Genomic DNA, 56235 nt, shown 5'->3' with positions numbered 1-56235 from the left:
GCCTTGATATCGGACAGGAATTTCAGCAACCGCGGCCTGTCGAAGCTTTCCGGAAAGCCTTTCTTGGACATCAGCCCTTCGGCTTCCAGCACCGCATTGGGATAAAGGAAGCCATCGGTGGTGATGAGATCGACCTTGGGACTGGCCGGCCAGCGGGCCAGAAGCTCCCGCAGCACGCGCGAGGTGGTCGACTTGCCAACAGACACTGAACCGGCAACGCCGATAATGAAGGGCGTCTTGCCGTCGCGGGTGCCGAGGAAGTTCTGTGTTGCCTGAAAGATGCTGATCGTCGCCTCGGCGTAAAACGCGAGCAGGCGGGAGAGCGGCAGATAGATTGTCTCGACCTGTTCGATCGACACCGGCGCATTGAGGCCCTGCAACTGTGCCACTTCATGCGCATCCAGCGTCATGGGCGTGTCCGCACGCAGTCTTGCCCACTCGCGCTCGGTGAACACCTGGTAAGGGGACAGATCCATGTCCAGGGCCGTGGCGACTTTCTGATCCATAACTTCGCAGTTCCTGCTGCGCGGCTGAACGCCGGATCCGGGACAGGGCTAAAAGACCCTGGTCAATCCTGAGGCCGGGACGCCTTTTCTTCCAGTCCGGTTTGTCCCGTACGGCTCGCAAGCTCCTTCATAACATCCCGGAGGGGGACATTGGAGACATTGAGAACCACCAACAAGTGATAAAGCACATCGGCGGCCTCGGCCGTCAATTCCTGCCGGTCCTTCTGAACGGCGGCAATCGCCGCCTCAACCGCTTCCTCTCCCAGCTTCTGGGCGCATTTGGCAACGCCCTTGTTGACGAGCTTGCGCGTGTAGGACTTTTCGTCCGCGCTATTCGCACGTGCAGCAATAATGGCGTCCAGATCTTCCAAAGTGAAGTCGGTCATTCGGCTATTTCCCTTGAGCCTGTTTCAGGCGTCGAGGCGCATCGGTACGCCGGCGTCGTTCATGTAGTGCTTGGCTTCCTGAATGGTGTGTTCGCCAAAGTGGAAGATGGAAGCGGCCAGGACGGCGGTTGCGTGGCCATCGCGGATGCCTTCCACCATATGGTCCAGGTTACCGACACCGCCCGAGGCAATCACCGGCACCGGCACCGCATCTGCAATTGCCCGGGTGAGGGCGATATTGTAGCCGGACTTGGTGCCGTCCCGGTCCATGGAGGTGACCAGCAGTTCACCGGCGCCGAGATCGACCACCTTTCTGGCGAATTCGACCGCGTCGATGCCGGTGGCATTGCGGCCGCCATGGGTGAAGATCTCGAACCGGTCCGGTTCACCGGGAGCATTGACCTGCTTGGCGTCGATGGAAACGACGATGCACTGCGCGCCGAATTTTTCCGCCGCTTCGCGCACGAAATCCGGATTGGTGACAGCCGCCGTGTTGATCGACACCTTGTCAGCCCCGGCGATCAGCAGCTTGCGAATGTCTTCCACCGTGCGCACGCCGCCGCCTACCGTCACCGGCATGAAACAGGCTTCGGCCGTGCGCCGGACAACGTCGTAGATTGTGTCCCGGCCCTCATGGCTGGCGGTGATGTCCAGAAAGCAGAGTTCGTCCGCCCCGGCCGCGTCATAGGCCTTGGCGGCTTCCACCGGGTCACCGGCATCGACCAGGTCGACGAAGTTGACACCCTTGACGACACGGCCGTCCTTGACGTCGAGACAGGGAATGACACGGGCTTTCAGGGTCATGATGCTTTGCTCCGCGCGGCCTGGATCAGGTCCATGGCTTCTCTCGGATCGAGACGGCCATCATAAAGCGCCCGGCCGGAGATCGCACCTTCCAGGATGGCGCAATCCGGCTCCAGCAGGCGGTGGATGTCGTCGATCGACGCCAGGCCACCCGAGGCGATGACCGGAATGGAGACGGCCCGGGCAAGTTCCAGCGTCGAGGGGATATTGAGACCCTTCAGGACGCCATCCCGGTCGATATCCGTGTAGATGATCGCCGAGACGCCTGCGTCCTCGAACTGCCTGGCGAGATCGACCGCGGTAAGTTCGGACGTTTCCGCCCAGCCTTCGACAGCGACATAACCGCCCTTGGCGTCGATACCGACGGCAACCTTGCCCGGGAACTTGCGGCAGGCTTCCTTCACCAGCTCGGGATCCCTCACGGCCACCGTGCCCAGAATGACACGGCTGATACCCTTGTCCAGCCAGGTCTCGATATGATCCAGGGTCCTGATCCCGCCTCCCAGCTGCACCGGGTTCTTCGTAGCCCCCAGAATGGCATCGACAGCCGCACCGTTGACGCTCTCACCGGCAAAGGCGCCGTTGAGATCGACCACATGGAGCCATTCGAAGCCCTGATCCTCGAACGCCCGGGCTTGCGCTCCCGGGTTGTCGTTGAACACGGTTGCCTGGTCCATGTCGCCCAGTTTCAGGCGAACGCACTGGCCATCCTTCAGATCGATGGCGGGAAAGAGGATCATGTTGCTTTAAATTCCTTCAACGATGACGATTTCGCCATCGGCTACTTTCTGGCGGATTTTTACCGCTTCCTGATATTCCGGCGAATTATAGCAATCCACCGCATGCTGGAAGCTGGGAAATTCGATGATGACATTGCGGGCCCGGCCGGTTCCCTCAATGGCGTTGGTCTTGCCGCCGCGGGCCAGAAAGTTGGCGCCGAACCGCTCAAAAGCAGGCTTTGCCGTTTCCACATATGCCGGATATCCGTCAGCGTCGCGCACGTCGACACGGGCGATCCAGTAACCTTTGCTCATATTGGCCTCCCAGGCGCTTTTAGATTAAGGGGTCCAGTCCAGGAAATTGGCAATCAGTTCAAGACCGAGCCGCTGGCTCTTTTCCGGGTGGAACTGGGTACCGATCATGTTGTCCTTCGCCACCATGGCCGTGAAGGTACCGGCATAGTCGAATGTCGCCAGACGATCCTCGGCCCTGGCGCAGGCAAAGTGGAACGAGTGCACGAAATAGGCGTGCAAGCCATCCGGCCCCGTTTCAATGCCCTTGAACACCGGGTGGCTTTCCGGGCGGACAGTGATGGTGTTCCAGCCCATGTGCGGGATCTTCAGCGTCTTGTCGGCCGGCTTCATGGCGGTGACGTCGCCCTCGACCCAGCCAAGACCCTCAACGGTCTCGAATTCCAATCCACGGCTCGCCATAAGCTGCATGCCGACGCAGATGCCGAAGAACGGCTTGCCGTCCTTGCGCACAGTCTGCTCCAGCGCTTCGGGCATGCCTTCAACGGCCCACAGGCCGCGCTTGCAGTCGGCAAAGGCGCCGACACCCGGCAGCACGACACGGTCGGCCTTGAGAACCCTTTCGGGGTCGGAGGTCACGATGACATCCGGCGTATGGGCGTGGGCGCGGGCCGCGCGCTCGAACGCCTTTTCGGCCGAGCGCAGATTGCCCGAGCCATAATCGATAATCGCAATGGTCATTGACGGGTCTCCGGACCGAGGGTCAGGCCCACCACCTGCTCGCTGCCGATCCTTGGGATGATCGGTTGGGAGGCGGGGCGCTGTTGCCGGTCGATTTGAGGTCTGGGCGGCGACACTTGGCCCGCCGCCTTATGGAGAAAACGAAATTCGGCCTCAGACTTGTTGAGGGCGTCGACGATGCCGACAACGCGCCAGCCCTTGCGCGCCAGCGACCAGCGGCGCAGCGCCTGGGCCTCCAGGCCGAACAGGATAGAAGTGAAGAGAGCAACGACGGCCATGGCTTCCTGACTGACGGACAGCGCCAGAAGTTCGATCACCAGCGTTGCGGCGAGATAGCCAAGCAACACCAGCCACATGCGGTTGACCAGCAGCCAGATGACAGCGAACAGGAAAGCAAGCACCGAGAAGCCGTCCGGAACGAAGGCGAGCCGGTCGGTCTGACGGGGATCGCCAGCCACATCGTCAAATTCTGGCGGAGCCATCACAACATATGTGCTCATGCGCCGTATCCTGCCCTAGCCGCCGAGCTGGCCCTTGGTGGTCGGAATGCGGTCTGCCTGCCGCGGATCGATCTCCACCGCCTTGCGCAACGAGCGCGCAACCGCCTTGAAGCAGGTTTCAGCGATGTGATGGCAATTGGAGCCGTAAAGATTGGCGATATGAAGGGTAATCCCGGCATTCATCGCGAAGGCCCGGAAGAACTCCTCGAACAGCTCCGTGTCGAATTCACCGATCTTGTCCCGGTCGAAGGTAACATCCCATACCAGGAACGGACGGCCGGACACATCCAGCGCGCAGCGGGTCAGCGCTTCGTCCATGGCAAGATGGGTGTCGGCATAGCGGGTGATGCCCGCCATGTCGCCCAGCGCCTTTGAAATCGCCTGGCCCAGCGCGATGCCGGTGTCCTCGACCGTATGGTGAAAGTCGATATGGGTGTCGCCATCAGCACGCGCCTTGATATCGATCAGCGAATGTCGCGACAGTTGCTCCAGCATATGGTCGAAGAACCCGACGCCGGTCTGGACGTCGTAAGCGCCCGTGCCGTCCAGGTTGATCTCGACCGAGATGCGGGTTTCCTTGGTGTCGCGCGATACACTCGCTGTGCGCATGTGCTGATGCCCCGTGTAGTGGGAGAGAAGAACCGCGGTGTTGTAGCAGCCTGAACCGCCTAAGAAAATAGCGGTTTCATAGTGAAAGGGTTCTGCTGCCGGTCTATCGTGCGGACAAGCAAATCGGCATCAGCTTGCCTGCAGGTTCCTGAAATTCACTTTGGGGGAAATCCATCATGTACGAAAAAGCCATTTCAGAGGGCGGAATTGCCGTTGTGACCGGCGCTGCCAGCGGTGTCGGACTGGCCGCCGCCATACGTTTCGCGCAGGCAGGACTGGGTGTCATCCTGGCCGATCTTCCAGGTCCTGCCCTGGACGCCGCAACGGAAAAGGTTCGTGCCGCCGGTACGGTCGGCGTCGATATTTTCGCGGTTTCGACCGATGTCGGCGACATGGCGCAGGTGGAAGCCCTTGCCGAGAAGGCCTTTCAGACCGGGCCCGTCGCGGTCTTGATGAACAATGCCGGCATCAGCCTGCCGACAACCGCCTGGGAGGACTTCGACAACTGGGTTCGGCTGATGGACATCAATTTCTACGGCGTGCTGCGCGGTGTTCATGCCTTTACGCCGCGCATGATCGAGGCTGCCCGTCCGGCGGTCATTGTCAACACCGGCTCCAAACAGGGTATCACGACACCGCCGGGCAACCCCGGCTACAACACCACCAAGGCGGCGGTGAAGGTGCTCAGCGAGCAACTGGCCCACGAGCTGCGCCAGGCCGGGGCACCCATGTCCGTTCATCTGTTTGTACCTGGCTTTACCTACACCGGCATGACCGCGAGCCATTTCCCCGAAAAGCCGGCTGCGGCCTGGACCAGCGAGCAGACGGTCGATTATTTCATCGAGCGGATGTCGGCAGGCGATTTCTATATCCTGTGCCCGGACAATGATGTCGACAGCACAAGGGACAAGCGCCGGGCCGAATGGGCCATCGGCGATATCATCGAGAACCGGCCGGCTCTGTCACGCTGGCATGACGACTACAAGGACGCGTTCGCGGAATTCGAACGCACCGGCAAGGCGTAGGTCCGGGTAGTTCTGGCGCTGGGCGATCCTTGGTGCTATGCACTGGCACCTGCCCCAAAACCGAGGATCTGCCCATGCCGACCAGCCCGTTCGCCCCGAAGACCGCTCTGGACCGTCTGATGCTGCCCGTAGACGTGCCAACGGTTGCCGACGCCGAGAAACTGGTGAAGCAGACCGAAGGCAAAGTCGGTGTCTACAAGATCGGCATGGAGCTGCAATTTGCCGGCGGACTGGAATTCGCCCGGGATCTGGCGCGCGACGGCAAGAAGATCTTTCTCGACGTCAAACTGCACGACATCGACAACACCATCGAGAAAGCCGTGCGCAACGTCGCCAAGATGGGCATGACCTTCATGACCCTGCATGGCTATCCGAAAACCATGCGTGCCGCCGTGAAGGGCCTGCGGGAAGAGGGCAATCCCGACCTGTGCCTGCTCGGCGTGACGGTTCTGACCTCCATGGATGAGCAGGATCTGGTCGACGCTGGGTATCGCGGCCCGATTGCCGATGTGGTGGAGGCCCGGGCAAAAGATGCCCGTGACGCCGGCATGGGCGGCATTGTCTGCGCGGCCACCGAAGCCGCAAAATTGCGCACCATCCTTGGCGACGAGCTTGTAATCGTCACCCCCGGCATCCGCCCTTCCGGCAGCGACGCCGGCGACCAGCGCCGGGTCATGACCCCGGCCGATGCCATTCAGGCCGGCAGCGACTATCTGGTGGTCGGCCGCCCGATCAGCCGGGCCGAAGACCCGGGTGCAGCGGCCGATGCCGTGGTCGCCGAAATTGAAGCGGCGCTGACCCTTCCGCCGCTAATCGACGACACCAGTCACCGGAAAACCGCATCCTTCGGCAACTTTTCGATATGAGGCGGTAAATCCGCTCAGGGACGCAGTATAGACCGGCCCGGCCGGCCCGACGATGTCGATCTGACCGTTCCGCTGCATGGCCTGAAGCACACGCTGATTGTCCTCAAACGGGAAATTGGTCTGGGCAACGGCGAAACCGTCTTCGTCGAAATACGCATGGACCGTTGCCTGCGCGCTGTCACCGTCGTCAAAGACAAAATTGACCTTCTGATCGTTCTGAAGAACCGTGGCATGGCCGCGAACGGCCCGCTCGGTCAGCTGGACACCGGGGAAGTAGTCCGGCGGCAATGCATCTCCGTTGGACGTCGAAAAGCCTAAGCTGGGCAGGCCATCACCGCCTGTCCACATGGTGCAATTGACACGAAAGTCTTCCCCCGTGTCAAACGACTGAATCTCCACGTTCCAGTCCTTGTAGGAAAAATACTGCTCTTCGGCCTGACCTGCGGAAACGGCAAGCAGGCCGAGGCCAAGGCCAGTCAAAATTCTGAATATCATTGAAAAAGTCCCCGAAAAGGTAGGAAGTGGGCACACTCAACACGGAAAACCTTAAGATAAGCCACTGGTGCGTCTTGATTTTTTTAAGGAGTACCCGTGGTCGCTCCTTATCACCTCCCCGATGTCACCCCGGACAAGCGAAGCGCAGATTCTGGGCCTACTTGCAGGGCCGCTTGCCGAAGCGCGCAAGGTTTCTTGAAGAAGATCTATCCGCTCCAGTGCTCTGGAAACCAGTTGGCCGCCGGTCTCGTGTTGCTCGGCCAGGGCGACACCAGAGCTTTCTGCGAGTCCTTTCCTTAGGCAATTGCCTTGCCCTGGTGAAATGAGGGTAGGGTTGGGGTCAGCCGCCTCGCCAGCCAAGAAAAAACCACCGCCGAAGCGGTGGTCCAGTTTGCTACAATCGCGTGACTTTACGTCGTGCTGCCTGATTGTCTCCATTGGCGGCGGAGCGAAGCACCATGCCGTAGAGATCGCGCGGGTCGTCCGGGTCTGCCAGCAGGTCGAGCTTCTCGAAGTGGCCGGTTCTGGGCAGCAGATCGTGGACGTAGCGCAAAGCGGCAAAGTCTTCGATGGCAAAACCCACGCTGTCGAACAGGGTGATCTGGTCCTGCGAGGTACGGCCCTTCGCCTTGCCGGCATAGACCTGCCAGAGTTCGGTGACCGGATGGTCGCGGTCGAGCTGCTGGAACTCGCCTTCGATGTGGGTCTGGTCCGGGAATTCGACAAAAATATCCGACCGAAGCAGGATGTCGCGGTGCAACTCGGTCTTGCCCGGGCAGTCGCCGCCGACCGCATTGATGTGTACGCCGGTGCCGACCATGTTGTCGGTCAGGATCGTCGCCGATTTCTTGTCTGCGGTAACCGTGGTGATGATCTGCGCGCCTTCGATCGCATCTTCCGGCGTCTTGCAGATGGTCACATTCACACCGGAACTGGCAAGATTGCGGGCAAGGCGCAAGCTGGCGCCGCAGTCGATGTCGCAGGCACGGATTTCGGTGATGCCGAGCATGTCCTTGAAGGCAAGGCACTGGAAATCGGATTGCGCGCCATTGCCGATGATCGCCATTGTGGTGGAGCCCTTGGGCGCAAGATACTTGGCGGCGAGCGCCGAGTTGGCCGCCGTGCGCAGGGCCGTCAGGATCGTCATCTCGGTGAACAGGACCGGATAGCCGGTCATCAGGTTCGACAGAACACCGAAACCGGTGACGGTCTGCAGGCCATCACTGGTATTGCCCGGGTGGCCGTTGACGTATTTGAAGCCGAAGGTCTTGCCGTCGCTGGTCGGCATCAGCTCGATCACGCCCTGGGGCGCATGCGCGGGAATGCGGGGCTTCTTGTCGAAGCTTTCCCAACGCAGGAAATCCTGTTCGATATATTCGGCAATGCCGCGCATGAAGGTTTCGACGCCAACGGCGCGGACATTGCGCATCATGTTGTCGACACTGACGAACGGCACATAGGCCAGGTCCGACGGCAGGAGATTGATGGGTTTCACTGACATGTTCCGGTCCTCTAGAAGCTTCTTGTCGGGCGGTCGAAGACCCGGCGGCCGAACAGGCTGCCGGTCAGTTCGACCATCAGACGCGCGGTTTTTCCGCGTTCGTCCAGGAAGGGATTGAGCTCGACCAGGTCGAGCGAGGTGACGAGGCCGCTGTCATGGAGCATCTCCATCACCAGATGGGCCTCGCGAAAGGTCGCGCCGCCCGGCACCGTGGTGCCGACGGCCGGTGCAATCGACGGATCGAGAAAATCGACATCCAGACTGACGTGCAGCAGGCCGTTTTCCGCCCTCACACGCTCCAGGAAGGGTGTCAAAAGAGCGCCGATGCCTTCCTCGTCGATCTGGCGCATGTCGCTGACACCGACACCGTGGCTGACGAGCAGGCTGCGCTCCGCATCATCGATGGACCGAACGCCCAGAATTTCGACATTCTGCGGTTTCACCGTGTGCTCCAGCGGCGCGCCGAGCAGATCGTCAAAGCCGGGAAGGCCGCATAGAAACGCAAGCGGCGTGCCGTGCAGATTGCCGCTGGCAGTGCTGTCGAACGTGTGGAAGTCGGAGTGCGCGTCAAGCCAAAGCACAAAAAGCGGACGGCCGAGCGCGGCAGCCGCCTTCGCCTGGCCAGAGACGGTACCAGCCGCCATGGCATGATCGCCGCCGAGATAAATCGGAACAACCGGACCTTCGCCAAGATCCGCCGCTTTCTGGTGAAGGGCCCGGGTCCAGGCAACATAGGCGCCGTAATTGCGCAAGACCGGGTTGGGAGGTGTCAGATTGCCGACCTCCGCCGGGCTCAGATTGCCATGGTCCGAGACGGAATGGCCGAGCGCCCGCAGCGTGTCCTGCAGGCCCGCTGTCCGGTAGGCGTCCGGCCCCATGAGGCAGCCGCGCTGGCCAGCGCCTTCGTCCACCGGTGCGCCCACCAGCACAATCTGTTTTTCAACGACGTTCACGCCCAGCTCCGCCTCAAGATCCGACTGTCAAAAGTGTGCTGAAACGCCGCGGCGGAGTAAATCCGGACACTTGATCAAAAGAGCAGTCAAATTTATCATTTTGGAAAGCTCAATTTATCGGATTGGAATGATGGATGATCTGGATCTTCGGTTGATCTCGCTTCTGCGCCACGATGGGCGAAGATCAGTGTCCGAATTGGCAGGTGATTTGAAGGTTTCGCGTGCCACCGTGCGCTCGCGCATGGAAAAGCTGGTCGACACGGGAGAAATCCTTGGGTTTACCGCCGTTCTGCGCGACGACTGGCGCGACCTGCCCATTCGCGCGGTAACGCTTGTGGTGGTCGACGGACATAACACCGAACCGGTTATCCGCTCGCTCAGTGCCATGACCGAGGTTCGCGCGATCCATTCGACAAACGGCAAGTGGGACCTTGTTTTGGAAGTGGCAACGCGTGACCTCGCTGCCTTTGACGATGCACTCAACCGCATCCGCCTGATCGAGGGCATAACCGGCACCGAGACGAGCCTGCTTCTGACGACCCGCAAGGGACCGGCGGTTTCCGCCAGCGAGTTCAAGGATGTTCTCGGTTAGAAGGCAGGACCGCGCGCTCCAGCGTTGCTTCAGTCGCGCCGGTTTGGTCTGCGCTCCCTCCGTGTGGTCAGAGATCTTGCTGGGGATCGCAAAACGGGTCGATCCGCTGTTGTTCGCCGACTAAAATCAGATCAGACTTCAAGATCAGAACGAAGAAACGGCCATGACCAAAGCGCTCGACCTCACCAGCCTGACGTCCGAACCGACGCCGATCTCCATCGGCGAGGAAGCGGCCCGGAATTATGACGTCGTTCGCCGCACCTTGAAGCGGATCACCGAAGACTGGCGTGAGCAGCCCACGCTGGAGCAACTTGCCAAAGAGGCCGGCCTTCAGCCGATTCAGCTTCAACGCGTGTTTTCGCGCTGGGCCGGGCTGACGCCGAAGCAGTTCCTGCAGGCCATCACGCTGGACCATGCCAAGGCGCTTTTGCGCGACTCCGCCAGTGTTCTGGACGCGACCTACGAGGTCGGCCTGTCAGGGTCGGGCCGCCTGCACGATCTGTTCGTCACCCATGAAGCCATGACGCCGGGCGATTACCGAAATCGCGGGGCGGGGCTTTCGATCGCCTACGGCTTCCACCCCTCGCCCTTTGGCCAGGTTCTGGTGATGGCCACCGACAAAGGCTTGGCCGGTCTCGGCTTTTCTGACCCGGGTGAAGAAACCTCCGCCCTGGAAGACATGTGCAAGCGCTGGCCCGCAGCCACGTTCGTTCGGGATCAGGACGCAACGGCCAATTATGCAAGGCGTGTCTTCGATCCGAAAAAGTGGCAAGAGGACCAGCCGCTCAACATCGTTATGATTGGTACCGATTTTGAAATAAGGGTCTGGCAAACCCTTCTGAAGATCCCGATGGGCAAGGCCACAACCTACTCCGATATCGCCGCCTGCCTTGGCAATCCGAAAGCCTCCCGCGCCGTCGGCACCGCCGTCGGCCGCAACCCGCTCTCCTTCGTGGTGCCCTGCCACAGGGTACTTGCCAAGGGCGGCAAACTGGGTGGCTACCACTGGGGCCTCACCCGCAAACGCGCCATCCTCGGCTGGGAAAGCGGCTTGTCGGGGCCGGTTCTGGAGTGTGTTTGAGGGGGAGAAAAAAAGCCCTCCGCCCGTCATTCCGGACAAGCGCAGCATTGATGCGCGCAGATCCGGAATCCAGAAATCAGCGTGAGCGAAGCGAAGCCCGCTTGAAAGAAGTAGCGGATGCGCCTTCGGCGCGACATACGTCTGGATTCCGGATCTGCGTTCGGCTTGCCTCACTTGTCCGGAATGACGAGAAAGCGTCCTAAAACACCGGCCCTTCCGGCATCGGATAATTGCCGGTGATTTCCCACCCGAAGGCGGCGATGCGTTCGGCGGCCATGGGGGTGACGTCGCCGGTGATCAGGAAATCGACGCCTGTTGGCGGGAAGGGCAAGGTGCCGAGGCCTTCGTGCATGGCCGAAAAGGTCTGCGCCACGGTCTGGGTCCAGGCGACCTGATCGAAAGGCATGACGATGGCGGCGACACCGTCGCGGCGCAGGGCAACCGGAATGCCGGAAACCAGCTTGATGTCACCAAGAGGCGAAACCGTTCTGTTGTAGGTTTCCATCAGGACGACACGGCGAACCTGGAAGTAGGCCAGATCGCGGCTGTCGGTATCGGCGGCCTTTTCCGCGATCAGGTAACTGTCCTTCACGCCGGGCATTGCCTGAAGCTGATAAGCGATCGCGGCCTTTTCCGATGCGGTATAGAAGGGATTGCCCATCAGCTTGGCGTTGGTCGCTTCCGGCACACCCACGGCGCGCAGGACGGTGGAGGTGCGTTCCTCCAGCTCTGTCGGGGTGCTGTCGACGATGAGATTGCGGAAATTGTCGGCCTGACGTGCAACGTTGACGATGATGCCGCCGGGTAGGAGGCTGGTGATCGCGCTGACCGTCCAGTTGCCAGCCGTGGTGACGCTGGCGGTTTCATCGAGCTTTTCCGACAGCGGCCGATAGAAGGTATAGGGATCGACGCCCACGCTGACCGCAAGCTCCCTGCGGGCCTTGGCCTGACCGGTGATCGACTTGGCCAGTTCCGCCGGGGAGCCGCCCTTGCCGCTGACGGCGGCCTCGACACCCTTGGTGAGACGGCCGAACATGCGGCCCACACCGGTAACGGTGTTCTTTGCGGTTCCCACCGGATCAGTCACCGTGCTTTCAACAAATTCGACCGGCTTCATGGCTGCCTGCTTGAGGCCGTCGACGAAGCTGGCGTCGTTTTTCAGGCTGTCGAGAGCGATGAGCACCTGAATTTCATGAAGACGCAGCTTGAGCATGCCGTCGCCTTCGATCTGCTCGACCCCGAGATCAGTCTGAACCTGATAGACCCGCAGAAAGCCATCGCTCCGAACTGGTGCGAGCACCGCGTAACCGGGGCCAAGCTCCTTGCCCTTCAAAATGGTGGCGGGATCCTGTTCCGGCGGCGTCTCATATTGTTCGGTAAGCGCGCTTGCGGGCACGCTGAGCAACAAAGCGCCCAGAAAAGCGCCTGCAAGCTGCGGACGACGGGTGATAAAACCGATCATTCATGGCCTCCTCGGGCAGAGGCCGGTGACGCCTCAGACCGGCGCCAGACCGCTGCGCGCCAGAACTTCACCGGCCAGATAAAGCGACCCGCAAATCAGGATGCGGGGCGGTTCGCCATCTTTTGCCGCACAAGCTGCCACATCTGCCAGCGCTGCGTCCAGTGATTGAAACGGCGTTGCCTCAAGTCCCGCACAGCGGGCAAGGTCGGCCAGGTCTTCCGGTGTTCTGGCGGTGGTCGTCGTGGTGATCGGCACCGTGCCGACATGGCGCGCCAGCCCGTGGAAGGGCCGGAAGAAACCGATAGGGTCCTTCGTCGTCAGCATGCCGGAAACAAGATAAAGCGGCCGGGGCGCGCGCTCTTCCTGCTCACCCATGAACTGGGCGATCGAAACGCCCGCACCGGGATTATGCCCCCCGTCGACCCACACTTCAGACCCTTCCGGGCAGAGATCATGCAAGGGACCACTGGTGATCGGCTGCAATCTGCCAGGCCAGTTGACCGTCTTGAGACCACGGGCAATCGTGTCGCCGTCCGGCAGCATTCCGGCCGCTTTCAGCGCTGCGATGGCAACGGCCGCATTGGCATACTGATGACGGCCGCCCAGCACAGGAACGGGCAGATCTATCAGTTCGTCCTCGTCCTGAAAGGCCATGCGGCCCTGGTCTTCCTGCGCGGCAAAATCCTGCCCGAACACTTCGAGCGGAGCCTTGTTGCGTGCTGCCTGGCGCGCAATGGTCGCCAGTGCTCCCTCTTCCTGAGCGGCGCAGATGACAGGCACGCCGGGCTTGATAATGCCGGCCTTCTCGGCCGCGATCACGGACAGGTCGTCGCCCAGAAACTTCTCGTGATCCATGGAGACCGGCGTGATTACCGTGGCAAGCGGCCGGTCGATGACGTTGGTCGCATCGAGACGCCCGCCAAGACCGACTTCCAGCAACAGCACATCGGCCGGATGTTCCGCAAACAAGAGGAACGCTGCCGCCGTGGTGATCTCGAAGAAAGTGATTTCCTCACCGCCATTGGCCTCTTCGCAGCGATGCAACGCCTCGTATAGAACCGGATCGGACACGAACCGGCCATCCGAGCCGAGCCGAATGCGCTCGTTGAATGCAACCAGATGGGGAGAGGTATAGACGTGACAGCGTTTGCCGGACGCTTCCAGAATGGCCCGCATTGTGGCGGTCACCGAGCCTTTGCCGTTGGTTCCAGCGACATGAATGACCGGCGGCAGGTGCCGTTCGGGGTGGCCCAGCGCTTCCAGCAGCCGGTACATGCGCCCAAGAGAGAGATCTATCTCCTTGGGATGCAGTGCCAGCAAACGGTCCAGAATTTTCGTGATTTGATCCAAGGCGCCCTCCGCAGGGTCCCTTTTTCCCGGTTGCGTTCGACTAAGGCCTTTACGGGAAGGCCGCCCGCGAGACAAGCGGACAGCCTGGAAATGTCGTGTGAGGCCGCTTTCGCGACGTATTCGTGACGAAGCCGCCTAGCTGGCGGCTTCCGCTTCCTTGGCAGGCTCGGCGGCCGCCTCGGCAGGCTTGGCTTCAGCTTGCGGTGCCGGCTCCTTCGGCGCTTCAAGCTTCGGCAGCTCGACTTCGCGCTTCATCAGGATACCGCAGATACGGGCCAGCGTTTCCTTCATCTTCTGGCGCGGCACGACCATGTCGATCATGCCGTGGTCGAGAAGATACTCGGCGGTCTGGAAATCGTCCGGCAGCTTTTCGCGCACGGTCTGTTCGATCACACGGCGGCCGGCAAAGCCGATCTGGGCACCGGGTTCGGCAATGTGCACATCGCCCAGCATGGCGTAGGAGGCCGAAACACCGCCCGTTGTGGGGTTGGTGAGAACAACGATGTAGGGCAGGCCCGCTTCGCGCAGCATCTGCACGCCGACCGTGGTGCGCGGCATCTGCATCAGCGACAGAATACCTTCCTGCATGCGTGCGCCGCCGGAAGCGGCAAACATGACGAAGGGCGTCTTGTCCTCGACCGCTTTCAGCATGCCGGCAAGGATCGCCTCGCCCGCGGCCATGCCAAGCGAGCCGGCGATGAAATCGAAGTTCTGCACGGCGATGGTCAGCGGCATTCCGTTGACCTGGCCCTGGGCCACGATCACAGCCTCATCCTCGCCGGACTTGGTGCGGGCTTCCTTCAGGCGGTCGGTATAGCGCTTGCTGTCGCGGAACTTGTGCGGGTCGGCATGAACGTCGGGTGTGTCCACCTCGGTGTATTTGCCGCCGTCGAAGAGAGCTTCAACGCGTTTGCGCGCCGGAATGCGCATGTGGTGACCGGAATTCGGGATCACCCAGAGATTGGCTTCCAGATCCCGATGAAATACCATTTCACCGGTTTCCGGACACTTGATCCAAAGGTTTTCCGGAACTTCGCGCTTCTTCCAAAGATCACGGATCTTGGGGCGTACGATAGAATTGATCCAGTTCACGTCAAACGCGTCCCGCTACTCGAGTTACCATTGGACGGAGATATGGGGTCCGTCCGAAATCCTTCAATTGAAACCAGCCAAAGGGCTGGCCTGTCAGGCTGTTCTTGACCGTGCGCACCCGGAAGCCAGGTCGGACACCAGGTCCACCACGGCCTGAACGGTCTTGTCTGTCGCCTTGCCGGCCTCATCGAGGCTGTCGCGAATGGCGTTGACCAGGACCGAGCCGACCACGACGCCGTCGGCGTCCTTGCCGATCTCCGCCGCCTGTTCTGCCGTCTTCACGCCGAAACCGACGGCAACCGGCAGGTCCGTATGACCCTTGATGCGCTTCACCGCGGTCGACACCCGGCCGGTGTCGGCGATATTCGCGCCGGTGATACCGGTCACGGACACGTAATAAACGAAACCGGAGGTATTGGCCAGAACGGCGGGCAGGCGCTTGTCGTCGGTGGTCGGTGTTGCCAGACGGATAAAGTTGAGACCAGCCTCCAGGGCAGGGATGCAGAGTTCGTCATCTGCTTCGGCCGGAATGTCGACAATGATGAAACCGTCGACACCGGCTTCCTTGGCAACGTGAACGAAGACTTTCGGGTCCCGTACATAGATCGGATTGTAATAGCCCATCAGGATGATCGGTGTGTCCTGATCCTGCTTGCGGAACTCGCGCACCATGTCCAAAGTCTTGTCCATGGTGTGGCCTGCGGCCAGAGCGCGCTGGTTGCCGAGCTGGATCGGAATGCCTTCGGCCATCGGATCGGAGAAGGGCATGCCGAGTTCGATAACGTCGGCACCTGCCGCCGGAAGGGCGTTCAGAAGGGCTTGCGAAGTCTGCAGATCCGGATCGCCTGCGGTGATAAAGGTGACCAAGGCCGGCCGGCCGGCATCCGCACAAGCTTTGAAACGGCGGTCGATACGCGTATCCGTCATTCACTGCTACCCTTGTTCGCGCCATCCGGGACCTTCCGGGGCGTTTCCGTTTCAGCGATGTACGAGGGCAGTGCGTGCAATGTCAATCTGTCAGATGCAGAATCGAGATGTCCAGACGGCTTCCGGACATCTTCCAGTCTGGGCCCGGTTACCGGCTCGGATAGTCGATCAGGCCAATGGCACGCAGGGAGGCATCCGCCCGGTAGACATGCTCGCTGCCCATGGGCTTTGCACGGCCTGCGCGCGTGAAGGGGTTGCCTGAACCGCGAAACACGGTGGCAAGAGGTGCGGCCGACGGCGCGCTGATGTGTAGGGCCTGCAAGGTGCTCATCTCAAAAACCAAAAAAGATTGATGTCGCGACAGGGAATCGCAATCGGGCCGCAGATTATGATTTTTTTGCAGTGCAGCAAGCGGCTGGAGCGCAGGTCAGACCCGCGCTGTGCGCATGGCTGATACGCCAAATGTGCACAAATTGCGCCTAGAAATATGCACTCCGTGCACTTATCCTAGAGGGAACAACTGAGCCACCAAACAAAAAAGGAGCTGAAAATGGCCCATTCCCTGTTCGAACCCGTTCCCCAGCCTTTCACCGAAAAGCTCTGGCGCCGGATGAAGGATCTTCATCTGGGTTTTGCCCAGCGCAGGGACGTTGCCGAAATGTCTTACGGCCAGACAGACCCGGCGCTGGCGCAGCAGGCGACCGCTCTGGACGCCCGGGGCCGGCAGCAACTGCTGGAAGCGATGCTGACGGCAAAACCCATAACGGTGCAGCCGCGCGCAGCTTTCAAGCGCAGCGCCTGACCGAGCAACGCCTTAACGACGTTTGAAATGACGGGCGAAAGCGCGACTGGTGATTTCGCTGCGCTCCAGGCCGAGATCGGCAAGCTGGGCGTCGCTCAGGTGGTTCATGCGTGTGATTTCGCCGGCAACTCTGCGGGAGGCGCGAAAATCGCGGACGAAGCCGGTCAGAAGATCGAAGGCCATGTCAGGTTTCCTCAAGTGGCCGGCAAGAGCGCCAGCCCTGTTTCATTCGCGGTTGATTTAGTCTTTCCCGGTGGATTCACAACGTACAAGTTTGCATTGCAGCATTTCCAAACTGGCGGGGCTGGTTAATGCGGTCTTCACCAATGATGGCCACGCCGGGCGAACGAGGTGAAACCTGAGGCCCACTAGGGTCCGCTCTTTTCCAAAGCGGGCAAAAATCGACGCAAAGCGGCGAGGCGACCAGACCCCGGATCTGCGCTGACGCTTGTCCGGGGTGAGGCACTGGAAACGCGGGCCAAACAAAAAAACCGCGCACCCTGCGGCACGCGGTTTTCCAAAAGCCGGTTAGTCGCTGGCTGTTACATTTCGAAGCCCAGCATCTGACCAACGGCAAACACGTCCTTGTCGCCCCGGCCGCACAGGTTCATGACAATGATCTGGTCCTTGTCCATCTGCGGGGCCAGCTTCACGACGTGGGCCAGCGCGTGGGCCGGTTCCAGCGCCGGGATGATGCCTTCAACGCGCGTCAGCATCTGGAAAGCTTCCAGCGCTTCGTCATCCATCACCGGAACATAGTCGACGCGGCCAATTTCCTTCAGCCAGGAATGCTCCGGCCCGATGCCCGGATAATCAAGACCGGCGGAAATGGAATGCCCTTCCAAGATCTGGCCGTCATCGTCCTGCAGCAGGTAGGTCCGGTTGCCGTGCAGCACGCCGGGCTTGCCGGCGGTCAAAGATGCGCAGTGTTCTTCCCCTTGAAGGCCTCGGCCACCTGCCTCTACACCGTAAATCTTGACGTCCTTGTCGTCGAGGAACGGGTGGAACAGGCCGATGGCGTTGGACCCGCCACCGACAGCGGCCACCAGCGCATCCGGCAGACGGCCTTCGGCTTCCATCATCTGTTCACGCAGTTCCTTGCCGATCACCGACTGGAAGTCGCGCACCATTTCCGGATAGGGATGCGGACCTGCGGCGGTGCCGATCAGGTAGTAGGTGTCCTCGACATTGGTCACCCAGTCGCGCAGCGCCTCGTTCATGGCGTCCTTCAGCGTGCCCGCTCCTGCGGTCACCGGAACGATTTCGGCGCCCAGAAGCTTCATGCGAAAGACATTCGGCTTTTGCCGTTCCACGTCCGTCTTGCCCATGTAAACAACGCAGGGCAGGCCGAAGCGGGCGCAGACGGTCGCGGTTGCAACACCATGCTGGCCGGCGCCGGTCTCGGCGATGATACGGGTCTTGCCCATGCGCTTGGCCAGCAGGATCTGACCGACGCAATTGTTGATCTTGTGCGAACCGGTGTGGTTCAGCTCGTCGCGCTTGAAATAGATCTTGGCACCGCCGAGTTCCTTCGTCAGCCGCTCGGCGAAATAGAGCGGCGACGGCCGGCCGGTGTAGTGCTTGTTCAGCGTCTCGATCTCGGCCTTGAAAGCCGGGTCGTTCTTGGCGTCCTTGTAGTGCTGTTCCAGGTCCAGGATCAGCGGCATCAGCGTTTCGGCAACATAGCGGCCGCCGAAAATACCGAAATGCCCGCGATCGTCCGGACCGGTCCGGATGCTGTTTGCCATGTCGTTCACGCGTTTACTCCTTCACCCGGGTTTCAGCCGGGAACCTTGACGCCCTTGGCCGCTGCCAAGAATGCGCGAATGAGATCACTGTCCTTGACGCCCTTTTCCCGCTCGACGCCGGAGGAAACATCCACCTCGCTGACGCCGCTCAAACGGATCGCTTCGGCGACGTTGTCCGGGTCAAGCCCTCCGGAAAGCATGAAGGGCTTCTTCAGGTCAAGGTCTTTCAAGATCGTCCAGTCGTAGGACACACCATTGCCGCCCGGCAGGTCTGAGCCCGCCGGCGGCTTGGCATCGAACAACAGACGGTCGGCGACAACAGCATAATAATGCGCCTGTTCCAGATCCGTCCGGTCGGATATCGAAAGTGCCTTCATGACCTTGGTGCCCTGCATCACCTTGGCGGCCGCCAGGGCTTCCGGCTTTTCCTCGCCATGAAACTGGAACGTGTCGGGCTTCACCAGCTCGTTGATGCGCGACAGGCCGTCGAGATCCATATTGACGGTCACCGCCACGATCTCCGCCCGGCCACGCGCCATATCGGCCAGACGGCAGGCCTGGCTCAGCGACACATGACGCGGGCTCTTCGGGAAGAACATCAACCCGACCATATCCGCACCGGCATCCAGCGCCGCCGCCATGGTGTCCTCGGTCGAAAGACCGCAGATTTTGACTTTAATATCCGACATGGTTTCGAGGTATCGCCGTTGGGGCAGGGTTTGTCAAAAAAGATTGCGTGTTCGGACCCGAAAAGGCGCAACACTTCTTTATCGCCATCCCCGGGGTAACGAGTTGCAAGCTGGGGACGATGAGGTACCGAATTTTGGTTTCCATGCCAGTTGCGGCAACGCTTTGGGCTCCCCGCCCCCGGATCTCAGCTGCGCTGCGTCCGGGATGACAACGATAGGTCTGGTAAAACCTTTCAGTCGTCATTCCGGACAAGAAAAGCGCGACCCGGGATCGGGGAGCCCCTAATCCAACCAAGTAACAAACTACCTCACGTCACATTGAACGCCGCGATGGCGGCCATGTTGACGATGTCGCTGTCCTTGGCGCCGAGCGGCACGATCTGGATCGACTTGTCGAAGCCGACGAGCAGCGGGCCGATGACCGTGGCGCCGCCCAGTTCCTGCAGCATCTTGGTGGAAATCGAGGCGGAGTGGAAAGCCGGCATGACCAGAACGTTGGCCGGACCCGACAGGCGGCAGAACGGGTAGGCTGCCATGCGGTCCATGTTGAGTGCGATGTCCGCGGCCATTTCGCCGTCATATTCGAAGTCGACCCGGCGGCGTTCGAGGATCTTGACCGCCTCGATGACCTTTTCGGAGCGTTCTCCCTTCGGGTGGCCGAAGGTGGAATAGGCCAGCATGGCAACGCGCGGCTCATAGCCGAACTTGCGCGCGACATGCGCCGCTTCCTCGGCGATATCCGCCAGTTCTTCCGATGTCGGCATGTCGATTACCGCCGTATCGGCGATCAGAACGGTGCGGCCGCGGGCCAGTGCCAGCGACACGCCGATGACCCGGTGACCGGGTTTCGGATCGATGGTGGCCTTCACGGTATCGAGGGCGACGGAATAGTTCCGCGTGAGACCCGTGACCATGGCATCGGCATCACCGCGCGCGACCATGATCGCGCCCCAGTAGTTGCGGTCGTTGTTGACCATGCGCTGGCAGTCGCGCAGCAGGTAACCCCGGCGCTGCAGGCGGCCGTAGAGATACTGCGCATAATCGCTGTTGCGGTTGGACAGCCTCGCGTTCTGGATGGAAATGCCCGGCCGGTCGATATCGATCCCGGCCCGTTCGGCCATGGATTTAATCTCGTCCTCGCGGCCGATCAGGATGGCTTCGCCGAGACCCTGGGACACGAAGCTCGTCGCAGCGCGGATGACCGGTTCTTCCTCACCTTCGGCAAAGACAACCCGCTTGGGCTGTTGGCGCACCTTGGAAAAGATCCGCTGCAAGGTGCCAGCGACGGGGTCGCGGCGGGCGGAGAGCTGGTGCTTGTAGGCCTCCATGTCGACAATCGGCTTGCGGGCGACGCCGGAATCCATTGCCGCCTGAGCGACCGCGGGCGGGATGGTGTGGATCAGGCGCGGATCGAAGGGCACCGGAATGATGTATTCCGGGCCGAACTTCGGCCGGTTGCCGCGATAGGCGGCGGCGACCTCATCCGGCACTTCCTCCCGCGCCAGTTCCGCAAGCGCGTGCGCGCAGGCAACCTTCATGGCGTCGTTGATGGTGGTCGCCTGAACGTCGAGCGCGCCGCGGAAGATATAGGGAAAGCCGAGCACGTTGTTAACCTGGTTCGGATAGTCCGAACGTCCGGTTGCGACAATTGCGTCGTCGCGCACCTCGGCGGCCTCTTCCGGCGTGATCTCCGGATCCGGGTTGGCCATGGCGAAAATGATCGGGTTCGGAGCCATCACCCGCAGCATGTCTGGCGTCAGCGCGCCTTTGGCCGACACGCCGAAAAAGACATCGGCGCCCTTGAGGGCGTCATAGAGCGTGCGGGCCTTGGTTTCGACCGCATGGGCGGACTTCCACTGGTTCATGCCCTCTTCGCGGCCCTTGTAGATGACACCCTTGGTGTCGCACAGGGTGACGTTCTCGTTGGGAATGCCCATGGCTTTCACGAGTTCGATGCAGGCAATGCCTGCCGCGCCCGCGCCATTGCAGACAACCTTGGTGTCCTTCATGTCGCGACCGGTCAGGTGAAGGGCGTTGATCAGGCCCGCCGCCGCAATGATTGCCGTGCCGTGCTGGTCGTCGTGAAAGACCGGAATGTTCATCAGTTCGCGCAGGCGCTGCTCGATGATGAAGCAGTCCGGTGCCTTGATGTCCTCCAGGTTGATCCCGCCGAAGGACGGACCGAGATAGCGGACGGCATTGATGAATTCTTCGACCTCTTCGGTATCGACTTCCAGATCGATGGAATCGACATCGGCGAAGCGCTTGAACAGGACGGACTTGCCTTCCATCACCGGTTTGGAGGCAAGCGCGCCCAGATTGCCGAGACCCAGGATGGCCGTACCGTTGGAAATCACCGCAACCATGTTGCCCTTGGTGGTGTAATCGTAGGCGCGGCTCGGGTCTTCCGCGATCGACCGCACCGGCACCGCCACACCGGGCGAATAGGCCAGCGACAGGTCGCGCTGGGTCGCCATCGGTTTGGTCGGCGCAATTTCCAGCTTCCCGGGGCGGCCTTCCTGGTGGAATTGCAGCGCTTCCTGGTCGGTGAAGCTGACATTGGTCTTGGTCGATTTCTTGTCGGCGGACATGGTCTGGACGTTTCCTCTTGCGCGCTCTCTTTACGGGGCGGGAGCATGACCTTATCCCCTGGAAAATGAAGCCTCAAGCCAAGATGGAATAGGCCCTTGGTGGAATGGTCCGCACAGTTTGCTAGGTATCAGGCATGAGTGGACAGAGCGCGCAAGAAATCACCCCGGCGGACAGCAAGGTCACGCCAATGATGGCCCAGTTCCTGGAGATCAAGGCTGCCAATCCCGACAGCCTTCTGTTCTACCGGATGGGCGATTTCTACGAACTGTTTTTCGAGGACGCGGAAGTTGCCTCCGCCGCGCTCGGCATCACGCTGACCAAACGCGGCAAACACCAGGGTGCCGACATTCCGATGTGCGGCGTGCCTGTGCATGCAGCCGACGACTATCTGAACAAGCTGATCGCCAAGGGTCACCGGGTGTCCGTCTGCGAACAGACGGAAGATCCGGCCGAAGCCAAGAAGCGCGGCTCCAAATCCGTTGTCCGGCGCGATGTCGTGCGTCTCGTCACTCCGGGAACGCTGACGGAAGAACGCCTGCTGGATGCCGGTTCCAACAACTACCTGATGGCGCTGACCCGCTTGAAGGGCGGCTCGCTGGACGGCAGCGCGGTCTATGGTCTTGCCTGGATCGACATGTCCACCGGCTCCTTTCAGGTGTCGGAAACCGATCACCAGCGCCTTGCCGCAGACCTTGCCCAGGTTTCCCCGCGCGAACTGATCCTGTCGGACAATCTGCTGCAGGAAAGCGAATTGCGCCTGACCGCCGAACAGGCGGGCGGTGCGCTGTCGCCGGTGCCGCGTGCCTTTTTCGACAGTTCCACCGCCGCCGACCGGCTTGCACACTACTTCGGCGTGAAGACCCTCGACGGTTTCGGCACCTTCAGCCGGGCGGAGCTTTCTGCCGCTGCCGGCATTCTTGCCTATGTGGAAAAGACCCAGCTTGGCGAACGCCCGCCGCTGGATCCGCCCGTGCGTGAGGCCGGGGCCGGGCGCATGCTGATCGATCCGGCAACCCGGGCCAATCTGGAACTCTCGCGCACCCTTTCGGGCGAAAAGCAGGGTTCGCTGCTGGCAACAATAGACCGGACAGTCACCGGCGGCGGCTCGCGCCTGCTCGCCAGCCGTCTGGCCGGACCGCTGGTCAATGTCGATGCCATCCAGCACAGGCTCGACGGTGTTGGCTTTTTCCTTGAAAACGAAATCATGCGCGAAGGCCTGCGCCAGACGCTGAAAGGCGCTCCGGACATGGCCCGGGCCCTGTCGCGGATCGCGCTCAACCGCGGCGGACCGCGCGATATCCTGTCGGTTGCCCAGGGCCTTGAGGCAGCGCGGGCCGTCCTGGATCAGACCAGCGCGACGGCGGGAGCAATCCCGGTGGAAATCGCGGCTGCCCGTGCCAGTCTGGAGCAGGCCCCGCACGAGCTCGGCAATGAACTGACCCGCGCGCTGAAGGACGAACCGCCGCTTCTGAAACGCGACGGCGGCTTTATCGCCACCGGCTACAACGCCAATCTGGACGAATTGCGGTCCCTGCGCGACGAGAGCCGCAAGGTGATCGCGAAACTCCAGGCCGATTATTCGGAAGAGCTCGGCCTGCGTTCCCTGAAGATCAAGCACAACAACGTGCTCGGCTGGTTCATCGAAGCGCCCTCCGCGCAAACGGAAAAGTTGACCGCCGATCCCGGCCGGTTCATCCACCGCCAGACAATGGCCGGCGCCATGCGCTTCACCACCACGGAGCTGGCGGATCTGGAGTCGAAGATCGCCAGCGCCGGCGAACGCTCGCTTGCCATCGAACTGGAGATCTTCGAACGACTGGCGAAGGCGATCATCGACGCGGGTGAGGCGATCAAGGCGGCCGCTCACGGGCTCAGCATTCTGGATGTTTCGGCAGCGCTCGCCAAACTCGCCCAGGAAGAGAACTATGTCCGGCCCGTAGTCGACGACAGCCGCGCCTTCGACATCAAGGGCGGGCGTCATCCAGTGGTCGAAAAGGCGCTGAAGAAGTCCGGTGGCGACAGCTTCGTGGCCAATGATGCCAATCTCGGCCCGGAAGACGGCGAAGATATCGGCCACATCTGGCTGATCACCGGTCCGAACATGGCCGGTAAATCGACCTTCCTGCGCCAGAATGCCCTGATTGCCGTGCTGGCCCAGATGGGAGGCTACGTGCCGGCAGCGGCCGCGCATATCGGTGTTGTCGACAGACTGTTCTCCCGCGTTGGCGCGGCAGACGATCTTGCGCGCGGCCGGTCCACCTTCATGGTGGAAATGGTCGAAACCGCTGCAATTCTCAATCAGGCCGGTGACAGATCTCTTGTGATCCTGGACGAGATCGGCCGCGGAACGGCGACGTTCGACGGGCTGTCGATCGCCTGGGCGACCATCGAACACCTTCACGAGGTCAACAGATCGCGTGCCCTGTTTGCGACCCACTATCACGAGCTGACCGCCCTTTCGGGCAAGCTGGAGCGGCTTTCCAATGCCACCGTCTCGGTGAAGGAATGGAAGGGTGACGTCATCTTCCTGCACGAGATCGTGCCCGGCGCTGCCGACCGCTCCTACGGCATCCAGGTGGCCAAGCTGGCCGGTTTGCCGGTCTCGGTCGTCGAACGCTCCAAACAGGTGCTCAGCCAACTGGAAGAGCAGGATCGCCGTTCACCGGCGGAAAGCCTGATCGATGAGCTGCCGCTGTTCGCCAGCCTGACGGCACCGGCGCCCAGCGCGCATGCCGGGTTTTCGGAACCTGATCCCATCGCCGTGGCGCTGGAGGAGATCAATCCGGATGACATGACCCCGCGCGAGGCGCTGGAGGCGCTTTACCGGCTGAAGACGCTGCGGGTGACGCCGGAGGACTAGCCGCCGGTGCATCTGTCTGGTCCGACTTTGACGCGAGGCTTCTCGGCGTAAGACCCAGCGCGTGGCGCTCCTCCGGGCAAGTGCCCCGCGCTGCCTCGAAAGCCCGCCCGGTTGTTCCAGGCTGCCTGTTTGGAAAAAAACCGGTGACGTACCGGCACAACCCAGTTAGGTTGTATCTCCTGCCCGTTTCACTTCTTCGGCGATTGCCATGCTGTCCCTCCTGCAACTGCCTCGACAGGCATTGCTGATCCTGCTGCTTCAGTTCACCAACAGCCTCGGCGTTTCGGCGCTGGTGCCGCTGATGAGCTTTTTCATTGTCGAAGGGCTGGGCGCAGAACCCTGGCAGGTAGGGCTTTATTCCGGTCTGGTGATGCCGCTGACGCTTGCCGTCAACCGGTGGGCCGGCGAGCGTCTGGACAACCGCTTCCGGGTCAAGAGCCTGCTGGTTATTTCCGTTGTTGCCTACATCACGCTTGCCGCGCTGCTGACCCAGGTCAGCAGCCTGTTGATGCTGGTCATCCTGATCGCGCCCCTGATGAGCCTTTCCAACATGGGCTCCGGCATTGTCTTCACCTTTGGCCGTCTCTATGCCGAACAGCAGGGCATGGATGTCGCCAGGGTCAATTCCTGGTTGCGCATGGTGGTTTCACTGGCCTGGATGATAGGGCCGGCTGTGTCTTTTTCAGTCGTTGCAGCCTTCGGCTTTGCCACCGCGTTCCTCGGCGCTTTCGCCATCGGCATCGTCTACCTGATGCTCTGGTATGTTGTCGTTCCCGCCGATTTCAGGTCTTCGCGAGAGCGCTCAAAAACGAACGGCAAGGTTCCGATCAACTGGGGGCTCCAGATCGCCGGGATGACGTGTCTCGGTTTTGTCATCACCAATTCGCTGTTCGTCTCGGCTATGCCGCTGTTCTTCGTCCAGGAAACACACCTGCCCGGCGCGACGCCCGGCCTGGCGCTTTCGGTAAAATGCCTTTTGGAGGTGTTTGTCATCTTCGGCTCGGTCCGCCTTGCCGAACGCATCGGCACCCGGCAGGTGCTGATGCTGGCTGCCTGTCTTGCGGCCATCAGCATGGTGCTGTTTGCCCAGGTAACGGCGCTCTGGCAGGTGCTGGCCGTTGCCGTTCTGGAAGGGACTTACTACGGCCTGTTTGCCGGTGTCGCGATCAGCTTCGTGCAGAGCTTTGCGCCAGACCGGCCGGGCCGGGCGACGGCGGTTTACATGAACAGCCTTTTCCTGGGTGGCATGATCGGCAGCATTTCGATGGGTTTCATTGCCAGCGCGACCAGTTTTCAGACCGTGCTTTACACCGCGGCACTTTCGGCAACCGCAGCTCTGGCCGTCCTGATTTCGACCTTTAAAGTTCAACCCAAACCGATTGAGGAAGGAGCCTAGACACCGCCTGCCTTGGCGACGGATAGGGCGTTTGCAATTGCTCCGGCAAAACTCGTTCTGTCATCAGGATTCAGGAAATTGCCGAGATCGACTTTTTCGCCCCGGCTCTGGAGGGTCACCTTGACGACCCCTTCATCCTCGATCCGGTCCACGGTGAGACGGACCCAGAACGGATTGAACCGATACTCCTGGTATTTCTTGCCCGGCCCAACCTTTCGAATCGCGATCTCGTGCCGGGAGACGACCACTTCCTCGAACGTTCGCGCGGAGTGGTAGTTCATCTGGAAGGCAAACCAGAGCAGGGCGATATCTAGGCCAAAGAACCCGAAGACCGGCCAGGCGCCGATCCTCAGAAACAGAATACCGGCGATAAAACTGACCGCGCCGAAGAAACACATGAGGATCAGGAACCCGTTTGGCCCCAAAGACCGGTGGGGGGTCAGGACGGCAGAGAAGAACGGCCGGTCCTGTTCCGGCAATTCGCCTTCCCGTTCGGGTTTCGGATTGTTCTCGCTCATGAGGAATGATTATAGAGAGAAGATGACGCAAGCAAAGAGCCCTTCCAAGACGGCGGCACAAGGGCGGCCCGCATCCTCCAGAAAGACCCGGAAAAAGGCACCCTCCGTGGACAATCCCGGCAAGGTGCTGAAACGGCCCCGCTATACCAAAGCGGAAACCTTTGCGATCTTCCAACGGTTTCACGCCGACAATCCGGAGCCGAAGGGCGAGCTGGACTATGTCAACGCGTTCACACTTCTGGTTGCGGTGGTGCTGTCGGCCCAGGCAACCGACGTCGGTGTGAACCGGGCGACGAAGCATCTGTTCCAGATTGCCGACACGCCGGAAAAGATGGTTGCCCTCGGCGAAGACCTGGTGCGGGAGGAAATCAAGACGATCGGCCTTTACAAGAACAAGGCCAAGAACGTCATTCTGCTATCCGAAAAGCTGATCCGCGATCATGGCGGCGAGGTGCCCGAAGATCGCGAAGCCCTGGAAGCGCTGCCGGGCGTTGGCCGGAAGACCGCGAATGTGGTTCTGAATATCTTCTTCGGTCATCCGACGATTGCCGTCGATACGCACCTGTTCCGCCTAGGCAACCGAATTGGCATTGCCCCCGGCAAGACCCCTCTCGACGTGGAAAAAGCCATGGAGAAGGTCGTGCCGGTGGAATTTGCGCTGCATGCACACCACTGGCTCATTTTGCACGGCCGGTACATCTGCAAGGCGCGAAAACCCGAGTGCCGGCGCTGCGTGATTTACGATCTGTGCCGGAGCCCCGAAAAGGAACATTTTGATGCGGTGCCGGATATTGCCCTGCGCACCAAAGCCATGATTGAAAAGGAAATAATTGCGTGAGTTTTCCGCTTGGACCATTTCCGGTAAGCGAGAGGCTTCGCTTCCGCTTGCCATCCAGCAACGATGCCGCTTTTTATCACCAGCTCATGAACGAGCCGGATTACATTCGTTTTATCGCCGACCACGATATCCAGACCGAGGAAGACGCGGCCAATTACATCAAGAACAAGACACTGGCGCGCTTTGCCGCCCATGGTGTCGGGCTTTGGATCGTCGATCTGAAGCCTTCCCTCATCCCGGTAGGCGTGTGCGGACTGGTGGTGCGCAAGGAACTGAAATACCCCGACCTTGGCTTTGCGTTTCTGGAAGAATACCGCGGCAAGGGGTTCGGCCATGAGGCCGGGCAGAGCGTTCTGGATTTCGTCACCAAGGAATTGAAGCTGCGCACCCTGTGCGCGATCACCCATCCGGAAAACATCCGTTCAGCCAACCTGCTCAAGAAGTTGGGCTTCGTGCCGGTCGGCCAGCGTCTTCTGGAGGAGATCGGGACGACCTCCGACTATTACGAATGGAAGTTGCGCTATGTGGAAAGCGGGCTGGCCTGAGGGCCAGAGCCGCCATTTGCGATCAGCGTTTCTCTCGCACCCGCACGACAACGTCGACACGGACGATTTCCATGCCTTCGGGCGCTTTCGGCAAAGTGCCGATGCCCACGCCTTCGCCCGGAATGTCGATCACCCGGTTTTCGCCTTCGATGAAGAAGTGATGGTGGTCGGACACGTTGGTGTCGAAATAGGTCTTGTTGCCGTCGATCGCGACTTCGCGCAGCAAACCGGCTTCCGTGAACTGATGCAGCGTGTTGTAAACCGTTGCGAGAGATACGGGCACATCTGCATCGACCGCTTCTTCATGAAGCAGTTCGGCAGAGATGTGGCGATCGCCCCGGGAATACAGAATTTCCGCGAGCGAGACACGCTGCCGCGTCGGCCTAAGCCCCGCGGACCGCAGCATATCGGTCACATTCTTCTTGTCGCCGGTTTCATGCACCACAAGTGTTGTCATTCCGATCCGATCCAGGTCCAGGGTCGCTTCTTGAAACGGCGTTCTTATAAGGTGCGCGGACGTCGCGCCGGGCCGTTTTCACTAACTTTGGCCTATTATCTGCCATTTCTTGTACCCAAGATGCAAGTTTTAAACGTCATGAGCAACCGCAGGGCAGCCAGAGAAACGATCAGCGGCACAGCCGTGCGGGGCTTCCAGGTGCAACCGGCGTGCATTTCACGGGCTAGCGGACGCACGATCCAAACGGCAACAGACCGGCAACCCGGCACCGGGTGCGCAGAATGCGACGAATACGCACAATACTTGGCGAAACGCCCGTAAAAACCGGGCAACTTCGCGCAAGTGACATCTTTCGGTCATTGTTCCCCTGTGTTAGGAAGGCGCCTCAAACGAACCGAAAACAAACCGAACCTGCCTTGGGTTTACCCGGGCAAGAGACAAAACACGGATTCCGAATGACCGATCGCCGCTCCAGCTACGATTACGAAGCACTTCTCGCCTGCGGCCGCGGCGAGCTGTTTGGCCCGGGCAATGCCCAACTGCCTCTTCCCCCGATGCTGATGTTCGACCGGATCACGGAACTTTCCGAAACCGGCGGCGAATTCGACAAGGGGTTCGCCCGCGCCGAATTCGACATCAAGCCGGACCTGTGGTTCTTCCCGTGTCACTTCCAAGGAAACCCGGTCATGCCGGGCTGCCTTGGTCTCGACGCCCTGTGGCAGCTCACCGGTTTCTTCCTCGGCTGGCTCGGCCTTGAAGGCAAGGGCATGGCCCTGTCGACCGGCGAAGTGAAATTCAAAGGCATGGTCACCCCGGATGTGAAGCTGGTCGAATATGGTGTCGACTTCAAGCGGATCATGAAGGGCCGTCTGGTGCTTGGCATCGCGGACGGCTGGCTGAAAGCAGACGGCGAACAGATCTACAAGGCGACCGATTTGCGCGTCGGCCTGGCAAAGACCTGACACCCGTTCGCAGGATCAATTCATGGCACCGGCGCTTCTTTTTCATTGGGAGCGCCGGTTTGCATATTATGTATGTGCGTGCAGGCTCTCGACACACCCCCTGAGAGCTGCTGTGCAGTCAAGATAATAGGAGACCGCAATGAGACGCGTTGTCGTCACCGGCATGGGTATCGTGTCGTCCATCGGAGCAAACACCGAAGAAGTGCTGTCCAGCCTTCGAGAAGGCAAGTCCGGCATCAGCTTCGCTCCGGATTACGCGGAACACGGCTTCAGAAGCCAGGTACACGGCATGCCGAATGTCGATATCGCTTCGCTCATCGACAAGCGCCAGCTGCGCTTCATGGGCGACGGTGCCGCCTATAACTACATTGCCATGCAGCAGGCCATTGCCGACAGTGGTCTGGAAGAAACCGATGTTTCCAACCCGCGTACCGGCCTGATCATGGGTTCCGGCGGGCCGTCCACCAAGAATCTGTTCCAGGCACACCAGATCGTGCTGGAAAAAGGCTCGCCCAAGCGCATGGGCCCGTTCATGGTGACCCGCGGCATGAGCTCCACCAACTCTGCCTGCCTGGCGACGCCGTTCAAGATCAAGGGCATCAACTATTCGATCACGTCGGCCTGCTCGACCTCCGCACATTGCATCGGTGCGGCCACCGAACAGATCCAGTTCGGCAAGCAGGACGTGATGTTTGCCGGTGGCGGCGAGGAACTCGACTGGACCCTGTCCTGCCTGTTCGACGCCATGGGCGCCATGTCCTCCAAATACAACGACACGCCCCAGACCGCATCGCGGGCTTACGACTCGACCCGCGACGGCTTCGTGATCGCAGGCGGCGGCGGTGTGGTGGTTCTGGAAGAACTCGAACACGCCAAGGCGCGCGGCGCGAAGATCTATGCCGAAGTCACCGGCTACGCAGCCAATTCCGACGGCTACGACATGGTGGCACCTTCCGGTGAAGGTGGCGAGCGCTGCATGCGCCTTGCCATTTCTACCCTGGGCGACCGCAAGGTCGACTACATCAACACCCACGGCACCTCTACGCCGGTTGGCGATATCGGCGAAATCGAAGCGATCCGCCGCGTCTTTGGCGAAAACCAGCCGCCGGCCTCTTCGACCAAGTCGCTCACCGGCCACAGCCTGGGCGCGACCGGCGTTCAGGAAGCCATCTACTGCCTGTTGATGCTGCAGAACGACTTCATGACCGCATCTGCCAACATCACCGAACTGGATCCGGCCTTGAAGCCGGGCGAGATCGTGACCGAACGGGTGGACAATGCCGGCCTCGACACGGTGCTGTCCAACAGCTTCGGCTTCGGCGGCACCAACGCGTCGCTCGCGCTGTCGCGCTACCACGGCTGAGGAGTTTCGAATGTCTGATCTGATGAAGGGCAAACGCGGCCTGATCATGGGCGTTGCGAACGACCATTCCATTGCCTGGGGCATTGCCAAGACGCTCGCCGATCACGGTGCCGAACTTGCCTTCACCTATCAGGGCGAGGCCTTTGGCCGCCGGACCAAACCGCTGGCGGATTCGGTCGGTTCCAAGATCCTGGTGCCGTGCGACGTGGAAGACGTAGCCTCGGTCGACAGCGTGTTCGACACGCTGAAGGAAGAGTGGGGCAGCATCGACTTTCTGGTGCATGCCATCGCCTTTTCCGACAAGTCGGAACTGCGCGGCAAATATGCCGACACCACGCGGGAGAACTTCTCCCGCACCATGCTGATCTCCTGCTTCTCCTTTACCGAGATTGCCAAGCGGGCGGCCGCGCTGATGACCAACGGTGGCTCCATGGTAACGCTGACCTATGGCGGCTCCACCAAGGTGATGCCGAACTACAACGTCATGGGCGTTGCCAAGGCTGCTCTGGAATCCTCCGTCCGTTATCTGGCTGTGGATTACGGCGAGCAGAACATCCGCGTGAACGCGATTTCTGCAGGTCCGGTCCGGACGCTGGCAGGATCCGGCGTTTCCGACGCCCGCCTGATGTTCAACTTCCAGAAGCGCAATTCTCCGCTCTGCCGGACCGTCTCGCTGGACGAAATCGGCGGCACCGGTCTGTATCTGCTGTCGGACCTGTCCGGCGGCGTCACCGGTGAAGTGCATTTTGTCGACAGCGGCTACAACATAATGTCGATGCCTCGCCTGGAAGAGCTGAAGGTTCAGGAAGTGAAGGCCGACTGAGGCCTGTCCAACAATCCAAACATGCAAAAGGCGGCCGGATGGCCGCCTTTTTTGTTCTAGAATTTCCGTTCCGTTTTCCTCATCCTGAGGAGGGGTCGGGAAACCGAGGCAATCGAGGGAGGGGGCGGGAAATCAATCCCCGATCAGCTCATCCGGGTAGACGCCGAAAAGCCGGGTCTGGTCGAGCCAGCCGTCGTAGTTTTCACCGCTCACCCGGCACCAGCCGCCTGCACATTCGGAAATAGTGGTCAGCACGAAGGGGTCCAGTTCGGCAACGATGTCAGCGTCGGAGCGGGAGCGGGCCCGCAGGGGCGTGCGGTCGCTTTTTTCCCAAGGGGTGACGAGGGCCGTGCGACGGCTGGACAGCAGCGAGCGGAACACCCAGCCCTGCTTGCCTTCCCAGTCGCGAATGCGGCGCCAGTTCTCGAATTCGCCGACGATTTCCACCGGCAGACCGGATTGCACGAAGGTCCAGGCGATATCATGTTCGCGTGACGGACCGATGCGCACATTGACCCGATCGGATTTCAGACTGACAAATCTTGGAACGGGAAGTCCGCTTGCGCCGGTGGTGGTGCCCTGGGCCTGCGGCGTGGCCGAAGTTGCGAGCAGACCGCACAGCAAGGTCATTACACTGAGTAGAAGCCGGGTAGCCTGGAACGAGCGAGCCATATTGTCCGGTTGTCCAATTGTCATTGATCTTTGATTTGAGGCAAATCTCTACCGAAAAATTTGCGCGAAAACCAGCTTGGTCGTTTTGGCCGGTTGGCGATCCGCGCCGATTGAAAGCCATCCCTTGTTTCTGCCGGACCATCTGGTAAGGAAAAGGGGTGGTCTCATCCGCTCGCGCAACGCGCAGCGTCAAAGTGGTACCGTTGAGGTTAACAAGTCCTCAACGAAGCGCGAAAGGCAATTGGTATGGCGAAAAAGAAGCCTGTCGTTGTGGTGACCCGGAAGCTTCCGGACGTGGTCGAAACGCGGATGCGCGAGCTTTTCGAGACGCGTCTCAATGATAATGACAGGCCCTTCAGCCAGGCGGAACTGGTGGAAGCGGTGCGCACTGCCGACGTTCTGGTGCCGACCGTGACCGACCGGATCGACTCATCCGTCCTGTCGCAGGCAGGTGAGAACCTGAAGCTGATCGCCAACTTCGGCAATGGCGTCGACAATATCGATGTCGTCAGTGCCAACAACCGGGGAATCAACGTCACCAACACGCCGGGCGTGCTGACGGAAGACACCGCCGACATGACCATGGCGCTGATCCTGGCGGTGCCGCGTCGACTTGCCACAGGCATCAAGGCGCTGGAAGCCGGTGACTGGGCCGGCTGGTCGCCAACCTGGATGCTGGGCCACCGGATCTGGGGAAAACGCCTGGGTATCATCGGCATGGGCCGCATTGGCCAGGCCGTCGCGCGCCGGGCCAAGGCCTTCGGCATGTCGATCCACTATCACAACCGCCGCCGCGTTGCCGAAAGCGTCGAGGAAGAGCTGGAGGCGACCTATTGGGACAGCCTCGACCAGATGCTGGCGCGCATGGATGTGGTTTCCATTCACTGCCCGCACACTCCTGGAACGTTCCACCTTCTGTCCGCCCGCCGACTGAAGCTTCTGAAAAAGGACGCTTATGTGGTCAACACCGCCCGCGGCGAGGTGATCGACGAAAATGCCCTGATCCGCATGCTGGAAAGCGGCGAGCTGGCCGGTGCCGGTCTGGATGTTTTCGAGCATGAACCTGCGGTCAATCCGAAGCTGGCCAAGCTGGAAAACGTTCTGTTGCTTCCGCACATGGGCTCGGCAACGATCGAAGGCCGTATCGAGATGGGCGAGAAGGTCATCATCAATATCAAGACCTTCATGGATGGACACCGTCCGCCGGATCGTGTGCTGCCGTCGATGCTTTGACCCGATTTCGGGTCTGAGGGCTTGGCTGATCGTTTCATTGGCGGCGCCATACCGGTGCCGGCCAGCCTTGACTGGCTGAAGGGGAGCGAAGCCGGGCGGTCCTGGCTCGAAAAACTCCCGGCCCTTTTTGAAACAGCTTGCGACCAATTCGGGCTGACGGAGATCGGTCATCCGTTTTCAGGCGGCAATGTGTCTCTGGTTGTTCCGGTGAAACGCGGCGCCGAGGATGTTGTCCTCAAGCTGCAATATCCCGATCCTGAATGCCGCCATGAAGCCGAGGCGCTCCGTCGCTGGAACGGGAGAGGCGCTGTCCGGCTGTTGAACCACGCGCCGGACCTAGATGCGCTTCTGCTGGAACGCTGCTGGCCGGGACGATTTCTGGCCGACGACACAAGGTCGGACAGATTGGGCATTCTGGCAGATCTTCTGCGCCTCCTGACGATCCCTGCCGGTGAGCCGTTTACCCGCCTGGCAGACGAAGCCGCACGCTGGCGGAACGCCCTCGACCACGACTGGATGGCCGCCGGAAAGCCTTGCGACAGGTCTCTCGTTGACGCGGCGCTTGCAGCCTTGCAAGACCTGAGCGACAGCGACGGGGCGAAGGACGTTCTGCTGCACCAGGATCTGCACGGCCACAATATTCTGTCCGCTGGAGACGACGCCTGGCTTGCCATCGATCCCAAGCCACTCGTTGGCGATCCTGCCTTTGCGCTAAGCCCGATCGTCAGAAGCTTTGAATTCGGCCATTCGAAAACCGAAGCGCGTTATCGCCTGGACCGATTGTCGGAAGAACTGGAGCTTGATCGCGAACGAGCCAGACTTTGGACCATCGGCCAGACCATGGCCTGGGCATTCAGCAGCAGTTATGCCGAACGCCACTTTGATACGGTACGCTGGTTGCTGGTGAAAGATTGAGCGTTCAAATCCAGGTCAGGGTGGCTCTGCAGAGCTTCAGCCGTTGTATTTCGACCAGATTGCGCTGTCACCCATGCCTTCGATGAAGGCCTTGTGGGCTTCCAGCTCGCTTTCCTGCAACAGGCGCTGCAGCGGAGTCGGGCGCTTGCGGGCATTGAAAGTGCCAAGTTCGCCGGGCTCGAAACTGGCGCTTGCCGAAGAGCTCTCTTCTTCGTCCGTTATCAGGCCAAGGGCCGTCTGGCGGCCACCGATCAGTTCCAGATAGACTTCGGCGAGAATTTCCGCATCGAGAAGAGCGCCGTGTTTGATACGCTTGGAATTGTCGATGCCATAACGCGAGCACAGCGCATCCAGCGAGTTCGGTCCGGACGGGTGCTTACGGCGGGCAAGATCCAGCGTGTCGAGCACCTGACTGTTCGGGATCGTGCGCCGTCCGGCCCGCTCCAGCTCCATGTTGATGAAGCCCATGTCGAAGGCTGCGTTGTGGATCACCAGCGTGGCATCGCCGACGAATTCCAGAAACTCATCCGCAACGTGCTCGAACAGAGGCTTGTCGGACAGAAACTCCGCCGACAGGCCATGAACCCGGAAAGCCTCTTCCGGCATGTCGCGCAGCGGGTTGATGTAGACGTGATAGGATTTTCCCGTCGCGATGTGGTTGATCAGCTCCACACCACCGATTTCCACCAACCGGTCGCCCCCGCGCGGGTTCAGCCCTGTTGTTTCCGTATCGAACGAGATCTCGCGCATGTTTCCGCCTTTGGTCTTCCGGATTCACTGTGCAGCTTGCAGGGTGAGTGGCAAGGTTTGCGCGCGGTTTTCCCCGGTGTTCTGGGAGTTTTTCTGTTCCGGAGCTCCGTTGGTCCGGGCTTATGACCTTCTGGCATCTGATGCCAATGCCCCAGCGCCTGTTCCGTCCAACACCTCATCCTGAGGAGGAACTTAAAAACCTTCGGTGCAAAAGGGATCAGAGAGGCTTCACCCTGCGGCGGCCAATGCCTTCAGAATTGCCCGGACCTGGCGTTTTGCCGGCCCCAGGCCCTTGCCCGTGTCGACCAGAAAATGTGCGCGGCGGCGTTTTTCGGCGTCTGGCATCTGCTTGGCGAGGATCGCCTCGAACCGGTCTTCGGTCATGCCGGGCCGGGCGAGGACACGGTCTCGCTGGATGTCGGCATCCGCCGTGACAACGACAACGGCATCGACACGGGCTTCGCCGCCGGTCTCGAACAGCAACGGGATATCCAGCATGACGATACGCCGGTGGTCTGCCCGAGCGCGTTGCAGAAAGAGTTGCTCTTCCTCACGCACCAGGGGGTGAACTATGGCTTCGAGTTTTTTCATGGCGTCAGGCTTGCCGAGCACATGCGGGGAAAGCAGCGTCCGGTCGACCTTGCCGTCCGTCACCGTGCCGGGAAAGGCAGCCTCGATCAGCGGGGCGGCGCGGCCCGAATAGAGCGCGTGGACCGTGGCGTCGGCGTCGTGGACGAGAACACCTTCGGCAGCAAACATTTTCGCTGTCGTTGATTTGCCCATGCCGATGGAACCGGTGAGACCGATGCGGATCACGCGGTGACTCCGAGATCTTCAAGAAGGAGAGTGCGAAGCGTGTCATCCACTTCCGGACGGACACCGAACCAGCGCTCGAAAGCCGGGACGGCCTGGTGCAGCAACATGCCGAGACCATCCACAGTCTGGTTGCCCCGTTGTTTTGCCCTGCGCAAGAGATCCGTCTCCAGCGGTGCATAGACCGCATCGGTGACGAGAGCGCTTTTCGGCAACGGTGCCAGATCGATGTCCAGCGGCGCTTTTCCGGTCATGCCGAGAGAGGTGGTGTTGACCAGCAGTTCTGCTTGTTCAAGCACTGTCCCCAGCTTATCCCACCCATGGGCAATCGTTCCGGAACCAAACATATCGGTAATGGCTTTCGCCTTTTCGAACGTCCGGTTGACGATATGCACTGTTGTGAATTTGCGGGAAAGCAATGCCCACACCACGGCGCGCGCAGCCCCGCCTGCGCCCAGGACCACGGCAGATTCACGTGAAACGTCCCAGCCGGGCGCGAGCTGATCGAGATTGCCGAGAAAACCGAGCCCATCCGTGTTGGCCCCGCACAGGCGGCCGTTTTCATCCAGCCAGATCGTGTTGGCGGCGCCCATGGATTTTGCTGCATCGTCCAGCCAGCCGCAGGCTGCCGCCGCAACCTCCTTATTGGGAACGGTGACATTGGCGCCTGAAAGACCGGAGGCGGCGAAATTCCGATAGAAGTCCGCGGCGGTTTCCGGCGGAACATCGACACGGCCGTATTCCCCTTCGATGCCGTGTTTCTTCAGCCAATAGCCATGGACGAGAGGAGAGCGGGAATGCGTGACGGGATGACCGGTGATGGCCGCCTTTTTCACAGACCCGCTCATGTTTCGATCACCTTCAGCTGGCGCAGTTCCGCCAGAAGCGGCAGAAGCGGCAGGCCCAGAATGGTGAAATAGTCGCCGTCAATCTTCTCAAAAAGCTGCACGCCGAGATTTTCCAGCTGGTAAGCGCCAACGCTGGAGAGCACTTCCTGACCGGCCGAAGCCAGATAATGGCCAATGAAGGCGGGGCTGAGGTCGCGCATGGTCAGGCGGGCCGTGGAGACGTGGCGCCAGATTGCATTTCCGTTCTGCGACAGCACAACAGCGGAATGCAATTCGTGGGTCTTGCCGGAAAAAGCTAGCAATTGCCGGCGGGCAGCTTCCATATCGTCCGGTTTGGTGCGCCGTTCGCCCTCGAACGCCAGGATCTGGTCCGCGCCGATGACAAGATCGCCCGAGCGGCGTTCACTGACATCATTCGCCTTGGCTTCCGCAAGCACGCTTGCCAGATCTTCCGGGGGAAACCCGGTTTCCAGGAGCGGCGCTTCCACTGCGCGCTCGTCGACGTCGGCCGGATCGATCTCGAAGTCGAGCCCTGCATTTTTCAGAAGGTCAGCGCGGATTCTGCTTCCGCTTGCCAAGACAAGTGCCATTTCCATCCCTTTGCTTGTTATACGGCGCGCCCGGTTTCCGGTGCGCCTTCCTGCCCTGATTTATAGTCCTTGAAAAGGGTCAGGATTTCCGCGGCCGTTTCCTCCACGGAGCGGCGCGTGACATCGATCAGCGGCCACTCGTTTTCGGTGCAGAGCCTGCGGGTCATGTTGATTTCCTGAGAGATTTCCTTCCGGTCGACATAGGTATCGTTATAGCCTTCCGAATTCAGCGACAGCACCCGGTTGCGGCGGATCTGCTGGATGCGTTCGGCGGAGGCGATCAGTCCGACAATCATCGGCTGCTTCAGTTTCTTCACATGCTCCGGCAGGGGAATGCCCGGCACCAGAGGCACGTTTGCGGCCTTGATACCCCGGTTGGCGAGATAGATGCAGGTCGGTGTCTTGGACGTTCGGGAAATTCCGATCAGCACGATATCGGCGGATTCCAGATCGTCCCAGACCTGACCATCGTCATGCAGCATGGTGTAGTTAAGGGCTTCCATGCGCCGGAAATATTCCGCATCCAGTTCATGCTGTCCGCCGACCCGGCGGGTCTGCGTGACATTCAGATAGGATTGGAAAACAGCAAAGACCGGGTCCAGGATATTGATGAAGGGCACGCCCAGTTCGCGGCACTTCAGTTCCAGCCGGCCGGCGATCTCAACATCAACCAGGGTATAAAGCACGATGCCGGGCGCTTTCTCGATTTCCGAAATGACCCGATCGAGCTGTTTTTGTGAACGCACAAGCGGATAGACATGCTCGATTTCCTGCACATTCTCATACTGAACCGTTGCCGCACGGGCGACAGTCATCAGCGTTTCGCCGGTGGAGTCGGACACGAGATGGAGGTGGAAGTAGTGTCTCGACTTGTTCACGTTGTCATCCCCAGGGCTGTTGATGATTTGGGTAAGATGTCTGTCACCTCGTGCCTAGCACGAAGTTTATGCCCGCTCAGCCGAATTTATTAACAATGCTTAAACGAGCGGAAACTGATGCCGAAACGGTTGTGCATGGATGTGGATTCACAAAGGCGCTGTGACATATCGACAGATTGTCCACTGCCGTCCAAATTCTTAACGAAACGTAAACAAGCCGACAAGTGATTGTAATTCAATTCGTAATCCTGTTATCGACTCCTGGGGAGGAATTCTGCTTAACAAGTTGCGGATTTTTTCCCGTTCAGAAAATCGGGCTGATGGATTGTGGATAGAAAATGATCCCGGTAATCCACGCTTAAATAGAAAAAACAGATTCAAAATAAGAATCTTTATTGGTTTGAAATGTGGGAAAGGCCACCTCATGAAATCCCAAGACAGGTCCGTGATGCGGGTACTCTCCGGTGAGAAGCTCTGGCCGCCTCCCGTCTGGATGATGCGTCAGGCCGGGCGCTATCTTCCCGAATATCGCGAAGTGCGTTCAAAGGCGGCGAACTTCCTTGAGTTCTGCTATTCGCCGGACCTGGCAACAGAAGTCACTCTCCAGCCGATCCGCCGGTATGGTTTTGATGCAAGCATTCTGTTCTCCGACATTTTCGTCGTACCTGACGCGATTGGCTATCCGGTTCGTTTTGAAGAAGGACGTGGTCCGGTTCTGGAACCTCTGTCTTCCGATCTCGTAGATCGTCTGGAACAGGAGCGAGCCGAGGATCATCTCAAACCGGTCATAGAAACGGTTTCCCGACTGCGGGCGGAGCTGCCACAGGAAACGACCCTCTTGGGCTTCTGCGGCGCTCCCTGGACCGTTGCCTGCTATTCCGTTGCCGGTCACACCACGCAGGATCAGATTGCCGCCCGTGTGGGAGCCTATCGCGATCCCGATCTGATGCAGCGGTTCATCGATCAGCTCGTCACAGCTTCGGTCCGCTATCTCATTCGCCAGCTCGAAGCAGGAGCGGACGCGGTCCAGATTTTCGACACCTGGGCCGGCGTTCTGGATGAAGCCGGGTTCAAACGCTGGTCGATCGAACCGACTCGCCGGATTGTGGACGGTGTCCGCGCTGTGCGGCCGGATGCGAAGATCATCGGTTTTCCGAAAGCCTCTTCAGCACGGATGATGGCCTTTGTGGAAGGAACGGGCGTGGATGCGGTCGGCTTCGACTGGACAGCTCCGGATCAGGTGGCGCTTGAAGTTCAGAAAAAGGTTCCGATCCAGGGCAATCTCGACCCGATGCGGCTTGTGGCCGGTGGCAAGGCGCTGGAAGAGGGCGTTGCCCATATTCTGAACACCTTCGACAAGGGGCCGCTGGTGTTCAACCTCGGCCATGGCGTGACCCCGGATGCGGATCCGGACAACGTTGCCCGCATGGTCGAGCTGGTCAGAAAGGGATAAGCGCGTGGATCTCTTTCTCTGGATCAAGGCTCTGCACGTCATTTCGATCATCGCCTGGATGGCCGGCATGCTCTATCTGCCGCGGCTGTTCGTCTATCACGCAGCCACGGAAATCGGGTCGGAGCAGTCCGAGACCTTCAAGGTCATGGAACGGCGGTTGCTCAAGGCGATCATCAATCCGGCTATGATCGCGTCTTGGGTGTTCGGTCTCTGGCTGGCCTGGGAACTTCGGGCCTGGCAGGACGGTTGGTTCCACGCGAAATTCCTGTTTGTGCTGATCATGTCCGGCGTTCACGGTCATCTCAGCAGCTGTGTGAAGAAATTCGCGAGGGACGAGAACAAAAAGTCGCAGCGTTATTACCGGATACTGAACGAAGTTCCGACTGTGCTGATGATCGGAATCGTTATCTTTGTGATCGTCAAACCGTTTTAAGCGGCATAAAAGAAGCAGCGACGATGGCCGCGAACCCGCGGCTGTCATTTTTAATCTTCCGAATTCTAGATGCGGCCTAAAAAACTGGCAGATTTCCGGGCTTGCGCTTTATTCCAAATCAACGTATCTTTCGCCCATCTTCATACGGCGCAGTGTTCGTTTTCAATCGCTCCGCGGTCGCCGTACAATCTGGACACGTCTAAAAGTCTCTCAGATCTCTTCTGGCCGACCCATCCATCCGGCGCAGAACGACCTTTCCAAACCTAAATCCATAACAACACAAAAAAAGACCCCTACTCGATGCGGGAAATGAAACTCAAAGACCTAAAAGAAAAAACACCGACAGAGCTGCTCCAGACTGCTGAGGAGCTTGAAGTCGAAAACGCCAGCACCATGCGCAAGCAGGAGCTGATGTTCGCAATCCTGAAGAACCTAGCTGCTCAGGATGTGGAGATTATCGGCGAAGGCGTCGTTGAAGTCCTTCAGGACGGCTTCGGCTTTCTCCGCTCTCCGGATGCGAACTATCTGCCGGGCCCGGACGATATCTACGTCTCGCCCTCGCAGATCCGCCGCTTTTCGCTGCGGACAGGGGACACCGTTGAAGGCCAGATCCGCAGCCCGAAAGAGGGCGAACGGTATTTTGCCCTCCTCAAGGTCAACACAATCAATTTCGAGGATCCGGACAAGGCCCGGCACAAGGTTCACTTCGACAACCTGACGCCGCTTTATCCGGATGAACGCTTCCGGATGGAGATCGAAGATCCGACCATCAAGGATCTTTCCTCCCGGGTTATCGATCTGGTGGCCCCTCTCGGCAAAGGCCAGCGCGCTCTGATCACCGCGCCGCCGCGCACCGGTAAAACGGTGTTTCTGCAAAACATCGCAAAATCCATCACCACCAATCATCCGGAATGTTATCTGATCGTTCTCTTGATCGATGAGCGTCCGGAAGAAGTGACCGACATGCAGCGGACTGTCGACGGCGAAGTGGTTTCTTCCACGTTTGACGAACCGGCCGCCCGCCACGTCCAGGTTGCCGAAATGGTGATCGAGAAGGCCAAGCGCCTGACCGAACATGGCCGCGACGTCGTCATCCTGCTGGACTCCATCACGCGTCTGGGACGTGCGTACAACACCGTCGTGCCGTCTTCAGGCAAGGTGCTGACCGGTGGTGTGGACGCTAACGCCTTGCAGCGTCCGAAGCGCTTCTTCGGTGCTGCCCGTAACATTGAAGAGGGCGGTTCGCTGACTATCATCGCAACCGCTCTGATCGATACCGGCAGCCGCATGGACGAAGTCATCTTCGAAGAGTTCAAGGGTACGGGTAACTCCGAAATTATCCTGGACCGGAAGATTTCCGACAAGCGCGTTTACCCGGCGATCGACATTCAGCGTTCTGGTACCCGTAAGGAAGAGCTTCTGGTTCCGGCCGAACGTCTCAAGAAGACGTTCGTCCTGCGCCGTATCCTCAACCCGATGGGCACGGTCGATGCGATCGAGTTCCTGCTCGACAAGCTCAAGCAGACCAAGTCCAACGACGACTTCTTCGACAGCATGAACACTTGATCCCAAACGGATCGGGTTCTATTCAAAGGCGCGGCCCGCAAGGGTTCGCGCCTTTACTTTTTGTTAAGATTTGAACGTCCCACCGCTGTGTTTCACGTGAATCCTGCTACTTGTTGAATCGGACCCGATCTGATGCCTGACGCTTCTTTTTTGCTGGAAACAGACCGCCTCCTGCTGCGCCCCTGGAAGGACGAGGATCTGGAGCCATATGCTGAACTTTGCGCAGACCCGGAAGTCATGCGGTTCTTCCCAGAAGTGCTGACGCGGGAAAAGTCTGACCTGCTGGTTACCCGTTGTAAGGAAAAGACGGTGAAAGACGGGTTCAGCATGGCACCGGTAGAGGTGAAGGAGACAGGTGAATTTCTGGGCTTCGTCGGTTTGAACGTTCCGACCTATGCTGCACCCCTGCCGTTTGATCCATGTGTCGAGATCGGTTGGCGAATGAAACGCTCTGCCTGGGGAAAGGGCTATGCCAGCGAGGCTGCTCGGGAGTGGCTTCGATTCGGATTTGAAACCATCGGTCTTGACGAGATCGTTGCCTTCACGATCCCGGACAATCTGCCATCGCAGAAAGTGATGGAGCGCATCGGCATGACCCGCGACCTGGAAGGGGACTTTCTTCATCCCAGTCTGCCGGCGGATCATCCGATTGCGAAGCATGTGCTTTATCGCCTGACCAAGAGGGACTGGCTATGCAGGACGACCTGAGCGGGTGTTCATCCTGATGGATAATCCCGATTCACGTGAAACATGAATCGGGACAAGTCGTGACCGAAATTTGTTTCACGTGAATCCGTCACCTTGAATCGGGTCCGATCCAACCGGAAGACTCTTCAAGAGGGCACACCAGCCAAACATTCCTATGCCTTTTTTGATCGCACCCTTCAAACCAACGACTCGTCTGTTCATATAGGAATGGGACGTTTTGAAAGATTTGTAGCAAGTAGAGCTGGTCCTTGCTGAAGCTCCGCGGTGCTGTCCGTCGGATGATTTGATCTAGAGGGATGAGAGACCGTGTCTGACAATTGATTTTTAGAGAACGCTGATAGGGGTTTCGTCGACGTGCTCTGTCGAACGCTTTCGTGTTTCACGTGAATCCGCGATTTTGAATCGGTTCCGATTTCAAGTTCCTGCCGGCGGATGCAGGAGCGGGAGACGCACCTCTTCAGGCGCACATGGTGCAAGAGGTGCGTGGATCCAGTCAGTCAGCCTCCGGACTGTGAGGCGACTGGCAAAGGGGTGCATCCGACAGGGGGCCTTCGTGAGACGTGTTGAAGGAAGGGAAGAAGCCTCGACGTTGGTCAAGACCAGCCAAAATGCTACACCTCGGATATATGAGACGTACCTGCGAGCTTGAGCCTTTCACGTGCAGGACGACTATCCCCATGGCCATTGATTCACGTGAAACAGATGTGGCGGTCCAGGCGGTCAGTTCGATTCGGCGGCGGAATGGCGTGACTGGTTCTTTTCCGCCGTGATGAGACTTGATAAAGAGGCGGTCCACGATCTCAGGACAGACCGGAAGACCTTATGGCTGAAACGATCTTTGCGCTTTCCAGTGGAGCTGTGCCTTCGGGCGTTGCGGTGATCAGGGTGTCTGGCTCGAAGACCAGGGAGATCATCGAGGCGCTTGCAGGTAGGGTTCCTGAACCGCGCAAGACGATGCTGGCAAAGCTGCGCCACCCTGAGACGGGCGATGTGCTGGACGAAGCCCTGCTGCTTTATTTTGAAGGGCCTGCAAGCTTTACCGGAGAGGATGTTGCCGAATTCCAGTGCCATGGTGGACGTGCCGTGGTCTCCGGTCTCCTGTCCTTGCTCTCCACCTTCCCAGAGTGCCGCCCGGCCGAAGCGGGGGAGTTCACCCGGCGTGCATTCGACCGCGGCCGGATGGATCTGACGGAAGTTGAGGGCCTGGCGGATCTCATTGCCGCAGAGACAGAGAGCCAGCGCAAGCAAGCGGTCCGTCAGATGGGGGGTGCTCTCGGCAAGCTCTATGACGATTGGCGCAAGCGCCTCATCCATATGCGGGCGATGATCGAGGCAGACTTTGATTTTGCCGATGAGGAGGATGTACCGGGGAGTGTGGCCGATGAGGTTTGGTCCGAAGCAAGGCAGCTTCATGCCGAGATCGCGGAGCATCTTGAAAAGTCTCGTAGCGGGGAGCGCCTGCGCTCGGGTCTTCAAGTGGTGCTCATGGGTGCGCCGAACGCCGGCAAATCCAGTCTGCTGAATGCCATTGCCGGTCGGGAGGTTGCCATTGTCACCGAAGAAGCCGGTACGACCCGCGATGTGATCGAGGTTCATCTCGACCTGGCAGGGTATCCCGTGACGCTGGTCGACACAGCCGGACTGCGGCAGACAGAGGGTGTGGTTGAAAGGGAAGGTATCCGCCGGGCAGAAGAAAGGGGTAGGGGAGCCGACTTGATCCTGTGGGCCGTGGAGCCTGGCGGGGTGGAACATGACGATACCAGCGCCGGTCTCCCGGGTGACCTGCGAAGCAGCGTGCCCGTCTGGACGGTTCGCACAAAGGCAGATCTTGAGACTCTTCCGGAACAAGACTCTTCCGGAACGACCCAGGAAATTGCTTGTTCCAGTAAAAGCGCGGAAGGGATGAACCCGCTGTTTTTCCGTCTGACACGTTTTGCCGAGGAAACGATTGCTCTGGGTGAAGCGCCGCTGGCAACCCGAGAGCGGCACCGCCACTACCTCAATGAGTGCCTGTCCGGGTTGAGGGCGGCGATGGATATGGATCATCTACCAGCCGAGCTGCGTGCAGAAGATCTGCGGAGGGCTGCTGATGCGCTGGGACGGATCACCGGACGGATCGACGTCGAGGATCTGCTTGATGTGATCTTCCGGGACTTCTGTATCGGCAAGTGATCTGTTTCACGTGAATCATGTCAGGTAAAATACGGATCGATTCATATCCGGAACATGTTTCACGTGAATCATTTTCACTGTCCTGTCGCTGATTTTGCCAGTGTGCGTTGACCGCTTGTCTCCCTTGCGGAATTCCGCTTTGACCTTCAAGCGCGGCACACGTATAAGTCTCGGCGAACAAGTGCCGGTCTGTGCGGCCTGTGATAGTCTGGCCAAGGCCGGAGAATGATCCCGAAAACCGAACCGGAAAGACCCGGACCCGAAGCCCTGCTGTCGGGTCTCGTGAGCGGTAGAGACTATGAACGAACTGGACCTGACATTCGATGTGGTGGTGATTGGTGGTGGTCACGCGGGCTGTGAAGCTGCGGCGGCTTCGGCGCGCGCAGGAGCGGCAACCGCGCTGGTCACCCACCGCTTCGACACCATTGGCGTGATGTCCTGTAACCCGGCCATCGGTGGCCTGGGGAAGGGCCATCTCGTGCGCGAGATCGATGCGCTCGACGGGTTGATGGGACGCGTCGCCGACAAGGGCGGGATTCAGTTTCGCATGCTCAACCGGCGCAAGGGTCCTGCCGTGCGTGGACCCCGGGCCCAGGCGGATCGCAAGCTCTACCGCGAAGCGATGCAGCGCGAGATTGCTGCCGTTGAAGGTCTGAGTGTTGTCGAGGGGGAAGCCCACAAGATCCGGTTTGAGCGAGATGGCGAGATACCGTCCGTCTCCGGAATTGAGCTGGCCGATGGCCGTGTGATCAACTGCCGTGCCATCGTACTGACGAGTGGCACGTTTCTTCGCGGGCTCATTCATATCGGCGACAGGAAAATCCCCGCCGGCCGGTCCGGTGAAGCTCCGGCGCTCGGGTTGTCTGAATCTCTTGAAGAGATCGGCTTTGATCTCGGCCGCCTCAAGACCGGTACACCTGCGCGGCTGGACGGACGGACCATCCATTGGGACAGGCTCGAAGAGCAGCCAGGCGACGAGGATCCTATCCCGTTCTCCACACTGACGGACAAGATCGAGACACCTCAGGTCCCGTGTCACATCACCCGCACGACTCCCGAAACCCATCGGATCATTCGTGAGAACCTGTCGCGCTCCGCGATGTATTCGGGTGAGATCAAGGGACGGGGACCGCGGTATTGCCCGTCTATCGAAGACAAGATCGTTCGCTTTGGCGACAGGGACGGACACCAGATTTTCCTGGAGCCGGAAGGCCTGGACGATCACACCGTCTATCCGAATGGTATCTCCACCTCTTTGCCGGAAGATGCGCAGATAGCGTTTCTGAAGACCATTCCGGGTCTGGAAGATGTGGTGGTGCTGCAGCCGGGATATGCAATCGAATATGACCATGTCGACCCGCGCGAGCTGCGCCCGACGCTGGAGGCCAAGCGCTGCTCGGGTCTTTATCTGGCCGGCCAGATCAACGGGACGACAGGTTATGAAGAAGCCGGGGCCCAGGGTCTTGTTGCCGGGCTCAACGCCGCGCTGAAGGCAGCCGGCAAGGCGCCGTTCGTGGTTGACCGGTCCGAAGGATATATTGGTGTGATGATCGACGACCTGATCACCAGGGGTATCACCGAACCATATCGGATGTTCACGTCTCGCGCAGAGTATCGGTTGTCTCTTCGGGCGGACAATGCCGACCAGCGTCTGACGCCTCTGGGTCTTGCCATCGGCTGCGTGTCGGATGCGCGGCGCGAAGCCTTCGAAACCAAGATGGCCAGGATCGCTGCGGCGCGGGATCTTCTGACGACTTTGACTGTGACACCGTCCGAAGCGCAGAAGAAGGGATTGCCGGTGAACCAGGATGGTATTCGCCGGTCGGCTTTTAATCTGCTGTCCTATCCGAATGTCACCTTTGAAGGCCTGACCCAAATCTGGCCGGAGCTAAAGGACATCGATCCGGCTATTGCCGAACAGGTGGCGACGGACGCGCTTTATGCAGTTTATCTTGACCGTCAGATGGCAGACATTGAAGCGTTGAAGCGTGACGAAGCCTTGTCGATCCCCGATGGTTTCGACTACGAAGCGATTATCGGTCTTTCCAATGAGGTGCGCCAGAAGCTGATCGATATTCGCCCGGCCACCCTTGGCCAGGCGTCCCGCATGGACGGCATGACACCGGCCGCGCTTACCCTGATACTGTCGCATCTGAAGCGTCAGAGCCAGAAGGGAGCCGCCTGATGGGGCGTCCGGTGATGTTGAATACTTCTGGACAGGTTGTGCATAAGTATGGGGATGTTTCACGTGAAACGTTGGACAGGCTCCAGATCTATGTCGATCTCGTTCTGAAGTGGCAGCCCGCACAAAACCTGATCGCACCTTCGACAATCCCTGATATCTGGACGCGCCATGTGGCAGATAGCCTGCAAACCCAGTGGAGTTATCCAGAGGCGCGTACGTGGGTCGACATTGGCAGCGGCGGGGGGTTTCCGGGTGTTGTCACGGCAATCCTGCTTGCCGACGAACCAGACGCCCATGTGCACATGATCGAAAGCAACCAGCGCAAGGTGGCCTTCCTCAGAACGGCTCTGCGGGAGACGGGATCCAAAGGAACAGTGCACCCGGGCCGGATCGAATCGGTTGCGAAAGATTGGAAACACGGCTCTGTGGATGCAGTGTCTGCACGGGCACTCGCTTCCCTTGACCTGCTTTTTCAGCTCTCCGAGCCGTTTACGGCGGCAGGATCGAAAGCTGTTTTCCACAAAGGTCAGGATTTTCAGCGAGAAGTTAACGAAGCTACTGCCCGTTGGCAGTTCGACATGATAGAAAAAGACAGTCTTGTTGATCCAATGAGCCGGATGCTTCTTTTCTCAAATATTTCAGCCCGGCCGGAGTAGCCAGGAAGGTGTTGTAGCAATGAGCATGCTTCCCGAAATGCCGCGCGTTCTCGCGCTTGCGAACCAGAAGGGTGGGGTTGGCAAAACCACGACCGCCATCAACCTCGGCACGGCGCTTGCGGCGATTGGCGAAAAAGTTCTGGTGATCGATCTTGACCCGCAGGGCAACGCCTCGACGGGTTTGGGTATTGAACATCGTGACAGGGGCCTGTCGACCTACGAAGTTCTGAGCGGTGACTGTTCCCTGGCGGAGGCCGTGCGGGAGACCGCCGTGCAACGCCTCTGGGTGGCGCCGTCCACCATGGACCTGCTGGGTCTTGAACTGGAAATCGCCTCCACGGCCGACCGGGCGTTCCGCCTGCGCAGTGCCATCGAGAACCTGACCCATTCCCGTCTGTTCCAGGAAATCGGGTTCACCTACGTGCTGGTCGACTGTCCGCCGTCTCTGAACCTGCTGACGATCAACGCTCTGTCCGCGTCGCACTCCATTCTGGTGCCGTTGCAGTGTGAGTTCTTCGCGCTTGAAGGTCTTAGCCAGCTCCTCAGCACGGTCGAGCAGGTCAAGAACGCGCTCAACCCTGAACTGAGCATCCATGGCATCGTTCTGACCATGTACGACAGCCGCAACAACCTTTCCAGCCAGGTGGTCGCCGACGTGCGCGAAACCATGGGTGATGCGGTTTACGAAACGATCATTCCGCGCAACGTTCGCATTTCGGAAGCACCGTCCTACGGCAAACCGGCGCTGCTTTACGATCTGAAATGCGCCGGCAGCCAGGCGTATCTGCGACTGGCATCCGAGATCATTCAGCGCGAGCGTGAATTGCGGCGCGTCGCGGCATAGGGCCGGATCGATTCGGCTCCGATCTGGCAAGTTTTGAGGCATGACGGCGAGAGAGGCACAGTCGCCATGCTATATCCTATTGAAATATAAAAAGAAAAAGGTGCGGTATGGCGGAAAGAGACGTCAAGAACAAGCGTTTGGGCCGTGGTTTGGCGGCGCTGATCGGGGATTCAGCTCCCGAAGCGGCTGCACCGCCGGAAAAGATCATTCGCGACTCCCGCAGGGTGCCGATCGAACATCTGGAGCCTAACCCGCGCAACCCGCGCAAGACCTTCACCGAGAAAGACCTCGCGGATCTTTCTGAATCGCTGAAGGCAAAAGGCATCGTTCAGCCGATCCTGGTGCGCCCGGCAGCAGGGAAGGCCAACCGCTTCGAGATCATCGCTGGCGAACGCCGCTGGCGGGCCGCACAGCGGGCCGGGCTGCACGAAGCACCGATCATCATCCGCGACGTGACCGATCAGGAAGCGCTTGAGCTTGCCATCATCGAGAACGTGCAGCGTGCCGATCTCAATCCGATCGAAGAGGCAATGGGTTACGAGCAGCTCACCGCGGAGTTCAGCTACAGCCAGGGCGAACTTGCCAAGGTGATCGGCAAGAGCCGCAGCCATGTTGCCAACACCATGCGTCTGTTGAAGCTGCCGAATTCCGTGAAGGACTATCTGGCTGAAGGCCTGCTGACGGCCGGTCATGCCCGCGCATTGATCACCGTTGAAGATCCCGCGGCTCTGGCCGAGCTGATCGTGGAAAAGGGCCTGACGGTTCGCGATGCGGAAAAGCTCTCGCAGGATCCGGATGCGCTGGCCAAGATCACGGGCAAGAAAACTCCGGGCGACAAGCCGCAGAAGGACGCCGACACCAAGGCATTGGAAAAGCGCCTGACGGACACACTGGGCCTGAAGGTGACCGTTGGTCACAAGCCAGGCAAGGAAACCGGCGATCTCAAGATAAAATACACCTCGCTCGAACAGCTTGATGAGCTGTGCAAGAAGCTGGGCGTTGAAACCCGCTAAGATATTGATATTATTTTAATTTTAAGAGCCGGGGCGCGTTGTGCTCCGGCTTTTTTTGTTCTGGTTTTGCCAGACAGCGAGCCCTGCACCCCTCATCCTGAGGAGCCGCATAAGCGGCGTCTCGAAGGATGGACCGCTGGTTTCTGAGTTTGCCGCCCTTCCTTCGAGACAGCGTTTGCGCGCTTCCTCAGGATGAGGGGGAGTGCAAGAATACAGGGAGGCTTCAGGGAGAGGAGCTGATGAGCGCCGTGCTACCGTCGCTGCTGGCGGGCCCTGGCGGCGCGGCCGAGCTTGAGGAGGGCTTCGGAGAGGACGGGGACACCGAGGGCATCGTTGAGGCGCGAAATGCGTGTGGCCTCGCTCAGGATGTCCATGGCGCGTTCCAGATCCGTCAGGGACCAGATCCGCAGCTGCTGGGTAAATCGCGGCTTGCGGGAGAAGAAGATAGGCGGTCGCTGTCCATCGACGACGGCCTGGGCATTTTTGCCCTGATCGATATCGATTCGCATCCGATGCAAATGCTGAAAGTGCTTCAGGGTCTGGTTGGCGATCACAGAGGCTTTGGAGCCGGCTTCCGCGAGCCGTTCCAGGCCATGATCCAGCATGGCGAGGTCGCCGGATGCTGCCGCGTCGATCAGTTCGGACATTTCGAAGGCCGATGCATCGCCGATGATGGCTTCGACGTCTTCGCTGTCGATCCGGCCCTTGTTGAGGGCATAGAGGCAGAGTTTTTTCAGTTCACCCCGGCTTGCCATGCGGTCACCGCCCAGAAGACTGTGCAATGCGGCGCGGGCTTCGCGGGTAACCGATAGACCGGCTTCGCGGGTTTCCTCGTCTATCAACTGGTCGATGCCGCGGTCGTTATCGGCGTAACAGGGCAGGGCGACGGCGCGCTTGTGCGGCTCGATAAGCTTTCGGAGGCCAACGCCCTTCTTGATGTCGCCGCCCTCGAGAACCACCAGTGTCTGCCAGTCGTCCTGCTTCAGAACCGGTTCCACCGCCGCATTGAGGTTGCGGGAGGAGGCATCCTTCACCCACACGATCCTGCGGCCACCAAACAATGGAACCGTCAGAACTTCGTCGATGAGCCGATTCGGATCCGAACCAAGATCGGAGGCGTCCAGCTTGATCAGATTGAACGGATCACTTTCGCCTTCGGAGGCCTTGTTGACGAGACGGGTGGCGCGTTCCGACACCAGCCCGGTATCCGGACCGAAGATCAGAACAACGCCGCCCGCTTCCGGAGGATTGGCAACGAAACGGTCGATCTCCGCGGCTTTCAGGACGGTCACGGCCGGTTGCCTCCAAGGTCTTGGTTACGACTTGCTGGCAAAATAGCCGGCAATCCGGGCGGCGATATCGTCGGCGACGGCCTTGGCAACGCGTTCCTGCGCATCGCGATAAGCACGCGTGTTGGCAAAACGCTGGTTGGAAAAGTCGTAGGAAGCGGATTTGAACGCCCGGCCGCTCATCAGCGTCTCGTCGGTCGCCAGATCGCTCAGCACGAAGGTGGAGTTCATCGTGGTCGTGTAGGCGGACGGAACGTCGGAGAACTGTTCGACGCCCACTTCCGCGCTGCCAACGTCCATCAGCACCTTGAGACGGTACTTCTTGGCACCCGACCCGGCTCCGCGTTCGAACCGGTAGGTCAGCTCGTTATAGAGGACGCGCGAAGCATCGTTGTTGGCATACTGGCTGGAGATGGATTCCAGTTCGATGGCCGCAAGTTCACTCGCCACCGCAGAAGGCGCGGAGCCGAAGTCGCCGGTACTGCTGCCATAGAGCGGGCGCACCTGACAGCCGCCAAGGGCCACAACGGCTGCAAATCCGGCGCAAAGGGCGGCGCGCCGTAACGCGCCGCTGTTCAGGAAGAGGTTGTTAAACAACGACATTCACGATCCTTTGCGGTACCACGATGATCTTCTTCGGCGCCTTCCCTTCAAGAGCCTTCTTGACGGCGTCGAGGGCCAAGGTAGCCGCTTCGACCTCGTCTTTGGAAGCCTCTTTTGCAATCGTCAGCTCACCGCGTTTCTTTCCGTTGATCTGGATCGGATAGGTGACGGTGTCATCGGACAGCAGAGCCTCGTCGGCCTGCGGCCAGCTTGCTTCCGAAATCAGATTGTCGTGGCCGAGGGCCGACCAGCATTCTTCTGCCAGATGCGGCATCATAGGAGCCATCATCTGCACCAGATAGTCGGCTGCTTCGCGCACGGCGTATTCGGTGCCGGCATCCGCTTCGCCTTCGTTGAAGACCTTGCTGATGGTGTTGACGAGCTCATAGAGGCGGGCCACGGCACGGTTGAAGCCGAGGCCTTCCAGATCGGCGGAAACGGCCGCCAGGGTCTTGTGGCTGGCGCGGCGCAGGTCAAGCGCCTTGCCGTCAACTTCCGGAGCCTTGCCGCCACGTGGTTCGGTCTTCTCGGCAATATCGCCGATCAGGCGCCAGACGCGCTGAACAAAACGCCAGGCGCCCTGCACGCCGTCCTCGGTCCAGATAACGTCCCGCTCGGGCGGGCTGTCGGACAGCATGAACCAGCGCGCGGTGTCGGCGCCGTAGGTGTCGATGATGTCGGTCGGGTCGACAGTGTTCTTCTTCGACTTCGACATCTTTTCGATAGAGCCGATGGCAACGTCCTCACCGGTCTCGACGAGAACAGCGCGGCGCTTGCCGTCGGCATCCTCGATGCGGATTTCGGACGGGGCGATCCAGCGGCCGTTGGCACCTTCGCCGATGCGATAGGTCTCGTGGGTCACCATGCCCTGGGTGAACAGGCCCTTGAACGGTTCCTTCAGATCAAGCGCGCCCACCTTCTGCATCGCCCGCGTGAAGAAGCGGGAATAAAGCAGGTGCAGGATCGCATGCTCGATACCGCCGATGTACTGGTCGACCGGCAGCCAGCCGTTGGCGGCTTCCGGGTCGGTCGGCTGATCGCAGTCCGGAGCCGTGAAGCGGGCGAAATACCAGGAGCTGTCCACGAAGGTGTCCATGGTGTCGGTTTCGCGCCGGGCAGGCTTGCCGCATTTCGGGCAGGAGGTGTTGCGCCAGGTCGGGTGGCGGTCGAGCGGGTTGCCCGGCTTGTCGAAATTGATGTCATCCGGCAACTGAACCGGCAGGTTCTCGTCCTTTTCCGGTACAACACCGCAATCGTCGCAATGAATGACCGGGATCGGGCAGCCCCAGTAGCGCTGACGCGAAATGCCCCAGTCGCGCAGGCGATAGTTCACCTGGCGTTCGGCCTGCGGTGCTCCGTCGATGGTGATGGCTTCCAGCTTCTTTGCCACTGCTTCCTTGGCGTCCGGTATGGAGAGGCCGTTCAGGAAATCGGAATTGAAGATGGTGCCGTCGTCGGTGAAGGCTTCGTCTGCCACATCGAAGGTTGCCGGATCGGCGTCCTTCGGCAGCACGACGGGCGTGACGGGCAGGCCGTATTTGCGGGCGAAGTCCAGGTCGCGCTGGTCATGGGCCGGGCAGGCGAAGATCGCGCCGGTGCCGTAGTCCATCAGAATGAAGTTGGCGACGTAGACCGGCAGCTCGATGGTGGCATCCAGCGGGTGCTTGACGCGCAGGCCGGTGTCGAGGCCTTTTTTCTCAGCCTTTTCAATTGCTTCTTCGGATGTACCGACGCGGCGGCATTCCTCGATGAAGGCTTTCAGCTCCGGATTGCTTTCCGCCAGCCTGGTCGAGATCGGATGATCCGGCGACAGGCCCATGAAGGAGGCACCGAACAGCGTGTCGGGCCGCGTGGTGAAGATTTCCAGCGTGTTGTCGCCGGTGGGGGCCGCTTCGGTAAACTCGAAGCGCACGCGCAGGCCTTCGGAACGGCCGATCCAGTTCTTCTGCATCAGCCGCACCTTGTCCGGCCAGCGGTCGAGGGTGTCGATCGCCTCCAGCAGGTCTTCCGAGTAATCGGAAATCTTGAAGAACCACTGGGTCAGCTCACGCTGTTCCACCAGCGCACCGGAGCGCCAGCCCCGACCATCGATCACCTGCTCGTTGGCCAGAACCGTCATGTCGACCGGGTCCCAGTTGACCTTGGCGTTTTTGCGGTAGACGAGACCGGCTTCCAGGAATTTCAGGAACAGGCGCTGCTGCTGGGTGTAATAGGCGACATCGCAGGTCGCGAATTCCCGGCTCCAGTCCAGCGACAGGCCCATGATCTTGAGCTGGTCGCGCATGGTGGCGATGTTTTCATAGGTCCAGTCCTTGGGATGGACCTTGTTCTGCATGGCTGCGTTTTCCGCCGGCATGCCGAAGGCGTCCCAGCCCATCGGATGCAGGACGTTGAAGCCCTTGGCGCGTTTGTAACGGGCTACAACGTCGCCCATGGCGTAGTTGCGCACGTGGCCCATGTGGATGCGGCCGGACGGATAGGGAAACATTTCAAGGACATAGTATTTGTCGCGGGGATCGTCGTTGTGGGTGACGAAGACGTCCTTGTCGTTCCAGACCTTTTGCCAGCGCGCTTCGACTTCGCGCGCATTGTACCGTTCCGTTGCCATCTATTGTGCCGTTTGTTCTTGCCGCCGGACCCGGCGGATTTCCTGAAAGATTGACTGCCGGACTGTCACCAGAAATCGCGTCCGGGGTCAACATGTGAGAAGAGATTGATCTTGCAGATGCCTGTTTATTTCGCAATGCGGCATTCGTAAAGCTGTCGGATGCCAGCTTCCGGCGTTGTTTCGCTCTCAAACTGGCCTCGGCGCTGGGGCTTTCCGAAAGAGCTCTTGAGATTGGAGGGCGAGCAAGCATAAGAGAGGGGAGGCCCGGACTGGCAGGGCGCTCGAGAAATTGAAGGACCAACCGATGACCTCTGCAGCAGACCGACTGGCAAATGTTCAGGCAGATATCCGAAATGCCGAAGCCGAGTACGGCAGGGCAGAGGGGTCGGTGACGCTGATCGCGGTTTCCAAGACGTTCGAGGCGGACGAGATCCGTCCGGTGCTTGACGCGGGTCAACGGGTATTCGGTGAGAACCGGGTGCAGGAAGCCATGCACAAGTGGCCCGGCCTGCGCGAGGATTTTGACGGCATCGAACTGCATCTGATCGGACCGCTGCAATCCAACAAGGCAAAGGAAGCGATCGCGACCTTTGATGTCGTGCACACGGTGGACCGGCCGAAAATCGCCAGGGCATTGAAAGCCGAGATGGAAAAGCAGGGCAGGGATCTGCCGTGTTTCATTCAGGTAAATACCGGAGAAGAGCCGCAAAAGGCCGGCATTGCGCCCAAGGATGTCGATGCCTTCGTGAAAGAGTGCCGCGAAGACGTCGGGCTCAACATCGTCGGACTGATGTGCATTCCGCCGGTCGATGAGGCGCCGGGCGAACACTTTGCGCTTCTGGAAAAGATCGCCGCCCGCAATGGTCTTGAGAAGCTCTCCATGGGCATGTCTTCAGACTATTCGGTGGCGGTCGGCTTCGGTGCCACGCATGTGCGTGTCGGGTCTGCCATCTTCGGTTCGCGCGACTATACCTGATCAGAGCGCGCCGCCGCACAGTGCCGAAGTTTGCGTCGCATCACTGGCGCGAAGCGCTTACGGCTTGTCATATTCGATGAACTTGTTTCGAATTTACAAATAAAATCAAATAGATAATCAATCTGATTTTTCCTGTTCAAGCCCCAGAACTGCCCAAAATAGTTAAAAATGACGGCAGTTTGGCCGACCTGTGGCTGATCGTAATAGTCAAACACAAGATTGCCGCGAAGGTTTCAAAGAGCTGCCCTTAGCCGGTCGCGATCGGCCCGCAGTGTCTGTCCCGTTCCGGTTCGGCGGGTCGCAGGGGCCTGGCGAACGGACGGAACAACAGGTGGTCCCCATAGCCGAAGGGCACAGGGGCACCTGACAAGACCCAAACCATTGGAGGTCATATCATGTCCAAACGTCTTACTGCTGCTCTTCTGATCGGTGCCTTTACCGCGTCTTCCGCAGCGCTTGCCCAGGGCATGTCGTTCGAGGCGGTGGACCTCGATCAGGACGGTTATGTCAGCTACGAGGAAATCGCGGCAGCTGTCCCGACCCTTTCCGAAGATGCATTCAACGCGGCAGACGCGAACCAGGACAGCCTCCTGGATCCGGACGAGTTCGCAACCGTCCAGCCGTAATTCGGCTTCGGGCGATCACACCCCCCGTCGGCTGCTCTTGCAGCCAGATCGTCCGAACAAGACCACCGCCGGTAAGGTCACGCCGGCGGTGGTTTTTTGTGATCGAAAGAGAGTCGAAGCCTTTGCGGCCGGATTGGTTCTAATCCAGCCAGAAATCGGGCGTCAGCAGCAAGATGCCTGCGAGAATTTCCAGCCGCCCAAGGATCATCTGAACCGCCAGGAACCACTTGGCGAGATCGGGCAGGGACTGGAAGGTACCCGACGGTCCGATGGTTTCGCCAACACCGGGTCCGACATTCGCCAGAGCCGTGATGGAGGCGCTGAGCGCCGTCTCGAGATCGAGGCCAAGCATCATGTAGACCAGCGAAAACGCCGCGAAGGCCCCGGCGTAAAGAACCGCGAAGACCAGAACACCTTCCAGAACGGGGTTTGACACGGCCCGGCCCTGGTATCTCGGTTCGACTACGCGGTGCGGACGGATCATCCGCCGGAACAGGCCCTGGATGTAGCTGCCGAGGATCGCGATCCGGAACATCTTGAAGCCCCCGGATGTGGACCCGCTGCAGCCGCCGAAGAACGTCAACACGAAGAAAATCGCGATCACCGGCGGGCCGAACTGCAGATAATCGTTGGCTGCGTATCCGGTGGTGGTGATCACCGAAACCACGTTGAACACTGCATAGGTGAACATCTGGAACGGGGTGTCGTGGGCAATGAAGCGCTCGAACAGGAAAACGCTGATCGAAGCCGCGGCAACAATGGCCAGCAGCAGCATGATCTGGACGTCCTTCACCCAATGCCGCCTTTCGATGCTGCGGATCAGATAGAGAAACGGTACGGCGGAGCTCAGCATGAACACGGAAGCGACCCAGTAGACGGCCAGACCGTCGAATTGGCCGAAGGACTGGTCGGATGTGGAAAAACCGCCGGTCGAGACGGTGGTCATGGAG

General features: G+C 59.9%; 57 protein-coding genes (2 of these 57 running past the window's edge). 25 read left to right on the top strand and 32 right to left on the bottom strand.

Features of this window, described 5'->3' with window-relative positions; translation table 11 throughout:
- The 8 genes from coaA to hisB form a co-directional block, all read right to left on the bottom strand.
- Positions 1-506: the 5' portion of a type I pantothenate kinase gene (gene coaA / locus V1T76_RS14300; protein ID WP_006940210.1), read on the bottom strand. 460 nt of this gene lie to the left of the window's left edge; the window shows 506 of its 966 coding nt (coding positions 1-506); it begins with the start codon at positions 504-506; its stop codon lies beyond the left edge, outside the window.
- A 62-nt stretch (positions 507-568) separates the two neighbouring features.
- A complete protein-coding gene (locus tag V1T76_RS14295) occupies positions 569-892 on the bottom strand; it encodes a phosphoribosyl-ATP diphosphatase (protein WP_330561317.1) in 324 nt (107 codons plus the stop codon).
- 24 nt (positions 893-916) lie between these two features.
- Positions 917-1696, bottom strand: a complete 780-nt coding sequence (gene hisF / locus V1T76_RS14290) for an imidazole glycerol phosphate synthase subunit HisF (RefSeq protein WP_006940208.1) — start codon at positions 1694-1696, stop codon at positions 917-919.
- Positions 1693-2436, bottom strand: coding sequence for a 1-(5-phosphoribosyl)-5-[(5-phosphoribosylamino)methylideneamino]imidazole-4-carboxamide isomerase (hisA, locus tag V1T76_RS14285; RefSeq protein WP_330561315.1), 744 nt, complete (start codon positions 2434-2436; stop codon positions 1693-1695). Before hisA ends, hisF begins: the two co-directional genes overlap by 4 nt.
- Positions 2437-2442: 6 nt before the next feature.
- On the bottom strand, positions 2443-2730 hold the full coding sequence (locus V1T76_RS14280) for a DUF1330 domain-containing protein (RefSeq protein ID WP_006940206.1): 288 nt from the start codon (positions 2728-2730) through the stop codon (positions 2443-2445).
- Positions 2731-2754: 24 nt separating this feature from the next.
- On the bottom strand, positions 2755-3408 hold the full coding sequence (gene hisH / locus V1T76_RS14275) for an imidazole glycerol phosphate synthase subunit HisH (protein ID WP_330561314.1): 654 nt from the start codon (positions 3406-3408) through the stop codon (positions 2755-2757).
- The gene (locus tag V1T76_RS14270) at positions 3405-3908 is read right to left on the bottom strand and encodes a DUF2628 domain-containing protein (protein WP_330561313.1); all 504 of its coding nucleotides are present in this window, start codon (positions 3906-3908) and stop codon (positions 3405-3407) included. Before V1T76_RS14270 ends, hisH begins: the two co-directional genes overlap by 4 nt.
- 15 nt (positions 3909-3923) lie before the next feature.
- Positions 3924-4517, bottom strand: a complete 594-nt coding sequence (gene hisB, locus V1T76_RS14265) for an imidazoleglycerol-phosphate dehydratase HisB (protein ID WP_330561312.1) — start codon at positions 4515-4517, stop codon at positions 3924-3926.
- 176 nt (positions 4518-4693) lie between these two features.
- Here hisB and V1T76_RS14260 point away from each other — a divergent pair, with 176 nt between their 5' ends.
- Together V1T76_RS14260 and pyrF are read left to right on the top strand one after the other, a co-directional pair.
- The gene (locus tag V1T76_RS14260) at positions 4694-5542 is read left to right on the top strand and encodes an SDR family NAD(P)-dependent oxidoreductase (RefSeq protein WP_330561310.1); all 849 of its coding nucleotides are present in this window, start codon (positions 4694-4696) and stop codon (positions 5540-5542) included.
- Positions 5543-5616: 74 nt separating this feature from the next.
- Positions 5617-6408, top strand: coding sequence for an orotidine-5'-phosphate decarboxylase (gene pyrF / locus V1T76_RS14255; protein ID WP_330561309.1), 792 nt, complete (start codon positions 5617-5619; stop codon positions 6406-6408).
- Here the strand turns inward: pyrF and V1T76_RS14250 are convergent.
- The 3 genes from V1T76_RS14250 to rocF all read right to left on the bottom strand — a co-directional run bounded on the left by V1T76_RS14250 (position 6352) and on the right by rocF (position 9282).
- A complete protein-coding gene (locus tag V1T76_RS14250; protein ID WP_330561308.1) occupies positions 6352-6903 on the bottom strand; it encodes a hypothetical protein in 552 nt (183 codons plus the stop codon). The two genes, pyrF and V1T76_RS14250, sit on opposite strands and share 57 nt — an antisense overlap.
- A gap of 394 nt (positions 6904-7297) precedes the next feature.
- Positions 7298-8404: an ornithine cyclodeaminase gene (locus tag V1T76_RS14245; RefSeq protein ID WP_330561307.1), complete on the bottom strand. Its 1107-nt coding sequence runs from the start codon at positions 8402-8404 to the stop codon at positions 7298-7300.
- 11 nt (positions 8405-8415) lie between these two features.
- Positions 8416-9282, bottom strand: a complete 867-nt coding sequence (gene rocF / locus V1T76_RS14240) for an arginase (RefSeq protein WP_442970125.1) — start codon at positions 9280-9282, stop codon at positions 8416-8418.
- Positions 9283-9487: 205 nt separating this feature from the next.
- Here rocF and V1T76_RS14235 point away from each other — a divergent pair, with 205 nt between their 5' ends.
- Positions 9488-9949 carry an Lrp/AsnC family transcriptional regulator gene (locus V1T76_RS14235; protein ID WP_330561453.1) on the top strand — a complete coding sequence of 154 codons (462 nt, stop codon included), beginning with the start codon at positions 9488-9490 and terminating at the stop codon, positions 9947-9949.
- Between the two features lie 163 nt (positions 9950-10112).
- Positions 10113-11030, top strand: a complete 918-nt coding sequence (locus V1T76_RS14230) for a bifunctional helix-turn-helix domain-containing protein/methylated-DNA--[protein]-cysteine S-methyltransferase (protein ID WP_330561305.1) — start codon at positions 10113-10115, stop codon at positions 11028-11030.
- Positions 11031-11229: 199 nt separating this feature from the next.
- Here the strand turns inward: V1T76_RS14230 and V1T76_RS14225 are convergent, their stop codons facing one another.
- The 5 genes from V1T76_RS14225 to V1T76_RS14205 form a co-directional block, all read right to left on the bottom strand.
- Positions 11230-12492: a hypothetical protein gene (locus V1T76_RS14225; RefSeq protein ID WP_330561304.1), complete on the bottom strand. Its 1263-nt coding sequence runs from the start codon at positions 12490-12492 to the stop codon at positions 11230-11232.
- Between the two features lie 33 nt (positions 12493-12525).
- Complete coding sequence (locus V1T76_RS14220; protein ID WP_330561303.1) at positions 12526-13842, bottom strand: bifunctional folylpolyglutamate synthase/dihydrofolate synthase; 1317 nt, start codon at positions 13840-13842, stop codon at positions 12526-12528.
- Between the two features lie 135 nt (positions 13843-13977).
- A complete protein-coding gene (accD, locus tag V1T76_RS14215; RefSeq protein WP_330561302.1) occupies positions 13978-14934 on the bottom strand; it encodes an acetyl-CoA carboxylase, carboxyltransferase subunit beta in 957 nt (318 codons plus the stop codon).
- A 93-nt stretch (positions 14935-15027) separates the two neighbouring features.
- Positions 15028-15861 carry a tryptophan synthase subunit alpha gene (gene trpA, locus V1T76_RS14210; protein ID WP_330561301.1) on the bottom strand — a complete coding sequence of 278 codons (834 nt, stop codon included), beginning with the start codon at positions 15859-15861 and terminating at the stop codon, positions 15028-15030.
- Positions 15862-16009: 148 nt separating this feature from the next.
- Positions 16010-16192: a hypothetical protein gene (locus V1T76_RS14205; protein ID WP_006940169.1), complete on the bottom strand. Its 183-nt coding sequence runs from the start codon at positions 16190-16192 to the stop codon at positions 16010-16012.
- Between the two features lie 219 nt (positions 16193-16411).
- Here V1T76_RS14205 and V1T76_RS14200 point away from each other — a divergent pair, with 219 nt between their 5' ends.
- Positions 16412-16663: a hypothetical protein gene (locus V1T76_RS14200; RefSeq protein ID WP_330561300.1), complete on the top strand. Its 252-nt coding sequence runs from the start codon at positions 16412-16414 to the stop codon at positions 16661-16663.
- A 12-nt stretch (positions 16664-16675) separates the two neighbouring features.
- Here V1T76_RS14200 and V1T76_RS14195 read toward each other — a convergent pair whose 3' ends face one another.
- From V1T76_RS14195 to V1T76_RS14180, 4 genes are all read right to left on the bottom strand, one after another.
- Positions 16676-16846, bottom strand: a complete 171-nt coding sequence (locus V1T76_RS14195) for a DUF1127 domain-containing protein (protein ID WP_006940166.1) — start codon at positions 16844-16846, stop codon at positions 16676-16678.
- A 359-nt stretch (positions 16847-17205) separates the two neighbouring features.
- Complete coding sequence (gene trpB, locus V1T76_RS14190) at positions 17206-18411, bottom strand: tryptophan synthase subunit beta (RefSeq protein ID WP_330561452.1); 1206 nt, start codon at positions 18409-18411, stop codon at positions 17206-17208.
- A gap of 32 nt (positions 18412-18443) precedes the next feature.
- Positions 18444-19100, bottom strand: coding sequence for a phosphoribosylanthranilate isomerase (locus tag V1T76_RS14185; protein ID WP_330561298.1), 657 nt, complete (start codon positions 19098-19100; stop codon positions 18444-18446).
- 308 nt (positions 19101-19408) lie between these two features.
- Positions 19409-21691 carry an NADP-dependent malic enzyme gene (locus V1T76_RS14180; RefSeq protein WP_330561297.1) on the bottom strand — a complete coding sequence of 761 codons (2283 nt, stop codon included), beginning with the start codon at positions 21689-21691 and terminating at the stop codon, positions 19409-19411.
- Between the two features lie 134 nt (positions 21692-21825).
- Here V1T76_RS14180 and mutS point away from each other — a divergent pair, with 134 nt between their 5' ends.
- On the top strand, positions 21826-24552 hold the full coding sequence (gene mutS, locus V1T76_RS14175; protein ID WP_330561296.1) for a DNA mismatch repair protein MutS: 2727 nt from the start codon (positions 21826-21828) through the stop codon (positions 24550-24552).
- A 208-nt stretch (positions 24553-24760) separates the two neighbouring features.
- Positions 24761-25948 carry an MFS transporter gene (locus tag V1T76_RS14170; RefSeq protein WP_330561295.1) on the top strand — a complete coding sequence of 396 codons (1188 nt, stop codon included), beginning with the start codon at positions 24761-24763 and terminating at the stop codon, positions 25946-25948.
- Here the strand turns inward: V1T76_RS14170 and V1T76_RS14165 are convergent.
- Positions 25945-26466: a DUF2244 domain-containing protein gene (locus tag V1T76_RS14165; protein ID WP_330561294.1), complete on the bottom strand. Its 522-nt coding sequence runs from the start codon at positions 26464-26466 to the stop codon at positions 25945-25947. The two genes, V1T76_RS14170 and V1T76_RS14165, sit on opposite strands and share 4 nt — an antisense overlap.
- A 22-nt stretch (positions 26467-26488) precedes the next feature.
- On the opposite strand from V1T76_RS14165, the gene nth reads away from it, so the two are divergent.
- Complete coding sequence (nth, locus tag V1T76_RS14160) at positions 26489-27304, top strand: endonuclease III (protein ID WP_330561293.1); 816 nt, start codon at positions 26489-26491, stop codon at positions 27302-27304.
- Positions 27301-27849 (top strand): GNAT family N-acetyltransferase, encoded by a 549-nt coding sequence (locus V1T76_RS14155; protein WP_330561292.1) that lies wholly within the window; start codon positions 27301-27303, stop codon positions 27847-27849. The genes nth and V1T76_RS14155 overlap by 4 nt, the downstream gene beginning before the upstream one ends.
- A gap of 22 nt (positions 27850-27871) precedes the next feature.
- On the opposite strand, the gene irrA is transcribed toward V1T76_RS14155, so the two are convergent.
- Complete coding sequence (irrA, locus tag V1T76_RS14150) at positions 27872-28306, bottom strand: iron response transcriptional regulator IrrA (protein WP_330561291.1); 435 nt, start codon at positions 28304-28306, stop codon at positions 27872-27874.
- A gap of 455 nt (positions 28307-28761) precedes the next feature.
- On the opposite strand from irrA, the gene fabA reads away from it, so the two are divergent.
- From fabA to fabI, 3 genes are all read left to right on the top strand, one after another.
- Positions 28762-29268: a 3-hydroxyacyl-[acyl-carrier-protein] dehydratase FabA gene (gene fabA / locus V1T76_RS14145; protein ID WP_006940144.1), complete on the top strand. Its 507-nt coding sequence runs from the start codon at positions 28762-28764 to the stop codon at positions 29266-29268.
- Between the two features lie 139 nt (positions 29269-29407).
- On the top strand, positions 29408-30631 hold the full coding sequence (gene fabB, locus V1T76_RS14140) for a beta-ketoacyl-ACP synthase I (RefSeq protein WP_330561290.1): 1224 nt from the start codon (positions 29408-29410) through the stop codon (positions 30629-30631).
- Positions 30632-30641: 10 nt separating this feature from the next.
- Positions 30642-31454 (top strand): enoyl-ACP reductase FabI, encoded by an 813-nt coding sequence (fabI, locus tag V1T76_RS14135; RefSeq protein WP_330561289.1) that lies wholly within the window; start codon positions 30642-30644, stop codon positions 31452-31454.
- 132 nt (positions 31455-31586) lie between these two features.
- Here fabI and V1T76_RS14130 read toward each other — a convergent pair whose 3' ends face one another.
- Positions 31587-32084: an SH3 domain-containing protein gene (locus V1T76_RS14130; RefSeq protein WP_330561451.1), complete on the bottom strand. Its 498-nt coding sequence runs from the start codon at positions 32082-32084 to the stop codon at positions 31587-31589.
- 288 nt (positions 32085-32372) lie between these two features.
- On the opposite strand from V1T76_RS14130, the gene V1T76_RS14125 reads away from it, so the two are divergent.
- Positions 32373-33359, top strand: coding sequence for a 2-hydroxyacid dehydrogenase (locus V1T76_RS14125; RefSeq protein ID WP_330561287.1), 987 nt, complete (start codon positions 32373-32375; stop codon positions 33357-33359).
- Positions 33360-33380: 21 nt separating this feature from the next.
- Positions 33381-34274 carry an aminoglycoside phosphotransferase family protein gene (locus tag V1T76_RS14120; protein ID WP_330561286.1) on the top strand — a complete coding sequence of 298 codons (894 nt, stop codon included), beginning with the start codon at positions 33381-33383 and terminating at the stop codon, positions 34272-34274.
- A 36-nt stretch (positions 34275-34310) separates the two neighbouring features.
- Here the strand turns inward: V1T76_RS14120 and dnaQ are convergent, their stop codons facing one another.
- The 5 genes from dnaQ to V1T76_RS14095 all read right to left on the bottom strand — a co-directional run bounded on the left by dnaQ (position 34311) and on the right by V1T76_RS14095 (position 38153).
- Complete coding sequence (gene dnaQ, locus V1T76_RS14115) at positions 34311-35024, bottom strand: DNA polymerase III subunit epsilon (protein ID WP_330561285.1); 714 nt, start codon at positions 35022-35024, stop codon at positions 34311-34313.
- 228 nt (positions 35025-35252) lie between these two features.
- Complete coding sequence (gene coaE, locus V1T76_RS14110; RefSeq protein ID WP_330561284.1) at positions 35253-35840, bottom strand: dephospho-CoA kinase; 588 nt, start codon at positions 35838-35840, stop codon at positions 35253-35255.
- Positions 35837-36685 carry a shikimate dehydrogenase gene (locus V1T76_RS14105; protein WP_330561283.1) on the bottom strand — a complete coding sequence of 283 codons (849 nt, stop codon included), beginning with the start codon at positions 36683-36685 and terminating at the stop codon, positions 35837-35839. The genes coaE and V1T76_RS14105 overlap by 4 nt, the downstream gene beginning before the upstream one ends.
- Positions 36682-37281, bottom strand: coding sequence for a Maf-like protein (locus V1T76_RS14100; RefSeq protein ID WP_330561282.1), 600 nt, complete (start codon positions 37279-37281; stop codon positions 36682-36684). The genes V1T76_RS14105 and V1T76_RS14100 overlap by 4 nt, the downstream gene beginning before the upstream one ends.
- An 11-nt stretch (positions 37282-37292) precedes the next feature.
- A complete protein-coding gene (locus tag V1T76_RS14095) occupies positions 37293-38153 on the bottom strand; it encodes a pyruvate, water dikinase regulatory protein (RefSeq protein WP_330561281.1) in 861 nt (286 codons plus the stop codon).
- A 424-nt stretch (positions 38154-38577) separates the two neighbouring features.
- On the opposite strand from V1T76_RS14095, the gene hemE reads away from it, so the two are divergent.
- From hemE to V1T76_RS14050, 9 genes are all read left to right on the top strand, one after another.
- Positions 38578-39606 carry a uroporphyrinogen decarboxylase gene (gene hemE / locus V1T76_RS14090; protein WP_330561280.1) on the top strand — a complete coding sequence of 343 codons (1029 nt, stop codon included), beginning with the start codon at positions 38578-38580 and terminating at the stop codon, positions 39604-39606.
- 4 nt (positions 39607-39610) lie between these two features.
- Positions 39611-40039 (top strand): protoporphyrinogen oxidase HemJ, encoded by a 429-nt coding sequence (gene hemJ, locus V1T76_RS14085; RefSeq protein WP_330561279.1) that lies wholly within the window; start codon positions 39611-39613, stop codon positions 40037-40039.
- A gap of 300 nt (positions 40040-40339) precedes the next feature.
- Positions 40340-41605, top strand: coding sequence for a transcription termination factor Rho (gene rho, locus V1T76_RS14080; protein WP_330561278.1), 1266 nt, complete (start codon positions 40340-40342; stop codon positions 41603-41605).
- Positions 41606-41737: 132 nt separating this feature from the next.
- Positions 41738-42313, top strand: a complete 576-nt coding sequence (locus V1T76_RS14075) for a GNAT family N-acetyltransferase (protein WP_330561277.1) — start codon at positions 41738-41740, stop codon at positions 42311-42313.
- An 822-nt stretch (positions 42314-43135) separates the two neighbouring features.
- Positions 43136-44485: a tRNA uridine-5-carboxymethylaminomethyl(34) synthesis GTPase MnmE gene (gene mnmE, locus V1T76_RS14070; protein ID WP_330561276.1), complete on the top strand. Its 1350-nt coding sequence runs from the start codon at positions 43136-43138 to the stop codon at positions 44483-44485.
- Positions 44486-44783: 298 nt separating this feature from the next.
- Entirely contained in the window at positions 44784-46670 is a 1887-nt protein-coding gene (gene mnmG / locus V1T76_RS14065) for a tRNA uridine-5-carboxymethylaminomethyl(34) synthesis enzyme MnmG (RefSeq protein ID WP_330561275.1), read from the top strand.
- A 14-nt stretch (positions 46671-46684) separates the two neighbouring features.
- A complete protein-coding gene (gene rsmG / locus V1T76_RS14060) occupies positions 46685-47326 on the top strand; it encodes a 16S rRNA (guanine(527)-N(7))-methyltransferase RsmG (RefSeq protein WP_330561450.1) in 642 nt (213 codons plus the stop codon).
- A 19-nt stretch (positions 47327-47345) separates the two neighbouring features.
- Positions 47346-48170 carry a ParA family protein gene (locus V1T76_RS14055; RefSeq protein WP_006936896.1) on the top strand — a complete coding sequence of 275 codons (825 nt, stop codon included), beginning with the start codon at positions 47346-47348 and terminating at the stop codon, positions 48168-48170.
- Positions 48171-48277: 107 nt separating this feature from the next.
- Positions 48278-49183 (top strand): ParB/RepB/Spo0J family partition protein, encoded by a 906-nt coding sequence (locus V1T76_RS14050; protein WP_006936895.1) that lies wholly within the window; start codon positions 48278-48280, stop codon positions 49181-49183.
- 251 nt (positions 49184-49434) lie between these two features.
- On the opposite strand, the gene holA is transcribed toward V1T76_RS14050, so the two are convergent.
- The 3 genes from holA to leuS are packed head-to-tail and all read right to left on the bottom strand — an operon-like array spanning position 49435 to position 53683.
- Entirely contained in the window at positions 49435-50475 is a 1041-nt protein-coding gene (gene holA, locus V1T76_RS14045) for a DNA polymerase III subunit delta (protein WP_330561274.1), read from the bottom strand.
- Between the two features lie 24 nt (positions 50476-50499).
- The gene (locus V1T76_RS14040) at positions 50500-51075 is read right to left on the bottom strand and encodes a hypothetical protein (protein WP_330561273.1); all 576 of its coding nucleotides are present in this window, start codon (positions 51073-51075) and stop codon (positions 50500-50502) included.
- Entirely contained in the window at positions 51062-53683 is a 2622-nt protein-coding gene (gene leuS, locus V1T76_RS14035) for a leucine--tRNA ligase (RefSeq protein ID WP_330561272.1), read from the bottom strand. The genes V1T76_RS14040 and leuS overlap by 14 nt, the downstream gene beginning before the upstream one ends.
- A gap of 304 nt (positions 53684-53987) precedes the next feature.
- Between leuS and V1T76_RS14030 the strand changes: the two genes are divergently transcribed.
- Entirely contained in the window at positions 53988-54659 is a 672-nt protein-coding gene (locus tag V1T76_RS14030; RefSeq protein WP_330561271.1) for a YggS family pyridoxal phosphate-dependent enzyme, read from the top strand.
- Between the two features lie 395 nt (positions 54660-55054).
- The gene (locus tag V1T76_RS14025) at positions 55055-55285 is read left to right on the top strand and encodes a hypothetical protein (RefSeq protein ID WP_330561270.1); all 231 of its coding nucleotides are present in this window, start codon (positions 55055-55057) and stop codon (positions 55283-55285) included.
- 139 nt (positions 55286-55424) lie between these two features.
- Here V1T76_RS14025 and V1T76_RS14020 read toward each other — a convergent pair whose 3' ends face one another.
- Positions 55425-56235, bottom strand: partial view of a TrkH family potassium uptake protein gene (locus V1T76_RS14020; RefSeq protein WP_330561269.1) — the 3' portion only. The gene runs 629 nt beyond the window's last position; 811 of the gene's 1440 nt are visible here — the last part of the coding sequence; its start codon lies off the right edge, out of view — the gene reads right to left on this strand; its stop codon occupies positions 55425-55427.

Source organism: Roseibium sp. FZY0029 (assembly GCF_036350355.1).
In the GTDB taxonomy this organism is placed as follows: domain Bacteria; phylum Pseudomonadota; class Alphaproteobacteria; order Rhizobiales; family Stappiaceae; genus Roseibium.
Note: the sequence above shows the minus strand (reverse complement) of the source record. Positions and strands in the feature narration are given on the sequence as shown.

Bases quoted from the DNA above. Each gene is read 5' to 3' on its own strand.
- nth (WP_330561293.1), top strand. From the start codon at position 26,489: ATGACGCAAGCAAAGAGCCCTTCCAAGACGGCGGCACAAGGGCGGCCC.
- mnmE (WP_330561276.1), top strand. From the start codon at position 43,136: ATGGCTGAAACGATCTTTGCGCTTTCCAGTGGAGCTGTGCCTTCGGGC.
- V1T76_RS14105 (WP_330561283.1), bottom strand. From the start codon at position 36,685: ATGAGCGGGTCTGTGAAAAAGGCGGCCATCACCGGTCATCCCGTCACG.
- V1T76_RS14270 (WP_330561313.1), bottom strand. From the start codon at position 3,908: ATGAGCACATATGTTGTGATGGCTCCGCCAGAATTTGACGATGTGGCT.
- V1T76_RS14185 (WP_330561298.1), bottom strand. From the start codon at position 19,100: ATGTCGGATATTAAAGTCAAAATCTGCGGTCTTTCGACCGAGGACACC.
- V1T76_RS14165 (WP_330561294.1), bottom strand. From the start codon at position 26,466: ATGAGCGAGAACAATCCGAAACCCGAACGGGAAGGCGAATTGCCGGAA.
- rocF (WP_442970125.1), bottom strand. From the start codon at position 9,282: ATGGGGCCGGACGCCTACCGGACAGCGGGCCTGCAGGACACGCTGCGG.
- hisA (WP_330561315.1), bottom strand. From the start codon at position 2,436: ATGATCCTCTTTCCCGCCATCGATCTGAAGGATGGCCAGTGCGTTCGC.
- V1T76_RS14170 (WP_330561295.1), top strand. From the start codon at position 24,761: ATGCTGTCCCTCCTGCAACTGCCTCGACAGGCATTGCTGATCCTGCTG.
- dnaQ (WP_330561285.1), bottom strand. From the start codon at position 35,024: ATGCGCGAGATCTCGTTCGATACGGAAACAACAGGGCTGAACCCGCGC.
- V1T76_RS14125 (WP_330561287.1), top strand. From the start codon at position 32,373: ATGGCGAAAAAGAAGCCTGTCGTTGTGGTGACCCGGAAGCTTCCGGAC.
- trpA (WP_330561301.1), bottom strand. From the start codon at position 15,861: ATGACGGATACGCGTATCGACCGCCGTTTCAAAGCTTGTGCGGATGCC.
- hisB (WP_330561312.1), bottom strand. From the start codon at position 4,517: ATGCGCACAGCGAGTGTATCGCGCGACACCAAGGAAACCCGCATCTCG.
- mutS (WP_330561296.1), top strand. From the start codon at position 21,826: ATGAGTGGACAGAGCGCGCAAGAAATCACCCCGGCGGACAGCAAGGTC.
- V1T76_RS14050 (WP_006936895.1), top strand. From the start codon at position 48,278: ATGGCGGAAAGAGACGTCAAGAACAAGCGTTTGGGCCGTGGTTTGGCG.
- fabI (WP_330561289.1), top strand. From the start codon at position 30,642: ATGTCTGATCTGATGAAGGGCAAACGCGGCCTGATCATGGGCGTTGCG.
- V1T76_RS14295 (WP_330561317.1), bottom strand. From the start codon at position 892: ATGACCGACTTCACTTTGGAAGATCTGGACGCCATTATTGCTGCACGT.
- leuS (WP_330561272.1), bottom strand. From the start codon at position 53,683: ATGGCAACGGAACGGTACAATGCGCGCGAAGTCGAAGCGCGCTGGCAA.
- V1T76_RS14100 (WP_330561282.1), bottom strand. From the start codon at position 37,281: ATGGAAATGGCACTTGTCTTGGCAAGCGGAAGCAGAATCCGCGCTGAC.
- hemE (WP_330561280.1), top strand. From the start codon at position 38,578: ATGAAATCCCAAGACAGGTCCGTGATGCGGGTACTCTCCGGTGAGAAG.
- V1T76_RS14195 (WP_006940166.1), bottom strand. From the start codon at position 16,846: ATGGCCTTCGATCTTCTGACCGGCTTCGTCCGCGATTTTCGCGCCTCC.
- V1T76_RS14245 (WP_330561307.1), bottom strand. From the start codon at position 8,404: ATGTCAGTGAAACCCATCAATCTCCTGCCGTCGGACCTGGCCTATGTG.
- rho (WP_330561278.1), top strand. From the start codon at position 40,340: ATGCGGGAAATGAAACTCAAAGACCTAAAAGAAAAAACACCGACAGAG.
- irrA (WP_330561291.1), bottom strand. From the start codon at position 28,306: ATGACAACACTTGTGGTGCATGAAACCGGCGACAAGAAGAATGTGACC.
- V1T76_RS14230 (WP_330561305.1), top strand. From the start codon at position 10,113: ATGACCAAAGCGCTCGACCTCACCAGCCTGACGTCCGAACCGACGCCG.
- mnmG (WP_330561275.1), top strand. From the start codon at position 44,784: ATGAACGAACTGGACCTGACATTCGATGTGGTGGTGATTGGTGGTGGT.
- V1T76_RS14280 (WP_006940206.1), bottom strand. From the start codon at position 2,730: ATGAGCAAAGGTTACTGGATCGCCCGTGTCGACGTGCGCGACGCTGAC.
- V1T76_RS14235 (WP_330561453.1), top strand. From the start codon at position 9,488: ATGGATGATCTGGATCTTCGGTTGATCTCGCTTCTGCGCCACGATGGG.
- fabA (WP_006940144.1), top strand. From the start codon at position 28,762: ATGACCGATCGCCGCTCCAGCTACGATTACGAAGCACTTCTCGCCTGC.
- hisF (WP_006940208.1), bottom strand. From the start codon at position 1,696: ATGACCCTGAAAGCCCGTGTCATTCCCTGTCTCGACGTCAAGGACGGC.
- V1T76_RS14200 (WP_330561300.1), top strand. From the start codon at position 16,412: ATGGCCCATTCCCTGTTCGAACCCGTTCCCCAGCCTTTCACCGAAAAG.
- V1T76_RS14030 (WP_330561271.1), top strand. From the start codon at position 53,988: ATGACCTCTGCAGCAGACCGACTGGCAAATGTTCAGGCAGATATCCGA.
- V1T76_RS14180 (WP_330561297.1), bottom strand. From the start codon at position 21,691: ATGTCCGCCGACAAGAAATCGACCAAGACCAATGTCAGCTTCACCGAC.
- V1T76_RS14055 (WP_006936896.1), top strand. From the start codon at position 47,346: ATGAGCATGCTTCCCGAAATGCCGCGCGTTCTCGCGCTTGCGAACCAG.
- V1T76_RS14225 (WP_330561304.1), bottom strand. From the start codon at position 12,492: ATGATCGGTTTTATCACCCGTCGTCCGCAGCTTGCAGGCGCTTTTCTG.
- V1T76_RS14040 (WP_330561273.1), bottom strand. From the start codon at position 51,075: ATGTCGTTGTTTAACAACCTCTTCCTGAACAGCGGCGCGTTACGGCGC.
- V1T76_RS14025 (WP_330561270.1), top strand. From the start codon at position 55,055: ATGTCCAAACGTCTTACTGCTGCTCTTCTGATCGGTGCCTTTACCGCG.
- fabB (WP_330561290.1), top strand. From the start codon at position 29,408: ATGAGACGCGTTGTCGTCACCGGCATGGGTATCGTGTCGTCCATCGGA.
- V1T76_RS14260 (WP_330561310.1), top strand. From the start codon at position 4,694: ATGTACGAAAAAGCCATTTCAGAGGGCGGAATTGCCGTTGTGACCGGC.
- V1T76_RS14075 (WP_330561277.1), top strand. From the start codon at position 41,738: ATGCCTGACGCTTCTTTTTTGCTGGAAACAGACCGCCTCCTGCTGCGC.
- hisH (WP_330561314.1), bottom strand. From the start codon at position 3,408: ATGACCATTGCGATTATCGATTATGGCTCGGGCAATCTGCGCTCGGCC.
- V1T76_RS14250 (WP_330561308.1), bottom strand. From the start codon at position 6,903: ATGATATTCAGAATTTTGACTGGCCTTGGCCTCGGCCTGCTTGCCGTT.
- pyrF (WP_330561309.1), top strand. From the start codon at position 5,617: ATGCCGACCAGCCCGTTCGCCCCGAAGACCGCTCTGGACCGTCTGATG.
- rsmG (WP_330561450.1), top strand. From the start codon at position 46,685: ATGTTGAATACTTCTGGACAGGTTGTGCATAAGTATGGGGATGTTTCA.
- V1T76_RS14130 (WP_330561451.1), bottom strand. From the start codon at position 32,084: ATGACCTTGCTGTGCGGTCTGCTCGCAACTTCGGCCACGCCGCAGGCC.
- trpB (WP_330561452.1), bottom strand. From the start codon at position 18,411: ATGGCAAACAGCATCCGGACCGGTCCGGACGATCGCGGGCATTTCGGT.
- V1T76_RS14205 (WP_006940169.1), bottom strand. From the start codon at position 16,192: ATGAGCACCTTGCAGGCCCTACACATCAGCGCGCCGTCGGCCGCACCT.